49 protein-coding genes and 2 tRNA genes (1 of these 51 running past the window's edge) are annotated in these 57671 nt (G+C 67.7%); 12 read left to right on the forward strand and 39 right to left on the reverse strand.

All coding sequences use genetic code 11. From position 1 onward, the window contains the following. Positions 1–139: 139 nt before the first annotated feature. Genes AWC14_RS09185 through AWC14_RS09205 form a run of 5 tightly spaced genes read right to left on the reverse strand, consistent with a single transcriptional unit; the run spans position 140 to position 7192 of the window. The gene (locus AWC14_RS09185; RefSeq protein ID WP_045374574.1) at positions 140–1582 is read right to left on the reverse strand and encodes a vWA domain-containing protein; all 1443 of its coding nucleotides are present in this window, start codon (positions 1580–1582) and stop codon (positions 140–142) included. Next, complete coding sequence (locus tag AWC14_RS09190) at positions 1582–2457, reverse strand: AAA family ATPase (protein WP_045374571.1); 876 nt, start codon at positions 2455–2457, stop codon at positions 1582–1584. Before AWC14_RS09190 ends, AWC14_RS09185 begins: the two co-directional genes overlap by 1 nt. Before the next feature lie 10 nt (positions 2458–2467). After that, entirely contained in the window at positions 2468–3715 is a 1248-nt protein-coding gene (locus AWC14_RS09195) for a glutamate-5-semialdehyde dehydrogenase (RefSeq protein ID WP_045374568.1), read from the reverse strand. A gap of 19 nt (positions 3716–3734) precedes the next feature. Beyond that, a complete protein-coding gene (locus AWC14_RS09200) occupies positions 3735–5123 on the reverse strand; it encodes a mechanosensitive ion channel domain-containing protein (protein ID WP_045374565.1) in 1389 nt (462 codons plus the stop codon). After that, the gene (locus AWC14_RS09205) at positions 5120–7192 is read right to left on the reverse strand and encodes an adenylate/guanylate cyclase domain-containing protein (protein WP_081967988.1); all 2073 of its coding nucleotides are present in this window, start codon (positions 7190–7192) and stop codon (positions 5120–5122) included. The genes AWC14_RS09200 and AWC14_RS09205 overlap by 4 nt, the downstream gene beginning before the upstream one ends. A 206-nt stretch (positions 7193–7398) precedes the next feature. Here AWC14_RS09205 and AWC14_RS09210 point away from each other — a divergent pair, with 206 nt between their 5' ends. Together AWC14_RS09210 and AWC14_RS09215 are read left to right on the forward strand one after the other, a co-directional pair. Beyond that, a complete protein-coding gene (locus tag AWC14_RS09210; RefSeq protein WP_142281635.1) occupies positions 7399–8247 on the forward strand; it encodes a ribokinase in 849 nt (282 codons plus the stop codon). Positions 8248–8261: 14 nt separating this feature from the next. Then, the gene (locus tag AWC14_RS09215) at positions 8262–9173 is read left to right on the forward strand and encodes an enoyl-CoA hydratase/isomerase family protein (RefSeq protein ID WP_045374559.1); all 912 of its coding nucleotides are present in this window, start codon (positions 8262–8264) and stop codon (positions 9171–9173) included. Between the two features lie 12 nt (positions 9174–9185). Here AWC14_RS09215 and AWC14_RS09220 read toward each other — a convergent pair whose 3' ends face one another. After that, positions 9186–11228, reverse strand: a complete 2043-nt coding sequence (locus tag AWC14_RS09220; protein WP_045374556.1) for an NAD(+) synthase — start codon at positions 11226–11228, stop codon at positions 9186–9188. A gap of 58 nt (positions 11229–11286) precedes the next feature. On the opposite strand from AWC14_RS09220, the gene AWC14_RS09225 reads away from it, so the two are divergent. Both AWC14_RS09225 and AWC14_RS09230 read left to right on the forward strand, forming a co-directional pair. Then, on the forward strand, positions 11287–11826 hold the full coding sequence (locus AWC14_RS09225) for a cysteine hydrolase family protein (RefSeq protein ID WP_045374588.1): 540 nt from the start codon (positions 11287–11289) through the stop codon (positions 11824–11826). Between the two features lie 92 nt (positions 11827–11918). Continuing rightward, positions 11919–12740 carry an NAD-dependent protein deacetylase gene (locus AWC14_RS09230; RefSeq protein WP_045374553.1) on the forward strand — a complete coding sequence of 274 codons (822 nt, stop codon included), beginning with the start codon at positions 11919–11921 and terminating at the stop codon, positions 12738–12740. Between the two features lie 21 nt (positions 12741–12761). Here the strand turns inward: AWC14_RS09230 and AWC14_RS09235 are convergent, their stop codons facing one another. Next, positions 12762–14015 carry a cytochrome P450 gene (locus AWC14_RS09235; protein ID WP_235215820.1) on the reverse strand — a complete coding sequence of 418 codons (1254 nt, stop codon included), beginning with the start codon at positions 14013–14015 and terminating at the stop codon, positions 12762–12764. A 58-nt stretch (positions 14016–14073) separates the two neighbouring features. Here AWC14_RS09235 and AWC14_RS09240 point away from each other — a divergent pair, with 58 nt between their 5' ends. Continuing rightward, complete coding sequence (locus AWC14_RS09240) at positions 14074–14706, forward strand: TetR/AcrR family transcriptional regulator (RefSeq protein ID WP_045374547.1); 633 nt, start codon at positions 14074–14076, stop codon at positions 14704–14706. Between the two features lie 3 nt (positions 14707–14709). Here AWC14_RS09240 and proB read toward each other — a convergent pair whose 3' ends face one another. From proB to AWC14_RS09300, 12 genes are all read right to left on the reverse strand, one after another. Next, the gene (gene proB, locus AWC14_RS09245; protein ID WP_045374544.1) at positions 14710–15807 is read right to left on the reverse strand and encodes a glutamate 5-kinase; all 1098 of its coding nucleotides are present in this window, start codon (positions 15805–15807) and stop codon (positions 14710–14712) included. After that, positions 15804–17240: a GTPase ObgE gene (gene obgE, locus AWC14_RS09250; RefSeq protein WP_045374541.1), complete on the reverse strand. Its 1437-nt coding sequence runs from the start codon at positions 17238–17240 to the stop codon at positions 15804–15806. The genes proB and obgE overlap by 4 nt, the downstream gene beginning before the upstream one ends. Before the next feature lie 54 nt (positions 17241–17294). Next, positions 17295–17555 (reverse strand): 50S ribosomal protein L27, encoded by a 261-nt coding sequence (gene rpmA, locus AWC14_RS09255; RefSeq protein ID WP_045374538.1) that lies wholly within the window; start codon positions 17553–17555, stop codon positions 17295–17297. Between the two features lie 18 nt (positions 17556–17573). Then, positions 17574–17885: a 50S ribosomal protein L21 gene (gene rplU, locus AWC14_RS09260; protein WP_045374535.1), complete on the reverse strand. Its 312-nt coding sequence runs from the start codon at positions 17883–17885 to the stop codon at positions 17574–17576. A gap of 138 nt (positions 17886–18023) precedes the next feature. After that, positions 18024–20744 carry a ribonuclease E gene (gene rne, locus AWC14_RS09265; RefSeq protein WP_045374532.1) on the reverse strand — a complete coding sequence of 907 codons (2721 nt, stop codon included), beginning with the start codon at positions 20742–20744 and terminating at the stop codon, positions 18024–18026. A 433-nt stretch (positions 20745–21177) separates the two neighbouring features. Continuing rightward, positions 21178–21588 carry a nucleoside-diphosphate kinase gene (gene ndk / locus AWC14_RS09270; RefSeq protein WP_045374585.1) on the reverse strand — a complete coding sequence of 137 codons (411 nt, stop codon included), beginning with the start codon at positions 21586–21588 and terminating at the stop codon, positions 21178–21180. A gap of 23 nt (positions 21589–21611) precedes the next feature. Beyond that, positions 21612–21989 carry a DUF4233 domain-containing protein gene (locus AWC14_RS09275; RefSeq protein WP_045374522.1) on the reverse strand — a complete coding sequence of 126 codons (378 nt, stop codon included), beginning with the start codon at positions 21987–21989 and terminating at the stop codon, positions 21612–21614. Then, positions 21986–23371: a bifunctional tetrahydrofolate synthase/dihydrofolate synthase gene (gene folC / locus AWC14_RS09280; RefSeq protein ID WP_045374519.1), complete on the reverse strand. Its 1386-nt coding sequence runs from the start codon at positions 23369–23371 to the stop codon at positions 21986–21988. The genes AWC14_RS09275 and folC overlap by 4 nt, the downstream gene beginning before the upstream one ends. Then, a complete protein-coding gene (locus AWC14_RS09285) occupies positions 23368–26001 on the reverse strand; it encodes a valine--tRNA ligase (RefSeq protein ID WP_045374516.1) in 2634 nt (877 codons plus the stop codon). The genes folC and AWC14_RS09285 overlap by 4 nt, the downstream gene beginning before the upstream one ends. Positions 26002–26057: 56 nt before the next feature. Continuing rightward, complete coding sequence (locus tag AWC14_RS09290) at positions 26058–26636, reverse strand: DUF937 domain-containing protein (RefSeq protein WP_045374582.1); 579 nt, start codon at positions 26634–26636, stop codon at positions 26058–26060. Between the two features lie 91 nt (positions 26637–26727). Then, on the reverse strand, positions 26728–27984 hold the full coding sequence (locus AWC14_RS09295) for a saccharopine dehydrogenase family protein (RefSeq protein ID WP_045374513.1): 1257 nt from the start codon (positions 27982–27984) through the stop codon (positions 26728–26730). Beyond that, on the reverse strand, positions 27981–29969 hold the full coding sequence (locus AWC14_RS09300) for a S9 family peptidase (RefSeq protein ID WP_045374510.1): 1989 nt from the start codon (positions 29967–29969) through the stop codon (positions 27981–27983). The genes AWC14_RS09295 and AWC14_RS09300 overlap by 4 nt, the downstream gene beginning before the upstream one ends. A gap of 43 nt (positions 29970–30012) precedes the next feature. Between AWC14_RS09300 and AWC14_RS09305 the strand changes: the two genes are divergently transcribed. Further along, the gene (locus AWC14_RS09305; RefSeq protein WP_045374507.1) at positions 30013–31164 is read left to right on the forward strand and encodes an FAD-dependent monooxygenase; all 1152 of its coding nucleotides are present in this window, start codon (positions 30013–30015) and stop codon (positions 31162–31164) included. A 50-nt stretch (positions 31165–31214) separates the two neighbouring features. On the opposite strand, the gene AWC14_RS29510 is transcribed toward AWC14_RS09305, so the two are convergent. The 5 genes from AWC14_RS29510 to clpX all read right to left on the reverse strand — a co-directional run bounded on the left by AWC14_RS29510 (position 31215) and on the right by clpX (position 37997). Further along, entirely contained in the window at positions 31215–31769 is a 555-nt protein-coding gene (locus AWC14_RS29510; RefSeq protein WP_045374579.1) for a transglycosylase family protein, read from the reverse strand. 994 nt (positions 31770–32763) lie between these two features. Further along, the gene (gene mobA / locus AWC14_RS09315) at positions 32764–33378 is read right to left on the reverse strand and encodes a molybdenum cofactor guanylyltransferase (protein ID WP_081967986.1); all 615 of its coding nucleotides are present in this window, start codon (positions 33376–33378) and stop codon (positions 32764–32766) included. A 1-nt stretch (position 33379) separates the two neighbouring features. Continuing rightward, on the reverse strand, positions 33380–34447 hold the full coding sequence (locus AWC14_RS09320) for a 2-oxoacid:ferredoxin oxidoreductase subunit beta (RefSeq protein WP_045374502.1): 1068 nt from the start codon (positions 34445–34447) through the stop codon (positions 33380–33382). Continuing rightward, complete coding sequence (locus AWC14_RS09325; protein WP_045374499.1) at positions 34444–36402, reverse strand: 2-oxoacid:acceptor oxidoreductase subunit alpha; 1959 nt, start codon at positions 36400–36402, stop codon at positions 34444–34446. The genes AWC14_RS09320 and AWC14_RS09325 overlap by 4 nt, the downstream gene beginning before the upstream one ends. 311 nt (positions 36403–36713) lie before the next feature. Continuing rightward, entirely contained in the window at positions 36714–37997 is a 1284-nt protein-coding gene (gene clpX / locus AWC14_RS09330) for an ATP-dependent Clp protease ATP-binding subunit ClpX (RefSeq protein ID WP_045374496.1), read from the reverse strand. Between the two features lie 245 nt (positions 37998–38242). Between clpX and mmuM the strand changes: the two genes are divergently transcribed. Next, complete coding sequence (gene mmuM / locus AWC14_RS09335) at positions 38243–39103, forward strand: homocysteine S-methyltransferase (RefSeq protein ID WP_045374576.1); 861 nt, start codon at positions 38243–38245, stop codon at positions 39101–39103. Here the strand turns inward: mmuM and clpP2 are convergent, their stop codons facing one another. From clpP2 to AWC14_RS09355, 4 genes are all read right to left on the reverse strand, one after another. Further along, complete coding sequence (clpP2, locus tag AWC14_RS09340) at positions 39104–39739, reverse strand: ATP-dependent CLP protease proteolytic subunit ClpP2 (protein WP_045374492.1); 636 nt, start codon at positions 39737–39739, stop codon at positions 39104–39106. Beyond that, positions 39736–40320, reverse strand: a complete 585-nt coding sequence (locus AWC14_RS09345) for an ATP-dependent Clp protease proteolytic subunit (protein WP_045374490.1) — start codon at positions 40318–40320, stop codon at positions 39736–39738. The genes clpP2 and AWC14_RS09345 overlap by 4 nt, the downstream gene beginning before the upstream one ends. 107 nt (positions 40321–40427) lie before the next feature. Then, a complete protein-coding gene (gene tig / locus AWC14_RS09350; protein WP_045374488.1) occupies positions 40428–41795 on the reverse strand; it encodes a trigger factor in 1368 nt (455 codons plus the stop codon). 51 nt (positions 41796–41846) lie between these two features. Then, positions 41847–41920, reverse strand: a tRNA-Pro gene (locus tag AWC14_RS09355). Positions 41921–42046: 126 nt separating this feature from the next. Here AWC14_RS09355 and AWC14_RS09360 point away from each other — a divergent pair. After that, positions 42047–42117: transfer RNA gene (locus tag AWC14_RS09360), tRNA-Gly, on the forward strand. A 31-nt stretch (positions 42118–42148) separates the two neighbouring features. Then, positions 42149–43333: a serine hydrolase domain-containing protein gene (locus AWC14_RS09365; protein WP_045374486.1), complete on the forward strand. Its 1185-nt coding sequence runs from the start codon at positions 42149–42151 to the stop codon at positions 43331–43333. 9 nt (positions 43334–43342) lie between these two features. Here the strand turns inward: AWC14_RS09365 and AWC14_RS28945 are convergent, their stop codons facing one another. The 5 genes from AWC14_RS28945 to AWC14_RS09390 all read right to left on the reverse strand — a co-directional run bounded on the left by AWC14_RS28945 (position 43343) and on the right by AWC14_RS09390 (position 46233). After that, positions 43343–43666, reverse strand: a complete 324-nt coding sequence (locus AWC14_RS28945) for a hypothetical protein (RefSeq protein WP_162267186.1) — start codon at positions 43664–43666, stop codon at positions 43343–43345. Between the two features lie 100 nt (positions 43667–43766). Continuing rightward, positions 43767–44132, reverse strand: a complete 366-nt coding sequence (locus tag AWC14_RS30310; RefSeq protein WP_487246466.1) for an Mtp family mycobacterial-type pilin — start codon at positions 44130–44132, stop codon at positions 43767–43769. Between the two features lie 96 nt (positions 44133–44228). Beyond that, on the reverse strand, positions 44229–45023 hold the full coding sequence (locus AWC14_RS09380; RefSeq protein WP_045374480.1) for an Fpg/Nei family DNA glycosylase: 795 nt from the start codon (positions 45021–45023) through the stop codon (positions 44229–44231). Positions 45024–45025: 2 nt separating this feature from the next. Further along, positions 45026–45505 carry a ribose-5-phosphate isomerase gene (locus AWC14_RS09385; RefSeq protein ID WP_045374477.1) on the reverse strand — a complete coding sequence of 160 codons (480 nt, stop codon included), beginning with the start codon at positions 45503–45505 and terminating at the stop codon, positions 45026–45028. Between the two features lie 116 nt (positions 45506–45621). Continuing rightward, positions 45622–46233, reverse strand: coding sequence for an Rv2466c family mycothiol-dependent reductase (locus AWC14_RS09390; protein WP_045374474.1), 612 nt, complete (start codon positions 46231–46233; stop codon positions 45622–45624). 235 nt (positions 46234–46468) lie between these two features. Between AWC14_RS09390 and pepN the strand changes: the two genes are divergently transcribed. Further along, the gene (gene pepN / locus AWC14_RS09395) at positions 46469–49027 is read left to right on the forward strand and encodes an aminopeptidase N (RefSeq protein WP_045380669.1); all 2559 of its coding nucleotides are present in this window, start codon (positions 46469–46471) and stop codon (positions 49025–49027) included. Positions 49028–49106: 79 nt separating this feature from the next. On the opposite strand, the gene AWC14_RS09400 is transcribed toward pepN, so the two are convergent. From AWC14_RS09400 to AWC14_RS09410, 3 genes are read right to left on the reverse strand one after another with little or no spacing between them, the layout of a single operon-like run. Continuing rightward, on the reverse strand, positions 49107–49574 hold the full coding sequence (locus AWC14_RS09400; protein ID WP_045380672.1) for a DUF5130 domain-containing protein: 468 nt from the start codon (positions 49572–49574) through the stop codon (positions 49107–49109). Further along, positions 49561–49785: an aa3-type cytochrome oxidase subunit CtaJ gene (ctaJ, locus tag AWC14_RS09405; protein ID WP_045380737.1), complete on the reverse strand. Its 225-nt coding sequence runs from the start codon at positions 49783–49785 to the stop codon at positions 49561–49563. Before ctaJ ends, AWC14_RS09400 begins: the two co-directional genes overlap by 14 nt. 35 nt (positions 49786–49820) lie before the next feature. Further along, positions 49821–50456 (reverse strand): HNH endonuclease, encoded by a 636-nt coding sequence (locus AWC14_RS09410; protein WP_045380675.1) that lies wholly within the window; start codon positions 50454–50456, stop codon positions 49821–49823. 134 nt (positions 50457–50590) lie between these two features. Between AWC14_RS09410 and AWC14_RS09415 the strand changes: the two genes are divergently transcribed. Together AWC14_RS09415 and AWC14_RS09420 are read left to right on the forward strand one after the other, a co-directional pair. Then, entirely contained in the window at positions 50591–50989 is a 399-nt protein-coding gene (locus AWC14_RS09415; protein WP_045380678.1) for a globin, read from the forward strand. Then, complete coding sequence (locus tag AWC14_RS09420; RefSeq protein ID WP_045380681.1) at positions 50989–52554, forward strand: glycoside hydrolase family 13 protein; 1566 nt, start codon at positions 50989–50991, stop codon at positions 52552–52554. The genes AWC14_RS09415 and AWC14_RS09420 overlap by 1 nt, the downstream gene beginning before the upstream one ends. 2 nt (positions 52555–52556) lie before the next feature. On the opposite strand, the gene AWC14_RS09425 is transcribed toward AWC14_RS09420, so the two are convergent. The 3 genes in view from AWC14_RS09425 to AWC14_RS09435 are tightly spaced (each overlapping or abutting the next) and all read right to left on the reverse strand, a layout consistent with a single transcriptional unit that may run on beyond the window. Next, positions 52557–53204 (reverse strand): DUF8010 domain-containing protein, encoded by a 648-nt coding sequence (locus AWC14_RS09425; protein WP_045380684.1) that lies wholly within the window; start codon positions 53202–53204, stop codon positions 52557–52559. Then, positions 53192–53605 carry an acyl-CoA thioesterase gene (locus AWC14_RS09430; protein WP_045380686.1) on the reverse strand — a complete coding sequence of 138 codons (414 nt, stop codon included), beginning with the start codon at positions 53603–53605 and terminating at the stop codon, positions 53192–53194. Before AWC14_RS09430 ends, AWC14_RS09425 begins: the two co-directional genes overlap by 13 nt. Then, positions 53602–57671, reverse strand: the 3' portion of a protein-coding gene (locus tag AWC14_RS09435; RefSeq protein WP_045380688.1) for an NAD-glutamate dehydrogenase. 766 nt of this gene lie beyond the right edge of the window; the window shows 4070 of its 4836 coding nt (coding positions 767–4836); its start codon lies off the right edge, out of view — the gene reads right to left on this strand; its stop codon occupies positions 53602–53604. Before AWC14_RS09435 ends, AWC14_RS09430 begins: the two co-directional genes overlap by 4 nt.

Consider the following 57671-nt stretch of genomic DNA (forward strand, 5'->3'; position numbering starts at 1 on the left):
TCCGGAACCAACCACCACGAAGCGGCCCTGTCACGCTGACACACCGCAACGCAGCACCATCACCCTGACACTGAGCGTAAACCCGGGCATTTGCACGGCGTGTCGACCGGGGACACGCACGCTCGCGGCAGAAGGGGGGTCAAACGGGCAACAGTTGGTCGATCACCGCGGCCAGCTGCTTGGCCGACCGGCATTCGTGCATCGTGATCACCTCTTGGTAGCGCGGCACCGCCGAATCGCCACTGCCCCATAGATGTTTGGGCTCGGGGTTGAGCCAATGCGCATGGCGGCTCGCGGTCACCATGTGCGACAGCACGTCGGTGGCCGGGTCACGGTAGTTGGTGCGGCCATCGCCAAGCACCAGCAGCGAACTGCGCGGCGAGAGCACGTTGTGGAACTGGTCGGTGAACGACACGAACGCGTTGCCGTAATCCGAATGCCCGTCGCGGGTGTACACCCCGGCCTCCCGGGTGATCCGCTGAATGGCCACCGCCAGGTCGGCGTCGGGCCCGAACAGGTGCGTCACCTCGTCGGTGGTGTCGATGAACGCGAAGACACGCACGCGCGAAAACTGTTGGCGCAGCGCATGTACCAGCAGCAGCGTGAAGTGGCTGAACCCGGCCACCGACCCCGAAACGTCGCACAGCACCACCAGCTCGGGGCGAGCGGGGCGCGGCTTGCGCAGCACCAAGTCGATCGGCACGCCGCCGGTCGACATCGAGCGGCGCAGCGTCTTGCGCAGGTCGATCGCACCGGCGCGGGCGCGGCGACGTCGGGCCGCCAACCGGGTGGCCAAAGTACGAGCCAGCGGCGCCACCACCCGGCGCATCTGACGCAGCTGGTCACCGGAAGCCCGCAGGAACTCGACGTTCTCGGAAAGCTGTGGGATGCCGTACATCTGAACGTGGTCGCGGCCGAGCTGCTCGGCGGTGCGCCGCTTGGTCTCCGCGTCGACCATCCTGCGCAGCTGGGTGATCTTCTGCGCGGCAAGCGCTTTGGCAATCTCCTCCTGCGTCGGCGTCGGTTCGTCGCCGTAGGGTGCCAACAAGCCAGCCAGTAGCCGTCCCTCCAGCTGGTCCAGTGCCATCGCCTTGAGCGCCTGATACGACGAGTACGACGGGCCGCGGCTGGAGCTGTATTTGCCGTATGCCTCCACGATTTGGGCGATCATCGCGACCAGCCGCTCGTCCATGTCGGCCAGGTCGGCGTTCTCGGTCAGCAGATCCACCAGCATCTGGCGCATCGCCTCGATGTCGTCGGCCGGCAACTGCAGATCCGGCTCGGTGGCCTCTTCCTCACCAACGACCGCCCTTGCGCCCAACGCCGCCGGCCACCACAGGTCGAACATCGCGTCGTACGTCTCGCGGTGGTCGGGGCGACGCAGCACCGCGCAGGCAATGCCCTCACGCAGCACCTCCCGGTCGCCCAACCCGAGCACCGCCATTACCCGCCCGGCGTCCACCGTCTCCGACGGTCCAACCGAAATGCCTTGCCCGCGTAGGGCTTCCACGAACTCCACTAGATGACCGGGCAGCCCGTGCGGGGCCAGCGGCTGGCTGGGACGAACGCGGCGGACGGCCATCAGTTGAGCCTGAGCTCTCCCGACGCACGTTGCTGGTCGGATTGGTGTTTGAGCACGACGCCCAGCGTGGCCGCGATCGTCGCGTCGTCGATGGTGTCCAGGCCCAGCGCCAGAACGGTCCGGCCCCAGTCGATGGTCTCCGCCACCGACGGCAGCTTTTTGAGTTGCATGCCGCGCAGCACCCCGATGATGCGCACCAGCTCGTCGGCGATGTGCGCGGGCAGCTCGGGAACCCGGGACAACAGGATGCGGCGCTCGAGCTCGGGGCTGGGAAAGTCGATGTGCAAAAACAGGCAGCGACGCTTGAGCGCCTCGGACAGCTCGCGGGTGGCGTTGGAGGTCAGCACCACGAACGGTGCTCGCTCGGCGGTGATGGTGCCCAGCTCGGGGACCGTCACCGCGAAGTCGCTCAAAACCTCCAGCAGCAGGCCTTCGATCTCGATGTCGGCCTTGTCGGTCTCGTCGACCAGCAGCACCGTGGGCTCGGTGCGCCGGATCGCGGTCAGCAGCGGCCGGGACAGCAAAAACTCCTCGCTGAACACGTCGGTCTTGGTTTGATCCCAGTCACCGGAGCCGGCCTGGATGCGCAGGATCTGCTTGGCGTGGTTCCACTCATACAGAGCGCGGGCCTCGTCGACGCCCTCGTAGCACTGCAGGCGGACCAGCCCCGATCCGGTGGCCTGCGCGACGGCGCGGGCCAGCTCGGTCTTGCCGACCCCGGCCGGACCTTCGACCAGCAGCGGCTTGCCCAGCCGGTCGGCCAGGAAGACCGCCGTCGCGGTGGCGGTGTCGGGCAGGTAGCCGGTTTCGGCCAGCCGCCGGCCGACGTCGTCGATGTCGGCGAAAAGAGGGACGGGCCGGGCGGGAACGGTCACTGGGATTCTCCTAGGGAACGCGGGTGTGGCCGTCTCCCCAGACGATCCACTTGGTCGAGGTCAGTTCCGGCAGCCCCATCGGGCCGCGGGCGTGCAGCTTCTGCGTGGAGATGCCGATCTCGGCGCCGAAACCGAACTGCTCACCGTCGGTGAACGCCGTCGACGCGTTCACCATCACCGCAGCGGAGTCGACCCGCTCGGTAAAACGTTGCGCCGCAGCCATATTCGTGGTCACGATCGACTCGGTGTGGCCGGTGCCGTATTCGTTGATGTGCTCGATCGCGGCGTCGACGCCGTCGACCACCGCCACCGCGATATCCATCGAGAGGAACTCGCGCCGCAGCTCGTCGTCGGAGGCGTCGAGGTGCACCGTGACACCCGCGTCCTGCAACGCCCCGACCAGCCGGGGCAGCGCCTGCCCGGCAATCGCCGTGTCGACCAGCAACGTCTCGGCCGCGTTGCACACGCTGGGCCGGCGCGTCTTGGAGTTCAGCAGCACCTTTTCGGCGACGTCGAGGTCGGCGGCCCCGTCGACGTAGACGTGACAGTTGCCCACACCGGTCTCGATGGTCGGCACTTGCGCGTCGCGCACCACGGCGTCGATCAGGCCGGCTCCCCCGCGCGGGATCACCACGTCGACCAGCCCGCGGGCCTGGATCAGATGGGTGACCGTCGAGCGGTCCTCGGCCGAGAGCAGCTGGACCGCGTCGGCCGGCAGATCCTCGGCACGCAGCGCACCGCGGAGCACATCGACCAGCGCGGCGTTGGATTTGGCGGCCGACGAGCTACCACGCAGCAGTGCGGCGTTGCCGGATTTGAGCGCCAAACCGAAGGCGTCGACGGTGACGTTGGGCCTGCCCTCGTAGACCATCCCGACCACACCCAGCGGCACCCGCTGCTGACGCAGCTGCAGCCCGTTGGGCAGCGTGTAGCCGCGCAAGACTTCCCCGACCGGGTCGGGCAGACCGGCGACCTGGCGCAACCCGTCGGCGATGCCGTCGATGCGCTGCGGGTTCAACGCGAGCCGGTCCAGCATGGCCTCCGGCGTGCCGGCGGCCCGGGCGGCGTTCAGGTCGTCCGCGTTGGCCCCGAGGATCTGGTCGACGTGGGCCACCACCGCATCGGCGGCGGCGCGCAACGCGTGATCCTTGGCGACCGTCGGCAGCGTGGCCAGCACCCGAGCGGCGACCCGGGCCCGGCGCGCGGCGTCGTGCACCTCTTGGCGCAGGTCGAAGCGCGGCGGTGCGTGCACACTCATCAACCCAGGGTATCGGGCGTCAACGGGCGACCGCTCGGCGCACTCCGCTGCGCCGCTCGTCGAGGATGCGGCCCAGGTCCTGCAGCAGTAGCGGTTTGCGCATCACGAGTTGTTCGAGGTGTTCGCGGTCGATCTCCAACGCGGTCACCTCCTGCAACGCATACGCGCCGGCGAGGTTGGGCTGGCGGGTGAGCGCGGTCAGTCCCAAGAAGGACCCCTCGTCCAGCGTGTTGGTCAAGACCGTCGAACCGTCGTCGGCCGTCGCGGTGATCTGAACGCGGCCTTGGATCAGGAAGGTCATTGCGGTGGGCACCTCACCGACGCGCTGCATGACTTCGTCGGCGCCGTATCGCACGATTCTCGCGTGCGCGGCGAGCGTCTGATGATCGGTGGGGCTCAGCCGCAGCGCCGCGGCCACCACGGTTCGCATCGCCTTGTCCACTCGCGCGGTCGTCGAGAAGTCGTCGGCGGCGCCGTCGAGGTGAAGCCCTGCCCGCCGGGCGGCGTACCAGATCCAGCGCAGGAAGGTCGCCTGCGCTGCTCCATCGTCGCCCGGCGATTTCGTCGCGATGGTGGTCTGGTACTCGGCGCCGCCAAGCGGGATCGACGTGACCCTGAAGCCCGGCTTGAGCTGTGGCAGGCCCTCGGCGGTCTTCGACAACACCGCACAGACCCGGTCGGGCGGGTCGGCAGTGGAGAACTTGGTGGTCATCGCCAGCTTGTGTCCGCCGTGCTGGCGACTGTGATTGGTAAACGACGTGCCGGCCAGCACCGAGTTCGGCGTGATCTGTAAGCCGTGGCCGGTCTCGATATGGACGGCCCGCCAGTTCACTTCCACGACGCGGCCTTGCGCGGCGGCGGTGTCCAGCCAGTCGCCGATCCGGAACGGCTGCTCGAGCAGCATGAACAGACCCGACACGATCTGGCCGACGGAGTTCTGCAACATCAGGCCGATGACGACCGACGTCACACCCAGGGCCGCGAACAAACCCCCGATGCGGGCTCCCCAGACGTAGGAGAACACCACCGCCAGGCCGACGGCGATCAGCAAGAACCGGGCGGCGTCCAAAAAGATGGCGGGGACTCGCTTGCGCCAGGACCCCTCCGGAGCGCCCTGGAAGATCGTGGCGTTGAGCCCGGACAGCAGCAAGACCAACACCACGAAGGCGAAGACCGTCGCCAGCACGCGCACCCACGTGTCGTGAAACGGGACCTGGGCTGCATTCACGAGAAGCAGCAGCAGGGCGCCCAACGGCAGCAGGTATTGACGCAGCAGGAAGACCGGCCTGGCCAGGTAGCTGCGCCGGCGGACCAGAGCGTGGTGCCATTCGGTCAAAAGGATGAGTCCGACGGGCAATCCGACCGCGACACCGGCGGCCCAGTAGAACCACGAATCGAACAGCTTCATTCTCGCTCCGACAGTCGCCAGATGGGCTCTTCGGATCCGCCAACCACGATCGTGCCGGCCGGTGCGAACTGCCATGTGTCGCGGATCAGCTCGTGCACCGCAGACGTGACGTAGATTCCGGGCTGCGATGAGCCCATGTGCAACTGGTAAGCAATGCTGGCCGCGGTGCCCCACACGTCGTACGTCAGGCTCGATCGGCCTACCAGCCCGCTGACCACCTTGCCAGCGTTGATGCCGGCTCGCAGGGAGAGATCGTGGCCGGTTTGGCTGTTGAATCGGCCGATGATGTGTCGCATCTCCAGGGCGAACTCGACGGTGCGGTGCACGTTGTCCAGTCGCGGCGTCGTCACCCCGCAGCTGGCCAGGTAACCGTTGTGCAGCGTGCGAATGCGTTCCACGCCAAGTGTTTCGGCTGCCGAGTCGAATTGGCGTACGAGATCGTCGACGATTCCGACCAGCTCGTCACCGGAGATATCACATGACAGTTCGTCGAATCCGGGGATGTGGGCGAACATGACGCTGACGTCTTGATGCTCCTCGGCGATGGTCTCGTCGCCCTGGCGATAGCGGTGCACCACCGATTCGGGCATCAACGACAGCAGCAGGCGGTCGTTCTCTCCGCGCTGCTCGGCAAGCAGCTGCTCTTTGACCGCCAGGCTCCTGCTCATGTCGTTGAAAGCCGCTGTCAGATCACCGATCTCGTCACGCGACGTCACAGGGATATTAACGTCGTAGTCGCCACCGCTGATGCGCTGAGTGCCGGCCTCGAGCCGACGGATCGGCCGCACCAAGATTTGGGCCAGCACCATTGCCGCGATACAGATGACGAAAATGATCAAGGCAGTCGCTAGCACCAGCGTTTTGGTGAATGCGGCTACCCGCGCTAAGGCTTCCGCGGTATCCCGTGTCGCCACGATTGACCAGCGCAGTTCGGAATTCGGTACATTCAGCGGGGCATACGCCTCCAGTTCCCGATTGCCCAAGTAGTCGGTGGTGGTCAGCGTCCCGGTCTGACCACGTTGCGCGGCACGCCATCCCGCGGTCTCGGCCGGCTGTATCAGCGTGGTGGTACCCAGCTGGATCGCCCTCTTCACCGCGTCCGGCGGAGCACCGGAGCCCACCGCCTCACGTTCGAATTGCTTCGGATCTTCCAGAAACAGTCGCGAGTCGGACCGCATCAGTCCGTCCGGCCCAACAAGGTAGGTCTCGGTGGTGGTCCCCATTCCGGAGGATCCCCAATGCTTGTCGGCGGTCATGATCCGGTTGATCTTCGAGCTCGGCAATGGCAGCGCCAGGACCCCGTCGATCCTGCCGTCGGTGCCGACCGGCGACACCAACCATGCGGTGGGTCTGTTCAATTGCGGCTGATACGGCTGGAAGTCCGTGATCCACACGAAGTCCACGGAATTGGATCCCACCGCCCGTTGGTAAGCAGCTCGCAGTTTTGATTCCCGATAGGGGCCGGTCAGGATGTTGGTGCCCAGGTCGGGCCCCTTCATCGCGGTGTAGACGACGTTGCCGCGGGCGTCCAACAGCAGCGCATCCCGGTATTCGAAGTGGCTGACGATCTCCTGGAAGTGGTTGTCGAATCGGGCATTCGCGGCCGACCACGCGCTGCCGTCGCCGGCGTCGACAACCCGTTTCGAGTCGCCGTCGAATGCGTCTGGTGCTGTGTAGTTCGCCTGAAGGTACTTCTGCGCGTTGGAGGTCGGCAGGACTGCGTTGATATCCAGCTGGTCGCCGGTCATCCGGTTGATCGGCTCGATCAGTTTACGATTGTAGTAATTGACGATCGCCTGCTGCTGGGCCGGATTGATGGTCGCGTTGGCCAGTTGGTCGAAAGCGGCGGTGAACGCAGCCATCGCCTCAACCGCGGAATTGCCCCGGCTGTTCACGATCAGCGCATCCCCTAGGTCGGCGAAAAGCGCTTCCACCGCCCGCTTTTGCGACTCGCGCAGCTCGACGAGCCGATCGATCGCCGCGGTGCGCATCGCATGGCCGCCGGTGTAGTAGACGATTACGCCGATCACCGCCACCGAGAGGATGCTGCACGCAAGCAACATCACCATCAGCTTGGACTGGATGCTGAACCGGGAAAGCTGGCGCCCGCTCTTAACAGCCGGGGCGGTTTCGACTTCCGGCTGCTGTGGCTGCTCCGGCGTCAATCGGCTTCCTTTCGCTGGCGCCGCAGGAATCGCAGGTCACGCAGCAGACTAACCCCGTCGCTCCAGATACAGTGACGTTTGCCGCAAACACCGCGACTAACGTCGGCGGGGTGGCGGCGCTATGCGTGGTGGGCAGCGTGAATATGGACAGCGTGTTCGACGTCGAGGTGTTGCCGCGCCCAGGTGAAACAGTGCTGGCGACATCGGTTCGCACCACGCCCGGCGGCAAGGGCGCCAATCAGGCGGTGGCCGCGGCTCGCGCGGGTGCACAGGTGCAGTTCGTCGGTGCGGTGGGCGAGGACACAGCGGCAGAGCGGCTGCGTGCACACCTGGCCGCGAACGGAGTTGGCACCGAAGGACTGATCAGCGTTCCCGGTCCGAGCGGGACGGCGGTCGTGATGGTGGATGCCGCCGGAGAGAACGCCATTGTCGTCGCGCCGGGTGCCAACGGCGACGTGACGATCGACTCGGCCGCGGTCCGCGCGATCATCGCCGAGTGCGATGTGTTGTTGGTGCAGTTGGAGATTCCGGTTGCCACAGCCGCGGCGGCGGCCCGCCAAGCACGCGCAGCCGGCGCGGTCGTGATGGTCAACGCCTCGCCCGCGGGCCGCGACCCGCATGAGCTGGCCGAGCTCACCGACGTGTTGATCGTCAACGAAACCGAAGCCGAGGACTGGGTTTGGCCGGTGCAACACCGGGTGATCACCCGCGGCGCCGCCGGTGCAACCTACACCGGCGCCGACGGTGACTTCACGGTTGCGGCGCCGGCGGTGGAGGCGGTCGACACTGCCGGCGCCGGCGATGTCTTCGCCGGCGTGCTGGCTGCCGGATGGCTGACCGGTCGCGACTACGCGTTGCGGCGGGCCTGCGCGGCCGGCGCGCTGGCGACACTGGTCCCCGGTGCCGGCTACTGCGCTCCACTGAGCGAGGCCATCGACGACGCCGTTGCCGGCGACTGAGTTATCGTCCTCTGATGCCGAGCGCAGACAGCGGCCCACACCCGCCCGACGGTGATTGGTTGGGCACCAAGTTCCTGAAATTCACCCGCGAAGGCCCATTCGCGATCGTCACACTGGACCGGCCGGAAGCGCGTAACGCCATGACGCCGGCCATGTATTTCGGCATCCGCTACGCCGTCAGCCGGGTCAACGCCGACGCCGACCTCGCGGGGCTGATCATCACCGGCAGCGGTGACGTGTTCGCGCCGGGCGGCGACTTGGGTGGTGGCCGCGGCGATCGCCAGCGCGGCGAAGCCGGGCGCTGGGGGCGCCCCCAGCCGCGGAGCGGCGAGGGGGACGGGTCGCCGCCAGACAGTGGCGACGACAACTGGATGCAGTGGGGCTCGGCGCTGTCGCTCGATGTGACGCCGTTCGACACGCTGCGCAAGTCGGCCAAGCCGGTGGTGTCTGCGGTCAACGGCCTGTGCCAGGGCGGCGGCCTGCAGATCGCGATGTGCAGCGATATCGCTGTGGTGAGTGATCGCGCGACGTTTCGCGTGCCGGAGTTGTACCGCGGCATCGCCGATACCTATTACAGCCAGATGCTCGCGCGCATCATCGGGCCGGTGCGCACCCGCGATCTGATGTTCACCGGGCGGATCTTGACCGCGGCGGAGGCCGTCGAGTGGGGCATGGTCGCGCGGATGGTCGCCCATGACGAATTGATGGACGCCGCGCGCGAGATTCTCGGCCAAGCGTGCCGCACCGCGCCCGGTGCGCGACGGGTTGTCAAGGCCAGCCTGGACAACTACCTCGGCCTCTACGACCGGATCGGGATGGAGGCCAGCATCGAAGGGCCGGAGGCCGTCGAAGGGTTCCTCGCATTCAGCGAGCGGCGGTCGCCGAATTGGGTGCATCCCGATCTGCGGGTGGACGGCCGCTTGTAATCGAGGGTGCCGTCACTCCTCGGGTATGTCGCGCTCGATCTCCTCGAGCCAGGCCCGCGCGGACATATCCGACGGTGCTCGCCAGTCCCCGCGCGGCGACAGCGAGCCGCCGTGAGACACCTTCGGCCCGTTGGGAAGCGCCGAGCGCTTGAACTGGCTGAACGAGTAGAACCGCTGCACGAAAACCTGCAGCCAGTGCCGGATCTCGCTCAGCGAGTACGACGGCCGCTTGTCCTCCGGGAAGCCGGCCGGCCAGCTGCCGTGGTCCGGGTCGCTCCACGCATGCCAGGCCAAAAATGCGATCTTCGACGGCCGGAAACCGAAGCGCAACACCTGAAACAGTGAAAAGTCTTGCAGCACATACGGTCCGACCTTCGCTTCGCTGCTCTGGATCTCCTCGTCCTCGCCGGCGGGCACCAGTTCGGGGGTGATCTCGGTGTCGAGCACCGACTGCAGGGTGTCGCACACCTCCTCGTCGAACTGCCCCGACGAGATCACCCACCGAATCAGGTGCTGGATCAACGTTTTCGGCACTCCGCCGTTGATGTTGTAGTGCGACATCTGGTCGCCGACACCGTATGTGGACCAGCCCAGCGCCAGCTCGGACAGATCGCCGGTGCCCAGCACGATGCCGCCCCGCTGATTCGCCAGCCGGAACAGGTAGTCGGTGCGCAGGCCGGCTTGGACGTTCTCGAAGGTCACGTCGTAGACCTCTTCGCCGCGCGCGAACGGATGATTCATGTTGGTCAGCATCAGCTTGGCGGTGTCGCTGATGTCGATTTCCTCGAACGTCACGCCCAGCGCCCGCGACAGCCTGATCGCGTTCTTCTTGGTGCGATCACCGGTGGCGAATCCCGGCAGCGTGAACGCGAGAATGTCGCTGCGCGGCCGGTTTTCGCGGTCCATCGCACGGGCGGCGACGATCAGCGCATGCGTCGAGTCCAATCCGCCGGAAATGCCGATGACGATCTTCGGGTAGTCCAGGGCTCGCAGCCGCTGCTCGAGCCCGGCGACCTGGATGTTGTAGGCCTCGTAGCAATCCTGTTCCAGCCGGTTCGGGTCCGACGGCACGAACGGGAACCGCTGAACCTCGCGCAGCAAGCCAATGTCGCCGCCCGGCGGATCCAGCCGAAATTCGATGCGGCGGAAGGCCGCTGACAAATCACGATGGTGGCGACGGTTGTCGTCGAAGGTGCCCATCCGAAGCCGCTCGGAGCGCAGCAATTCGAGGTCGACGTCGGCCACCGAGCGTCGTTCCCCTTTGGGGAAGCGCTCCGACGTGGCCAGCAGTACCCCGTTTTCCCAGATCATCGTCTGGCCGTCCCAGGCCAGATCGGTGGTCGACTCCCCTTCGCCGGCGGCGGCATACACGTAGGCGGCCAGGCAGCGCGCCGACGCCGAGCGCGCCAGCAGGCAGCGGTCTTCGGCGCGGCCGATCGTGATCGGGCTGCCGGACAGGTTGGCCAACACCGTCGCACCGGCCAGCGCCGCCTCCGCGCTCGGCGGGATCGGAACGAACATGTCCTCGCAGATTTCGACGTGGAGCACCAAATCGGGCACATCCGATGCGGTGAACAGCAAGTCGGGCCCGAACGGAGCAGCCATGTCGCCGATCCAGATGGTGCCGCGCTCGTCGTTGCCCGGTGCGATCTGGCGGCGTTCGTAGAACTCGCGGTAGGTCGGCAGATACGACTTGGGCGCCACCCCGAGAATCGCGCCCCGGTGGATGACGACGGCGGTGTTGTAGATGCGGTGCCGGTAGCGCAGCGGCGCGCCGATCACCAGCACCGGCAACAGATCGGTGGAGGCCACGACGATGTCGAGCACCGCATCCTCGACGGCGTCGAGCAGGACGTCCTGCAACAGGATGTCCTCGATCGAGTAGCCGGACAACGCCAACTCGGGGAAGACAGCCAGCCCGACGCCGTCGTCGTGGCATTCCCGGGCCATCCGCAGGACCGAAGCGGCGTTGGCCGCCGGGTCGCCGATCGTGGTGTGGTGCGTGCATGCCGCGACCCGGATAAAGCCCTGGCTGTAGGCGTTGTAGAAGTCCATCGTCCCCTCATTGTCGCCCGGCCGGTGTCAATAGTTGCCCATCGGGTATCAACTGATCATGAGCGACACCGCTGTGCTGGTCGTCGACATGCTGAACGGGTATCAGCATTCCGACGCCGAACTACTGATACCCAATGTCGAAGAAATCATCGATCAGCTGGCCGACCTGGTCCGCCGGGCACGCGAGCGCGATGACGTCGACCTGGTGTACGTCAACGACAATTACGGCGATTTCACCGCCGAGTTCTCCGACATCGTCCGCTCGGCGCTCGACGGCGCGCGGCCGGATCTGGTGCGGCCGATCGTCCCGGCGGAGGGCAGCCGCCAGGTGACCAAGGTGCGCCATAGCGTGTTTTATTCGACGCCGCTGGCGTATCTGCTGGGCCGGCTGGGCACCAAGCGGCTGGTCCTGACCGGGCAGGTCACCGAGCAGTGCATCCTCTACAGCGCACTGGACGCCTATGTGCGGCACTTTCCGGTCGTGGTGCCGCGCGATGCGGTCGCCCACATCGACGCCGAGCTGGGTGCGGCGGCGCTGAAGATGATGGAGGCCAACATGGAAGCCGAGCTGACCACCGCTGCGGACTGTCTCGACTGAACCCAGTGCGCGAGCGTGCGCAAACCCGCGAATTGTCCCGGCGTGTCGGCCGGCGACACGCACGCTCGCGCCTGGTGGTTACGCTCGATTGCGTGGAATCCCCCGAGCTGGTCGCCGTGCTGGCCGGTCGCCGGGTGGCGGTGCTGACCGGCGCCGGAATCTCCACCGATTCGGGCATCCCGGACTACCGTGGGCCGGATTCGCCGCCCAGCAATCCGATGACGATCCGCCAGTTCACCTCCGATCCGCTGTTCCGGCAGCGGTATTGGGCCCGCAATCATCTCGGCTGGCGGCACATGGCCGACACGCTGCCCAACGCCGGGCATCGCGCGCTGGCCGCGCTCGAGGAGGCCGGCGTGGTGGCCGGAGTGATCACCCAGAACGTCGACCTGCTGCACACCAAGGCCGGCAGCCGGACGGTGGTGAACCTGCACGGCAGCTACGCGCAGGTGGTGTGCCTGGACTGTGGGCTGACGATGTCGCGCGCCGAGCTGGCCGGGCAACTCGAGGCGCTCAACCCGGGCTTCATCGAGCGGGCAGAGGCGGTGGGCGGGCTGGCGGTGGCTCCCGACGCCGACGCCGTCGTCGCCGACACCTCGTCCTTTCGCTACTCGGACTGCCCGTCCTGCGGGGGCATGCTCAAGCCCGACATCGTCTATTTCGGCGAGAGTGTGCCCAAAGACCGTGTTGCCCAAGCATATTCATTGGTCGACGGCGCTGATGCGCTGCTGGTGGCGGGGTCGTCGCTGACGGTGTTCTCCGGCTACCGCTTTGTCCGGCACGCCGCCGCGCGCGGCATGCCGATCGCGATCATCAACCGCGGCCCCACCCGCGGCGACGACCTGGCCACCGTCAAGGTCGACGGCGGCTGCTCGGAGGTACTGGTGCGATTTCGGCGCGATAACCGTCGCTGAGCGCACACAACCGCGCCGAAATCACCAGGTGCACGGCATCGTGCGGATGCCGTGGATGAAGTTGCCCGCCAGGTATTCCGGATCCCCGGCCTCGATATCGGGCAACTGTCGAAGCAACTCGCCGAAGATGGCACGCAGCTGCGCCCGGGCCACATGTGTCCCGAGGCAGTAATGCTGTCCGCCGCCGCCGAAACCGACGTGCGGGTTGGGGTCTCGGCTCAAATCGAACCGGTCCGGGTGGTCGAATACCCTGTCGTCCCGGTTGCCGGACGCATAGAACATCACCACTTTCTCGCCGGCGCGGATGGCCTGGCCGCCCAGTTCGTAATCGGTTGCGGCCGTGCGGCGGAAGGTCATCACGGGCGTCGCAAAGCGAATGAACTCCTCGACCGCCGCGCCGATGCGGTTGTCGAAATCCTCGAGCAGCCATGCGCGTTGGTCCGGGAAGTCGGTGAGCGCCTTGAGGGCGTGGCTGGTGGTCTGGCGGGTGGTGTCGTTGCCCGCCACTGCGAGCAGCACGAAATAGGCTGCCACGTCGGCGTCGGTCAGCCGATCGCCGTCGACCTCGGCGTTGACCAAGCTGCTGAAAAGGTCGTCGCCAGGGTGGTTTCGGCGCTGCGCGGCCAGCGTGGCGGCAACCTGATGCAGATACATCACGTTTTCGAACATCACCTGCATCGGGTCGCGGCCGTCGAGGTAGACCGGGTCGTTTGTCGACACCAGGGCGTCGGCGGCGTGGGCCACTCGCTCGCGTTCGGAGTCCGGAATTCCGACCATGTCCGACAGCGTGCGCAGCGGAAGTTCCTTGGCGCAGTGTTCGACGAAGTCGGCGCCGCTGCCGGCGGACTTCAGCTCTTCGACAATGGTCTTGGCGTTGGCTTTGATCGAGTCCTCGATTCGCCTCACCTGCCGTGGCGTGAAGGCGGCAGTGGCCAGTTTGCGCAACATGGTGTGCCTGGGCGGGTCCATGGCGAGGAACGATTGCGTCGATTCGAGCAATTCTTCGGGATAGTTTTCGAACATCACGCCTTTGCCGGACAGGAACACCTCGTTGGTGCGGCTCACTGTGACGATGTCGGCGTGTCGGGTGATCGCCCAAAAACCGGAGTCGGCGGGGTCGTTCAGCATGGCGTCTTCGACCGGCGGGTGCCAGCTGACCGGTCGTTCGGCTCGCAGGACGGCAAACGAGCGCTCCCGCTCGCCGGCGGTCGTTGACCAGAACGCGCGCGAGGACAAGTCGATGGGGTCGTAAGCGCGGGCGGTGGCGGGCGTCATGGACGCGACAATAAGTCTAGACATAGTGTCTAGTCAAGGTGTCAGCTATTCTTTGACCATGCCCTCGGTAACCCGCAAGCCGCAGGTCAAGCGGCAGGAGCGGCGCGAGCAGATCGAGCGCCGGTTGCTCGAAGCCACGGAGCGGCTGATGCGCGACGGCGCGAGCTTCACCGAACTGTCCGTGGACCGGTTGGCCACCGAGGCCGGTATGTCGCGCGCCAGCTTCTACGTGTACTTCGAGGACAAGGGCGATCTGGTGCGCCGACTCGCCGGGCAGGTGTTCGGTGATCTCGCCGACGCCGCCGAGCGCTGGTGGGGCGTGACGGCGCGGCGCGATCCCGGCGATGTCCGGGCCGCGATCACCGGCATCATCGCCACGTACCGGCGTCACCAACCGCTACTGGTCGCGTTGAACGAAATGGCCGGCTACGACGCGCTGGTCGGCGCGGCTTACCGCGATCAGCTGGACCGGATTGCCGAGCGGGTCACCCGAGTGATCGAGGACGGCCAGGGCGACGGCTCCATCCGGCACACGCTGCCGGCGGCCACCACCGCCAAAGCGCTGACCTGGATGGTCGAACGGACCTGCCAGCAGGAGCTTCCCGGCGCGCCGACCGACTACGACGCCGAGTTGGCGCAGGCGCTAACCGAAACCATCTGGGGCGCCCTGTATCTGGAGCCGATCAAGTAGCGCCTAGAAGGCGACCAGGTCGTCGGCGTGCACGGCAGGGCGGCGCAGTTCGGCGGGCAGGTCGGACGTCGAGCGTCCCATCATCGTGGCCAGCTCGGCGGCGTCGTAGGCGACGACGCCGCGGGCCACCGTGGTCGCGTCCGGACCGCGCAGCTCCACGACGTCGCCGCCGTAGAAGTGGCCCGACAGCGCCGTGATCCCCGCCGGCAGCAGCGAGCGCCGTTGGTGGAGCACCGCGCGCACCGCCCCGTCGTCCAGCGTCAGCGACCCGGCCGATTCCGCGGCGTAGCGCACCCAGAACCGCCGCGCCGACATCCGGTCGGGCCGGGCGGCGAACACCGTGCCCACCGAGGCGTCGGCCAGCGCGGTGCCGGCGTCAGCGGCGGCGGCGAGAAGCACCGGAACGCCCGCGTCGGCGGCGAGCATCGCCGACGACACCTTCGACGCCATTCCACCGGTGCCCAGTTGGCTGCCCTGCCCCGCGACCACACCGTCCAGGTCGGCCGGACCGGACACCTCCGCGATGAACCGCGCCGGCCCCTTGCGCGGGTCGGCGTCGTAGAGCCCGTCGATGTCGGAGAGCAGCACCAGCGCGTCGGCCCCGACCAGATGCGCAACCAGCGCCGAGAGCCGGTCGTTGTCGCCGAACCGGATCTCGTTGGTGGCCACGGTGTCGTTCTCGTTGACGATCGCCACCGCATGCAGGGCCCGCAGCCGGTCCAGGGTGCGCTGGGCGTTGGTGTGCGACACCCGCATCGAAATGTCGTGTGCGGTCAGCAGCACCTGCCCGACCGTGCGCTGATAGCGCGCGAACGCGGCGCTCCAGGAGTTCACCAGCGCCACCTGCCCCACGCTGGCCGCCGCCTGTTTGGTCGCCAAATCGGTTGGGCGACGCGACAATCCGAGCGGCTCGATGCCGGCCGCGATCGCACCGGAGGAGACGATCACGACGTCGGAGCCGGCTTTCATCCGCGCCTCGATGGCCTCGGCCAGCCCGGCCAGCCGGCCGGCGTCGAACATCCCGGTGGGCGTGGTCAGGGCGGTGGTGCCGACCTTGACGACGACGCGCCGCGCCGTGCGGATGGCGTCGCGCGCGCTCATGCTTCGTGCTCGCGACGTTGGCGGCGCGCGGCCTTGCGTTCGGCGGCGCCGACGCGCTCGGTGCGCTCCAGGCGCGCGTCGGTGCCGCGGCCCGACAACGGGACATCCACGCCTGCGGCTGTCTGCGGCTCCCAATCGAATGTCATGTCGCCGATGGTGACTGCGCATCCCGGCTGCGCGCCGAGCCGCAGCAGCTCGTCCTCGACGCCGAGCCGGGCCAGTCGATCGCCCAGATAGCCGACCGCCTCGTCGTTGTCGAAGTTGGTCTGTGCGATCCAGCGCTCGGGCCGCTCGCCGCGCACCACGAAGCCGCCGTGCCCGTCGGGCTCCACGGTGAAACCGGTGTCGTCGACGGGGATCGGCCGGATCACCGGCCGCCGCGGCACCAGCACCGGCTGTGCGGCGTGATAGTCGTCGACCATGTCGGCCAGCGCGAATATCAACGGCTGCAAGCCTTCTCGCGCCACAGTCGACACGCTGAACACCGGCCAGCCGCGCTCGGCGACGTCGTCACGGACAAACTCGGCCAACTCGCGGGCTTCCGGCACGTCGATCTTGTTGAGCACCACCGCCCGCGGCCGCTCGGCGAGGTCGCCCAGCGTCGAATCCCCTTGCAGAGTGGGTTTGTACGCGGCCAACTCGGCTTCCAGCGCGTCGATGTCGGAGACCGGGTCGCGGCCGGGATCAGCAGTCGCACAATCCACTACATGCACCAGCACCGCGCATCGCTCGATGTGGCGCAAGAAGTCCAAGCCCAGGCCGCGGCCCGCCGACGCGCCCGGAATCAGCCCGGGCACGTCGGCAACGGTGTAGGTGCGCTCCCCCGCCGAAACCACCCCGAGGTTGGGCACCAGCGTGGTGAACGGGTAGTCGGCGATCTTCGGCTTGGCCGCCGAAATAGCCGACACCAGAGACGATTTCCCGGCCGACGGAAATCCGATCAGCCCGACGTCGGCGACGGTCTTGAGCTCGAGGGTCAGATCGCGGGCTTGCCCTTTTTCGCCGAGCAGCGCGAAGCCCGGCGCCTTGCGGGCCCGTGACGCCAGCGCCGCGTTGCCCAGCCCGCCGCGGCCGCCGGCAGCGGCCTGGAAGCGGGTGCCGGCGCCGACCAGATCGGCGAGCAGCCGGCCATGTTCGTCGAGCACGACGGTGCCGTCGGGCACCTTGACTTCCAGGTCTGCGCCGGCGGCGCCGTCGCGGTTGCCGCCCATCCCCTGCTTGCCGGACGGCGCGACGACGTGCGGATGGAAGTGAAAGTCGAGCAGCGTGTGTACCTGCGGGTCGACGACCAGGATGACGCTGCCGCCGCGGCCGCCGTTGCCGCCGTCCGGGCCGCCGAGCGGCTTGAATTTCTCGCGATGGACCGAGGCGCAGCCGTTACCGCCGGAGCCCGCCCGCGCGTGGATGACAACGCGATCGACAAATCGAGGCATCGGGCATCCTCTTACTGGTCGAGCGTGAAGCCGGCAGCTTCACGCTCGCGGCGGCTAGTCGCGGCCCGCTGGGACGATGCTGACGGTCTTGCGGCCCCGCTTGACACCGAACTGCACGGAACCGGCCGCCTTGGCGAACAGCGTGTCGTCGCCGCCGCGGCCCACGTTGACGCCCGGGTGGAAGTGGGTGCCGCGCTGGCGGACCAGGATCTCGCCGGCCTTGACGAGCTGGCCGCCGAACCGCTTCACGCCGAGCCGCTGGGCGGCTGAGTCGCGGCCGTTGCGTGAGCTGGAAGCGCCCTTTTTGTGTGCCATGTCTTGTCGCCTCCGCTGCTACTTGATGCCGGTGACCTTCAGGACCGTCAGCTGCTGACGGTGACCCTGACGCTTGTGGTAGCCGGTCTTGTTCTTGAACTTGTGGATACGGATCTTGGGGCCCTTGGTGTGCTCGAGCACCTCGCCGGTCACGTTCACCTTGGCCAGCGCCGCGGCGTCGGTGGTGACGTTGGCGCCGTCGACCACCAGTGCGACCGGCAGCGACACCTTGGCGCCGGGCTCGGAGTCGAGCTTCTCGACCTTGACGACGTCTCCGACCGCGACCTTGTACTGCTTGCCGCCGGTCTTGACGATTGCGTAGGTCGCCATCGCGTCTGCCCTTCTGCTTCGGGTTCTTCGGGCGCGCGCTACCCGTGGGCTGCGCGCGGTGGGTCTGAGGGTTCGCCTAGCTGAGCCTGGCGACAACTGGTCAAGGATACGTGACCAGCGGCTACAGGATCAAACCGGCTAATCCTCGTGGATCGGCGGGCCGGCCGGCCGGGCCGCGGCGCGTCGCCGCCGGGGCCGCTCGGCGGACGCGGTGACGACAGGCTGCTCGGCGGTGTCTTCGTCCTCGGAGTCGGAGTCTTCCGGCTCGTCGGAGTCCTCGTCCTCGACGTCGAGGTCGTCGTCGAGATCGAGGTCTTCGTCGTCTTCGTCGTCGAGGTCATCGTCGATGTCCTCGTCGTCGTCGAGTTCGACCTCGTCCTCGTCTTCTTCGGTGTCGTCGAAGTCGGTGTCGTCCAGATCCACTTCGGCGGCGTCTTCTTCTACGTCGCGCGCAACTTCCTCTTCGACCTGCATGTCGGGTTCTTCACCGGGTGTCGACGCCTCGGCGTCCTCGGTGTCGCCGTCATGGCGGCCGTTCGCCGCGGCCATCGCCTTGAACATCGGGTGCTCGCCGGGCGCGTGGGCGGGCACCTTGGCCACGGGCACCTCTTCGGCCTTGCCCTTCTTCGACCGTCGGCCCCGGCGGCCGCCTTCGGACTTGCGACCGGTCGCCAAGGTGGAGTCGACCGGGTCGGCGTGCAGGGTGATGCCGCGACCGCTGCAGTGCGGGCAGGTCGTGGAGAACGCCTCGATCAGCCCGGTGCCCAGCCGCTTGCGGGTGAGCTGGACCAGTCCCAGGGAGGTCACTTCGGACACCTGATGGCGGGTGCGATCGCGGGCCAGCGCCTCGGTCAGCCGGCGCAGCACCAGGTCACGGTTGGACTCCAGCACCATGTCGATGAAGTCGATGACCACGATGCCGCCGATGTCGCGTAGCCGCAGCTGACGCACGATCTCCTCGGCCGCTTCCAGGTTGTTCTTGGTGACGGTCTGCTCCAGGTTGCCGCCCGACCCGGTGAACTTGCCGGTGTTGACGTCGACGACGGTCATCGCCTCGGTTCGGTCGATCACCAGCGTCCCGCCCGAGGGCAGCCATACCTTGCGGTCCATCGCCTTGGCGAGCTGCTCGTCGATGCGGTGCACCGCAAAGACGTCGGGCCCCTCCTGGCCGTCCGAACCGCCGGGCGCCTCGTATTTCGTCAGCTTCGAAACCAGGTCGGGCGCAACGGAATTCACGTACTCGTTGATGGTGTTCCAGGCTTCCTCACCGGAGACGATCAGCTCGGCGAAATCCTCGTTGAACAGGTCCCGGATGACCTTGACCAGCACGTCGGGCTCTTCATAGAGCGCGACCGCCGCACCGGCGGCCTTCTCCTTGGTTTCGGCGGCCTTGGCCTCGATCTGCGCCCACCGCTCCTGCAGCCGGTTGACGTCGGCGCGGATGTCTACCTCTTTGACGCCCTCGGACGCGGTGCGGATGATCACCCCGGCGTCGGGCGGCACCACCTCGCGCAGGATCTCCTTGAGCCGCTGGCGTTCGGTGTCGGGCAGCTTACGGCTGATCCCGGTCGACGACGCGCCCGGCACGTACACCAGGTACCGGCCGGCCAGCGACACCTGGGTGGTCAACCGGGCGCCCTTGTGGCCGACCGGGTCCTTGCTGACCTGGACGACGACGTAGTCCCCCGGCTTGAGGGCCTGCTCGATCTTGCGGTTGGCACCGCCCAAGCCGGCGGCCTCCCAGTTGACCTCGCCGGCGTAGAGCACGCCGTTGCGGCCGCGGCCGATGTCGACGAACGCCGCCTCCATCGACGGCAGCACGTTCTGCACGATGCCCAGGTAGATGTTGCCGACCAGCGACGCGGAGGCAGCGGACGTCACAAAGTGCTCGACGACGATGCCGTCCTCGAGCACGGCGATCTGGGTGTAGCGGGCGCCGGGGTGCGGCGGCTCGGTGCGCACTTTGTCGCGCACCACCATGACCCGCTCGACGGCCTCGCGGCGGGCCAGGAACTCGGCTTCGCTCAGCACCGGGGGGCGGCGCCGCCCGGCGTCCCGCCCGTCGCGGCGGCGCTGCCGTTTGGCCTCCAGCCGGGTCGAGCCGTTGATGCCCTGGATCTCGCCGCTGTCGTCGGCGGTGTCCTTGTCGGTGCGCGGTGCGCGCTCGTGCACCACGGTGTTGGGCGGATCGTCGGGCGACGGGCCGTCATCGGTGTCGTCACCGGACCCCGACTTGCGGCGACGACGTCGCCGCCGGCGGCGGGTGGCCGTTTCGGTCGCGTTGGTGTCGTCATCGCTGTCGTCGTCTTCGGCGCCCTCGGCGTCGGCGGAATCCTGGTCGTCGTCGTCGCCGTCGACCTGCTCGCGGCTGTCTGCGCCGCCCTGCTCACCGCGTCCGCGGCCACGGCCGCGCCGGCCCCGGCGGCGGCGCCGGCCGGCCGGGCGGTCGGCCTGCTCCTCGTCGCCTTCGTCTGATTCGTCGTCGGAGCCGGAATCGTCGGCGTCGTCGGAGTCATCGGCTATCTCGATCGGCTGCGGCGCGACGAACAACGGCATGTACTCGGGGCGCTCGACCGTCGTCTCCAGCATTAGCCGCGACTCGGGTTCGGCCCCTTGGTCGACCTGCGCGTCGGCGGCCGGCGCGGCGGCCAGCAGATCGCGCACCCGCACCGCGTCGGCGCGGTCCACGGTGGAATGCGCGCTGCGGATCCGGCCGTCGAGCTCGGTGAGCGCGTCGAGCACCCGTCTGCTGGTCGTGCCCAGCGCTCGGGCCAGCGAGTGGACCCTCAGCCGATCAGGCAGGTCCTCGCGCTGGGACGGGTCTTCTGGAAGGTCTGAGGATGGGGCACCGTCTATCACGTAATCTCCTCAAGCCCCCGGGCGCGTCCTGCAGACGCGGCCACGCGAGGGCTTCGCTATGTGCCCGGGTTACTTCCTCCCGGGCTTGTGTTGGTCTCGCGCCGAGCGGCTCGTGTCGAACTCGCTCGGCGCCCGGTCTGAATGATGGCTGGACAGTCGGCGCCGCATCGCGGGTAGCGGTGGTCGCGCTTGTCGAAGTCTTCATTCGGGCGTCGGAAGCCGGTCCGGCGACGTTCACCCGTGATCCAGTATCCCATACGGTCCCGTCGTGTCGGAAAAAGTGCGCCAAGCCGAAGCGAAGAGCGCCTGCCGCCCCACATCTGTCGAGACTGCGGCGAAGGAGTCGAGCCTGCGCTCAGAGTTCAAATCCGCGAACCAACGACGCTCTCAGCGCAGGTTCGGAGCCATCAGCGCAGGCTCGACAGCGAGCTCGCTAGGCCTCCGGGAACCAGAGCGCGATTTCACGCTCGGCCGACTCGGCCGAATCGGAGCCGTGCACCAGGTTGAACTGGGTCTCCAGGCCGAAGTCGCCGCGGATGGTGCCCGGCGCGGCCTTCTCCACCGGGTCGGTGGCGCCGGCGAGCTGGCGGAGCGCGGCGACGGCTCGCGGCCCCTCGACGATGGCCGCCACCACGGGCCCCGACGTGATGAACTCCAGCAGCGGCGTGAAAAACGACTTGCCCTCGTGCTCGGCGTAGTGCCGGCGGGCCAGCTCGTCGGCGACGTTGCGCAATTCCAGGGCGGCGAACGTCAGGCCTTTGCGCTCGATGCGGCCGATGATCTCGCCCACCAATCGCCGTTGCACGCCGTCGGGCTTGATCAACAGCAGGGTCCGCTCAGTCATCAGCGGAAAGCGTACCTGGCGGCTCACTCGGCAGGCGGTTGTTGGCCGGGCAACAGGCCGCGTCGCTGCCGGCGCAGCACCTCGGCGCGGAAGTAGGCGATCAGCGCCCACACCCCGGCGAACAGCAGCCCGATGAACCCGACCCCCGGGTACACCAAGAAGCCGGCGATCGGCACCGCCTGCACCGCGAGGTTTGCCCAGATCGCCCACGACCGGCCCTGCACCCCGGCGAGCAGGACCAGGAGCACGGCCAAGCCGATCAGATAACCCAATGCGACGGGAGTCAGCCCGCCGCCGACCGCGCCGACGACCGGCAGGGCCAGCAGCACCACGATCGCCTCGAGGATCAGCGTGCCGGCCATCACGCCGCGGAAGCTCTTCCACGGGTCGGGGGCGGTCATGCGGGATCCTTGCCGAACAGCGTGCGAGCGGCGCCGGCGGTGACCACCGAGCCGGTGATGACGATCCCGGTTCCGGAGAACTCTTCGCCTTCCGCGGCGGCCTCGTCGACCAGGGCGGTGGCGGTGTCGATGGCGTCGCGCAGGTCGACGGCGGTGAGCACCCGGTCCGGGCCGAACCGCTGCTCTGCGGTCAGCGCCAGCGACTCGACGTCCAGGGCCCGCGGTGATCCGTTGTGGGTCACCACGATCCGGTCCAGCACCGGCTCCAGCGCGGCGAGAATGCCGTCGACGTCCTTGTCGGCCAGCACGCTGATGACTCCGACCAAAAACCGGAAGTCGAACTCGTCGGCCAGTGTTCGGGCCAGCGCCGCGGCCCCGGCCGGGTTGTGCGCGGCGTCGATGTACACCGTCGGGGCGCTGCGCATCCGCTCCAGCCGGCCCGGGCTGGTGACCGCAGCGAACCCCGCCCGCACAGAGTCGACGTCGAGCTGGCGGTCCTTGCCCGCGCCGAAGAACGCCTCGACCGCCGCCAGCGCGATCGCCGCGTTGTGGGCCTGGTGTTCGCCGTGCAGCGGCAGGTGGACGTCGGAGTACACCCCGCCGAGGCCCTGCAACGTCAAAAGTTGCCCGCCGACGGCGATCTGGCGGTCGGCCACCGCGAACTCCGAATCCTCCCGGGCCACTGCGGCGTCAGCCCGAACCGACTGCGCCAGAAGCACTTCCATCACTTCCGGCCGCTGTTGCCCGATCACTGCGACGGTGTCGGACCCGGTGATGATGCCCGCCTTCTCCCCGGCGATCCCGGCGATGTCGGCGCCGAGGTAGTCGACGTGGTCGACGCTGATCGGGGTGATGACGGCGACGGGTGCGTCGATCACGTTGGTGGCGTCCCAGCGGCCGCCCAGCCCCACCTCGATGACGCCGACGTCGATCGGGGCGTCGGCGAACGCGGCGAACGCCATCGCGGTGAGCACCTCGAACTTGCTCATCGCCGGGCCGCCGGCCTCCTGCGACTGCTGGTCGATCATCTGCACGAACGGTTCGATCTCCCGGTATGTCGCCACGTACTGCGCGGGACTGATCGGCTGCCCGTCGATGGCGATGCGCTCGACCGCCGACTGCAGATGCGGGCTGGTGGTGCGGCCGGTGCGCCGGTGCAGCGCCGTCAGCAGCGAGTCGACCATGCGCGCCACCGAGGTTTTGCCGTTGGTGCCGGCGATGTGGACGCACGGATAGCTGCGCTGCGGCGAGCCGAGCAGGTCCATCAGCGCGCTGATCCGGGTCAGGCTCGGCTCGATTTTCGTTTCCGGCCAACGCTGATCGAGCAGGTGCTCGACCTGCAGCAGCGACGCGATCTCGTCCGGGGTGGGTGATTCGGTCACATCGAGGCCAGGCGGCTGGTGATCCGGTCCACTTCTTCACGGGCCACCCGCTGGCGGTCGCGGATCTTGTCGACGACGGCCGCGGGCGCCTTGTCCAAGAAGGCGCTGTTGTCGAGTTTGGCGCTGGTGCCGGCCAATTCCTTTTGCGCGGCGGCCAAATCCTTTTCCAGACGGCGCCGTTCGGCTTCGACGTCGATGGTGCCCGAGGTGTCGAGTTCGACGACCACGGTCCCGCCACCGAGCCGGATCTCCAGCGACGCCGACGGGCTGAACTGCGGGTCCGGCGCGGTGAGCCAGGCCAGCGACGTCACGGCGCCCACCTGGTTGGCCAGGTCGGCGTCGTCGATGCCCGAGAGCCGGGCCGGCACCTTCTGCCGGTCGGCCAGGCCTTGGTCGCTGCGGAACCGCCGGACCTCGGTCACCAACTTCTGCATATCGGTGATCCGTTGTGCGGCAAGGGGATCCAGGCCGATGCCCGACGACTGGGGCCAGTCGGCGACCACCAACGACTCCTGCCCGGTCAACGCCTGCCACAGCGCCTCGCTGAGGAACGGGATCACCGGGTGCAACAGTCGCAGCAGCGTGTCCAGCACCGCAGCCAGCACGGCGTTGGTGTGGATGAGACCTTCGGCCAGTTGCGTCTTGGCGAGCTCGACGTACCAGTCGCAGAACTCGTCCCAGGTGAAGTGGTAGAGCGCCTCGCAGGCACGGCTGAACTCGTAGCGGTCGAACGCCGAATCCACTTCGGCGCGAACCTCTTCCAACCGCCCCAGAATCCAGCGGTCGGCGTCGGTCAGCTCCTCCGGCAGCGGCGCCACGGCGGCGCCGTTGAGCAGTGCGAACCGGGTGGCGTTGAACAGCTTGGTGCCGAAGTTGCGCGACGCCCGGACATGGTCCTCGCCGATTGACAGGTCCCCGCCGGGGCTGGCGCCGCGGGCCAAGGTGAAGCGCAGCGCGTCGGCACCGAACTTCTCCACCCAGTCCAGCGGGTCGACACCGTTGCCCTTCGACTTGCTCATCTTGCGACCGAACTCGTCGCGGATGAGCCCGTGCAGGAACACGTCGGTGAACGGCACCTGAGGCCCGCGGCGCCCGCCCAGCGTGATTGCGTCGTCGTCGCCGACGAAGGTGCCGAACATCATCATCCGGGCCACCCAGAAGAACAGGATGTCGTAGCCGGTGACCAAAACGCTTGTCGGGTAAAACTTTTCCAGCTCAGGCGTGCGCTCGGGCCAGCCCATCGTGGAAAACGGCCACAGCGCCGAGGAGAACCAGGTGTCCAGGACGTCGTGATCCTGCTCCCAGCCTTCGGGCGGGGTTTCGTCGGGGCCCACGCACACCTGCTCACCGTTGGGGCCGTGCCAGATCGGGATGCGGTGGCCCCACCACAGTTGCCGGGATATGCACCAGTCGTGCATGTCGTCGACCCAGCCGAAGAAGCGCGGCTCCAGGCTGGCGGGGTGAATCACGGTGTCGCCGTTGCGTACTGCGTCGCCGGCGGCCTTGGCCAGCGACTCCACCCGCACCCACCACTGCAGCGACAGCCGCGGCTCGATCGGCTCGCCGGTGCGCTCCGAATGTCCGACGCTGTGCAGGTACGGACGCTTCTCGGCCACCACACGGCCCTGTGCTGCCAGCGCTTCTCGGACGGCGACCCGGGCCTCGAAGCGGTCCATGCCGTCGAATCGTGTTCCGGTGCCGGCGATTCGGCCCTTGCTGTCCATGATGGTGGGCATCGGCAGGTCATGGCGCAGGCCGATCTCGAAGTCGTTGGGGTCGTGCGCCGGGGTAACTTTGACTGCTCCCGTGCCGAATTCGGGGTCGACGTGCTCGTCGGCGACGACAACGAGCTGGCGGTCGACGAACGGGTGCGGCAGCGTGGCGCCGACGAGATCGCGGTACCGCTCGTCGTCGGGATGCACCGCGATCGCGGTGTCGCCCAACATCGTTTCGACCCGGGTGGTGGCGACCACGATGTTGGGCCCGTCGGCCGAGCCGTAACGGAACGACACCAACTCACCCTCGACGTCCTCGTAGCGGACCTCGAGGTCGGAGATCGCGGTTTCCAGCTCGGGCGACCAGTTCACCAGCCGCTCGGCCTGGTAGATCAGGCCGGCGTCGTAGAGCCGCTTGAAAATCGTGCGCACCGCGCGGGACAGGCCATCGTCCATGGTGAACCGGTCGCGGCTCCAGTCCACGCCGTCGCCGAGCCGGCGCATCTGGGCGCCGATGGTGCCGCCGGAGTCACGCTTCCAGTCCCACACCTTGTCGATGAACAACTCGCGGCCGAAGTCCTCTTTAGTCTTGCCGTCGACCGCGAGCTGCTTTTCCACCACGATCTGCGTAGCGATGCCTGCGTGGTCCATGCCCGGCAGCCACAGCACCTCGTAGCCCTGCATCCGCTTGCGGCGGGTCAGCACGTCCATCAGCGTGTGGTCCAGCGCGTGGCCCATGTGCAGTTCGCCGGTCACGTTCGGCGGCGGCAGCACGATCGAATACCCGGGTTTGGCGCTGGTCGGGTCCGCCGTGAAATAGCCGGCGTCCACCCACCGCTGGTAGATCGTGCTCTCGACCGCGCCCGGATCCCACGACTTGGGCAAGGCATCGGCGGCGCGGCTCGGGCTGGTCACCGGTCAATTCTATGGAGGCCGAGGGCCCGCCTCGACCTCCGCCCTTGTGGGCCGCGTTACTTCCTGCCGAAAAGGCCGCCGAGGATATCGCCCGCTTTGCTGCCGAGCACGTCACCCAAGACGCCGCCCAGCGACTTGTTGCGGCTGCCGGACATGCCACTGAGGATGCTGCCCAGCACCTCGTTGAGCGCGCCGCCGGACGCCTTCTCCTCCGCCGGGGCCGGCCCGCCCTTCTGCGTCATCTGCTTGCCGATGTAGGCCAGCACGATCGGCGCCAGAATCGGCAACAGCTTCTGGATCAAGTCGGCGTTGCCGGCTCCGGAACCCGAGAGCGCCGCGGCCACTTGGCTGGTGTCGTTGCCGCCGAAGATCCTCGCGATCGCCTGCTGGCCCTGGTTCTCGTCGACGTGCTCGACGTTGACACCGGTGTCCAGTAAGCCTCGGGCGGCGTGGCTGCTGGCCTCCGACTCGATCGCCGAGGCGTTGTCGGGATCCTGCGCGCTCTGGTGCACACCGCCGACCAGCACCGGCACAAGCAGTTGAACCGCGTTGTTCACCTCGGATTCGTCGACGCCGAGCTTGCCTGCAATGTCACTCGTGGGAATTTGGGCGAAGAGATCATCTAGGCCGGCCATGGACCCGTCCACCTAACGTTGCTGGGATGTTGTCGTCATTCGGTGACGACAGTAGTCCAGTTGATCTTGTCGGACAGCGGTTCAGCGCAGCTCAATTCAACCGCGCGGTTTTCAGCGAGACCCCCGCTGCGGGGAACCGCGCCAACAATGCGTCACCCATCGCGGCCGCCGGGGTGAGCACGCCGCGCAGCTCCGACAGCTTGTCGCGGTCCAGTGCCAGCGCCAAGCCGCTTTCGCCGAGCAGCACCGACGTCGCCTTGTAGCCCGGGTCGCCCTGCTGGGCGATCGTGGCCACGTAGCGCGCGCCGCCGGTCGTCTTGGCGTACGTCTCGGCCTGGTAGTAGCCGCGCTCACGCGCCGCGGCGCTGGGCCCGGTGCCGGGTTTGGGCGCCAGCCGTTCGACCAGCCGCCGCGGCAGGAGCCGAAAATAGCGGCTGCCCAGCGCAAAAGCAGTGTTGCCGATCCCGGTGACCACCGCCGACGCCGCCGGCGCGGCCAACGACGAGCCCACGCTCATGTGTTCGCTGTAGCGGAACTGCCTGCCGTAGGCCCAGTCCAGTAATGCGTTGCTGCGCCGCACAATTCGCGTGTTGTACGGGGCCATCACAAATCCCGCGGTCCAGCTGCCGGCCAGTTCCGGGGCAATGTCGCGACCACGGCGCCAGCGCAAGTCAGGCTGGCGGCCCAGGTCGGGTTCTGCGCCGCGGTCGGGACTGAGCGTGTAGGGGTCGTCGAGTTGGCGCCGCGCATCGGGGTCGTTCGACGCGGTGTCCATCACTTCCATCATCGACGCGATGGTGCCGCCGGAAAGCCCGCCGGAGAAACGCCGCAGCACGAAGTCGGTGTCGGCGAGTTCCCCGGTGCCGTCTTCGCTGACCGCCCGATAGAGCGCGTACACCGTCAAATCCGAAGGGATGGAATCGAATCCACAGGCATGCACGATCCGGGCACCGGTGTCGGCGGCCTGCTTGTGGTACAGGTCGATGCTGTTGCGCACGAACATCGCCTCGCCGGTGAGGTCGGCGTAGTCGGTGCCGGCGGCCGCGCAGGCGCCGACCAGCGGCAGCCCGTAGCGGGTGTACGGCCCGACCGTGGTGATGACCACCTGTGTCCGCGCCGCCATCGCATCCAGCGTCGACGGCGACGAGGCGTCGGCCTCCAACAGCGGCCAGGATTGGGCTGCGGCGCCCAGGGTTTCGCGCACCCGGGCCAATCGCTCGGTCGAGCGCCCGGCCAGCGCAATGCGGGCGTCGCCCGCTGCACCGGCGAGGTATTCGGCGGTCAGCTTTCCCACGAAGCCGGTCGCCCCGTACACGACAATGTCGAACTCTCGCTGTGTTCCCGTCACGGCGCCGACGCTACTCCGAGGATTTCGGGTAACTCGCCGGTCTCCCCGAGCACATGTTCGGCCAGGAACGCCAGCACCACCTGATACCAGATCTTGGTGTGCTGCGGCGCCACCACCCAGTGGTGCTCTGACGGAAAATACAGGAACCGGTGCGGGCTGGTGCCGTCGTCGGCGGCGGGCAGGCCGGACTGCGCGAGCAGCTCGTACCACAGCCGCAACGCTTCGCCGATCGGCACGCGATAGTCCTTGTCGCCGTGGATGATCAGCATCGGAGTCCTGATCTTCTCGACGAAGCGGTGCGGTGAATGCGCGGCGGTCATCTGCGGGGTCATCTCGCGACGCCAGTAGTAGGCCACGTCGGTGGTGGGGCCGAATTGGTCCAGCGCCCACAGACTGGCGTGCGTCACGATCGCAGCGAACCGGTCGGTGTGGCCGGCCACCCAATTGGCCATGTAACCACCGAACGACCCGCCCATCGCGGCCGTGCGGCCGGCGTCGATGCGCGGATGCCGGCAGGCGGCGTCGCAGGCTGCCATCAGGTCCTCGAACGGCGGCCCACCCCAGGCGCCCCAGCCACGCTGAATGAACGCCTGCCCGTAGCCCGTTGACAGCGCCGGGTCGGGCAGTAGCACCGCGTAGCCCTTGGCGGCCATCAGCCACGGGTTCCACCGCCACGACCAGCTGTTCCAGCTGCCCAGCGGCCCACCGTGAATCCACAGCAACAGCGGCGCCGGCGCGGTGTCCTCTGGCAGCACCAGCCACGACCGCACAGCCGTGCCGTCCGGCGCGGTTGCGCTGAGTTCTGTCAATGTCCCTGGCAGCGCGGGCAATTCGATACACGGCAGCACGGTGACCGCGCCGTCGGGATCGATCCGCACCGGGTGCGGCGGCGTCGCGTAGGAGCTGCGCAGCGCGAACAGCACCCCGCCGGGTGCGGCGACGACGTCGGTATAGCCGAAATCGTCGTCGGTGAGTTGGGTGACAGCGGATGTGACGACGTCGACGGCGAACACCGGAATGCGCCCGGCCTGGTCTGCGGTCACGATCAGTGTGGCCCCGTCGCTCGACCAGGTCACCGTGGCCGGCCAGCGGTCCCAGTCCTCGGCCAGCGTCACCGGCTGCTCGCCGAATCGTATGCATTGCAATGTTGTTCGAGGCGCCTGCTCAGGTGTGGAGATGGTTTCGCGGGTGAACGCCACGGCCGACCCGTCGGGCGAGATCGCGGGATTGCCAAGGTCGGCGTCCGGATCGTCGGCGATCACGCTGCGTTCGCCGGAGGCCAGGTCGACTTGCACCAAAACCGACCGTTGCGCGGGCCCGGGCCCGGCCACCCGCCACGTCGTCACCAGGAACCGGCCGTCGGCGCTGATGTCGAATCCGGCTTCGCGCAGCGCCCCACCCGGATTCGGGGTCAGGTCCCGCGGACCGGACACGTCGAAGAAGTGCGGCTGGTCGGGGCCAAGATCCTTGTCCCAGAATCGAACCGGGAATCCGTCGTGCAGGATCGCGGTCACCTTGGAGTCCTTGCGCAGATCCCGCAGCCGCCGATCGTCGTCGACGCCGTCGGCCGAAGCCAGCAGCGGCGCGGCGATCACTGCCGCGTCGGCACCGCGCGCGGTGCGCACCGAAGTGACCCCGCCGGGCATGCCGAGCACCTCGACCGCTTCGCCGCCGGCAGCCGGTAGCCGCCACAGCGAGGCCGGCGGCTTCTCGTCGCCGGATGTGGGCCGCGACGACACGAACAGCAGGTCGCCGTCGACGGTGAAGGCCGGCGACGACTCACCATGCGCGCCACGGGTCAGTCGGCGTGCGGGCTCGCGGCCGGACGGGTCGACTTCCCAGATCGCGCTGACGTATTCGGCCCGTTTGTCGTCGAGTTCGGCCACCGTGGTGACCAGTCGGGACCCGTCGGCCGACACGGCCAGGCCGGAAACCCGCGGCAGCGCGAGGTAATCATCGAGGTCGTCGAATGCCGTTGCCGTCATCCGTCTTGGGTAGCACAACCGCCCACCCGATAAGTTCGGCCGCATGGCGCAACGCATCGTCGTCGTCGGCGCGGGCATCGCGGGTCTGGCAAGCGCGGCGGCGCTGCAGCGGTGTGGCCGCGAGGTCTCGGTGATCGAAGAACGCGCCGACACCTCGGCGGGGGCCGGCATCAGCATCTGGCCCAACGCGCTGGCCGCGCTGGACCACATTGGAATCGGGGATCAGGTTCGCGACGCCGGTGGCCGCGTCACCGCCGGTGCGCTGCGCTGGCGCGACGGCTCGTGGCTGCGCCGGCCCGCCGACGAAAGATTGGTCACCGCGCTCGGGGAGCCGATGGTGGTGGTGCAGCGCTCGGTCTTGCGGGACATCCTTGCTGCAGCGCTGGCGCCAGGCACCGTGGAATACGGGCTGTCGGCTACCGCCGTCGCGGTCAACGGAGAGGTTCGACTCGAGCTGTCGGACGGCACGGTCCGCACGGCCGATGCCGTCGTCGGCGCCGACGGGATCGGCTCGGTGGTGGCGCGGCACCTCAACGGCCCGCTGGTACGCCGCTACGCGGGCTATACCGCCTGGCGCGGGGTGGCCTCCTGCGCCATGGACCCGCAGTTGGCCGGCGAGACGCTCGGGCCCGGGGTGCAAACCGGCCACGTCCCGATGGGGCCGGACCGCACCTACTGGTTCACCACCGAGCGGGCTCCGGAAGGGCGGATTTCGCCCGGCGGCGAGTTGGCGTACTTGCAGAGCAAGCTGGTCGGCTGGCCGGAGCCCGTCCCGAGCATGCTTGCCGCGACCGCACCGGCCGACGTCTTGCGCAATGACCTCTACGACCGCGGTCGTGCCCGCTGCTGGGCCCGTGGTCCGATAGCGGTGGTCGGCGACGCGGCCCACCCGATGCGCCCGCATCTGGGCCAGGGCGGGTGCCAGGCGCTCGAAGACGCCGCGGTGTTGGCCGCCTGCGTCCGGCGCGACGGCGACTTGCCGGCGGCGTTCGCACGCTTCGCCGCCTTCCGCCGCCGTCGGGTCACCTCGATCGTCCGCGAGGCGGCCTTGATCGGGCGGGTGATCAACGCCCGTCCCGCAATACTGAGCGCCATCGCCGCACGGGCCAGCGTGCTGATGCCGGAAAGGGTGCTGAACCGCCATCTGGCGTCGGTGGCGGCCAGGTCGGCGTTCGTGTTGCCGGCCCCTGAATAGACGACGGTGCCGGACCCGAAGGCCCGGCACCGTCTTGTGTAGCCGTTAGGTCAGCCGCGCCGGCCGCAGACCGGCCAGGCGCCGATGCCCTGCGTACGCAGAACGTTCTCGGCCACCCGGATCTGCTCCTCGCGGCTCGCGTTGGCCGGGGAGCCCGAGCCACCGTTGGCATGCCAGGTGCTCGGGGTGAACTGCAGACCGCCCACGAAGCCGTTACCGGTGTTGATCGACCAGTTGCCACCGGACTCGCACTGCGCGATTGCGTCCCAGTTCACGCTGTAAGCCTTCTTCACCGGTGCCGGAGCCGGAGCGGGCTCGGGAGCGGCCTCCGGGGCAGGGGGCGCCTCGGGTGCCGGCGGCAGGTCCTCCGGAGCCGGGGGCAGGTCCTCGGGAGCCGGAGGGACGTCCTCCGGAGCCGGGGGCAGGTCCTCCGGAGCGGGAGGAAGGTCCTCCGCGGGCGCCGCGTCACGCATGGTGCCGAGGGCGGCGTTCGAGTCCCAGGCCTCGCCTTCCGCGTAGGCGGTCGCGGCAAAGGGCGCGAGCGGCGCAGCGGCAAGCGCCCCGGTGATTGCGGCCATGATGAGCGTCTTGTGGACGTTCTTCAACATCGTTCCTTTCGCGGTGCGCGCGCCAAAGCAAGCCCACGAACGTGGGCTCGGGGTGCCTGTGCAGGCTGGTTGGTGCTTTGGAACGTGCCGTCTCGTTCAGGCACGACAGCGGGGGCGTTGTCCGCCCGGCGGGCTAGCGCCCGATGGCTGCGCGACGGCCGTGCCGTTCGCAGCCCCGCTCACACGCGGGTCCGTGGATTCGATTTTGGGTGGCCGTTTAGGGCCGAGACGGACCGTACGAGACCGGATTGCATTCGTCATCTCACCCGACACGCATATCTCGGTTCGATAACGACCGCCTTACGGGCGGTGCTGATAATTGTCTTCCCAGGTCACGAATATCTTTTTCGCCCGCGTCAAAGCCGCAAAGTCAGTGGCACGCCGTGAGCCAAATCACGCAGAAATTGTGAGCTGGGCCACCGGTTTACCCGTGCCAGACGGTCGGTTTTGCGGCTGACATGGCGTCAGTAGCGCGCCGTGTGTTCTGCGCCGATACCACGCGGGTCACGGCCGTCTGCGCGGTGCTTCATCGCCCGATGCGCCAGGTGATTCCAAACCCTTTGCACTGCAGTCACTTCCATGTCTGATGATGCTCAGACTTGAGCTGTACCACCGAGTGTCGGCATTCGTGTTCGTCAACTATGTGACGCCACAACGGGTTTAGGAACCCTTACGGGCAACCGCAACCCGGTGCCGACAAACGCGCGATGCCCGCATTGGATGCCTATTCGCCGAGGCGAAACCATCGGATTTTCTCCGCTCGCATCAACGGCGACAAACGAATCGCAGGCGGTCTTCAAGCTCTTGGGAGGCTGTAATCCCTTCCACCGCAAGGGGATATCAGCCGGCCCTCACCCGCATCCGCGCCCAACCCAGGCGCGCAATTCTTGGCACTAATAGCCGGTTATCGTAATTTCGGCAGCGAATTACTCATTGTTTGAGCCGGGAATTTAGCCAAGAATTGACGGCGATAATGCCGAATTGTGCGCGCTCAGCGGCTGGACTGTGCCAGTGTGCGCAGATCTTCCGCCGAATTCACGTTGCTCAGCGGCCGGGAGTCGGACACCACGATCCGTTGCGCGTCGACGCTGTCGATCAGCGCACGCATGGCGCGTTCACCGGCGGCCACCAGCGCGTCGACCCGGTCGGCCAGGTCGGTCCGATACACCGCGGCCAAGTAGTGGTCGCGGCCGTCCCACGGCAACGTCACCTCGGCGTCCACCTCGGCGGCGCGGTCGGCCAGCATGTCGATCAAATCGACGGTCAGCAGCGGCATGTCGACGGCGCACACGAATGCCCGCTTGGCGCCGGCCTCGAGAGCGGCCCGAAGCCCGCGTCCCGTCGCCAGCAGCGGGCCCAGCCCGCGCACCTCGTCGCGCAGGATGTCGGCCGGCAGCTCCGGCAGCGGCTGCCCCGGGGCGGCGACGACGAAAACCGGCTGACAGCGCTTGCCGACAATTCCGACCACGTGCTCGACCATCGTCGTGGCGCCGTTACAAGCCGCAATCTCCTGCGGTACTGCAAGTGTGGCCTTGTCACGGCCCATCCGTCGGGACGCGCCCCCCGCCAGCACCACCCCTGCTAACGGGTCCGCAGCGGCTGCCACGTCAGGCGACGGTCCAGGTGTCGCGGCCCCGCAGCAGCGCTTGCAGCGCCGACCGGTCCGGAGGGCTGGTCGCCGCGGAGGCAGTCACCTGCGCGCGTGCGGCGTCGTCGTAGGTGGGCCGGCTCACCTGGCGGAAGATACCCATCACGGTGTGTTCGAGGTTCTGGTCGGACAGCCGCGACAGCGCGAACGCGTAGGCCGAGTCAGCGGTGTGCGCGTCGTGCACGACGATCTCGTCGGCGCCGACATCGGCGGTCTTGGCCACCTCGAGGCCGAATCCGGAACGCACCACGCAGTATTCGTCGTTGGCGCCGAAGATGATCGGCTCGCCGTGGCGGACGTTGATCACCCGCTCTTCGGATCCTTCTTTACGCAGCGCGTCGAAAGAACCGTCGTTGAAGATCGGGCAGTCCTGCAGGATCTCGACCAGGGCCGACCCGCGGTGGGTGGCCGCGGCGCGCAGCACCTCCGACAACCCCTTGCGGTCGGAGTCCAGCGCGCGGCCGACGAAGGTGGCCTCGGCGCCCAGCGCCAGTGACACCGGGTTGAAGGGCTGGTCGAGCGATCCCATCGGCGTGGACTTGGTGACCTTGCCGACCTCGGAGGTGGGCGAATACTGGCCCTTGGTCAGACCGTAGATCCGGTTGTTGAACAGCAGGATCGTCAGGTTGACGTTGCGCCGCAGCGCGTGCACCAAGTGGTTGCCGCCGATCGAGAGCGCGTCGCCGTCGCCGGTGACCACCCACACCGAAAGGTCCTCACGGGCCAGCGCCAACCCGGTCGCAATGGCCGGCGCGCGGCCGTGGATGGAATGCAGACCGTAGGTCTCCAGGTAGTACGGAAACCGGCTGGAGCAACCGATGCCGCTGACGAACACGATGTTCTCGCGGCGCAGCCCGAGCTCGGGCAAGAAGTTGCGGATGGTGTTGAGGATGACGTAGTCACCACAGCCGGGGCACCAGCGCACCTCCTGGTCACTGGTGAAGTCCTTGGCCTTCTGGGGCTCGTCGGTGGTGGGCACCCCGCTCAGTGCGCTCAGCCCCAGGTCGTGACCGATCAGGTCCGTCATGCGTCAGCTCCTGCTCCAACGGTCGCCGCTGCCATTCTGGCGACCATCGCCTTGTCTTCCTCGATCTCGGCCAGCGTGCCGCCCAGCGCGGCGCTGATCAGCCGGCTCACCTCGTCGGCGAGGAACGACAGTCCCTGCACCTTGGTGACCGACTGGATGTCCACCAAATACTTCCCGCGCAGCAGCAGCGCCAGCTGGCCCATGTTCATCTCGGGCGCCACGACTTTCGGGTAGCGGCGCAGCACGTCACCCAGGTTGGCCGGGAACGGGTTGAGATAGCGCAGGTGGGCATGCGCCACCTTGATGCCCCTGCGGCGCGCGCGCCGGCACGCCTCCCCGATCGGGCCGTAGGTACTGCCCCACCCGATCAGCAGCAACTCGGCGTTACCGGTCGGGTCGTCGACCTCGAGGTCGGGGACGCGAATCCCGTCGATCTTGGCCTGGCGCAACCGAACCATCAGGTCGTGGTTGGCCGGCTCGTAGGAGATGTTGCCGGACCCGTTGGCCGCTTCCAAACCGCCGATGCGGTGTTCCAGACCCGGCGTGCCGGGAATGGCGAACTGCCGGGCCAGGGTCTCGGGGTCGCGGGCGTACGGCTGGAACGGCTCACCGGCCTTGGCGAAGGTGTGCTCGATGGGTTCCAGCGTGCTGACGTCGGGGATCTGCCACGGCTCGGAGCCGTTGGCGATGGCGCCGTCGGACAACACGATCACCGGGGTGTGGTACGACACCGCGATGCGCACCGCCTCCACCGCGGTCTCGAAGCAGTCCGAGGGCGACCGGGGAGCCAGCACCGCCACCGGGGATTCGCCGTTGCGGCCGTACATCGCCTGCAGCAGGTCGGCCTGCTCGGTCTTGGTCGGCATACCCGTCGACGGACCGGCGCGCTGCACGTCGATCACCAGCAGCGGCAGCTCGGTCATCACGCCGAGCCCGATGGCCTCGGACTTGAGCGACAAGCCCGGCCCGGAGGTGCTGGTGACCCCGAGCGCGCCGCCGTAGGCGGCGCCCAATGCGGCGCAGACTCCGCCGATCTCGTCTTCGGCCTGGAAGGTGATGACGTTGAAGTTCTTGTGCTTCGACAGCTCGTGCAGGATGTCGGAGGCCGGGGTGATCGGGTAGCTGCCGAGCACCACCGGGATACCAGCGAGCTGGCCGGCGGTGACGATGCCGTAAGCCATCGCGGTGTTGCCGGAGATCTGCCGGTACTCCCCCGCGGGCAGTTTCGCCGGGGAGACGTCGTAGGTGGTGCCGAAGGCCTCGGTGGTCTCGCCGTAGTTCCAGCCGGCCTTGAGCGCCAGCACGTTGGCCTCGGCGACATCGGGCTTGCGGGCGAACTTCTCGCGGATGAAGGACTCGCTGGTTTCGATCGGCCGGCCGTACATCCAGGACAGCAGGCCGAGCGCGAACATGTTCTTGGCGCGCTGGCCGTCCTTCTTCGACGCGCCGATGGCCTCGACGGCGCCCAGCGTCAGCGTCGTCATCGGAACCGCTTGCACCACATACTCGGACAGCTCGCCGGACTCCAGCGGGTTGTCCTGGTAGCCGACCTTCGACAGGTTGCGCTTGGTGAACTCGTCGGAGTTGGCGATCACCAGCCCGCCGCGCGGCAGGTCGCCGATGTTGGCTTTCAGCGCCGCCGGGTTCATCGCGACCAGCACGTCGGGCCGGTCCCCGGCCGTGAGGATGTCGTATTCGGCGATCTGGATCTGGAACGACGAGACGCCGGGCAGGGTGCCCTGCGGTGCGCGGATCTCGGCTGGATAGTTGGGCTGGGTGGCCAGGTCGTTGCCGAACAACGCGGCCTCGGAGGTGAACCGGTCACCGGTGAGCTGCATGCCGTCGCCGGAGTCTCCTGCGAAGCGGATGACGACTTGTTCCAGCTTCTGCCGCTTGGACGCTGTCGTGCTGGCTGAATGAGATTCCGACCTGGCTCCGTCGTCGTTCGGACCCACGTCCCCGCCTTCCGTCGCTGTCTATCGCACGGGCACTCTGCGTTGCGCCTACCGGTACCCGCCGCCGAAGCAAAACCCCGGCCGCGTTTTATGTCACTGGTAGTACCGATTATTGCACTGCTCTTAGGGTTTAATTCGCGCCCACGCGCATGACCACCGTAGCGCCATCGGTTCAAAAATCGAGGTCAGGCGCGCGGTGTGGAAGCATGCGCGGGTGAAGTGTGGTGTTCGTCACTTTTGCTGGCATGCAAACTCTAAGAACAAAACCTACGCACGAGTAACATTAGCTAGCGCCCCGCGGGCGCCGCGAATTACGCGCTCTTGTCGCGGCGCTCGGTGCGCGAGGGCTTGCGCGGCACGATCGTCGGCAGCACGTTGTCCTGCACTGTTTCCTTGGTCACGACGACCTTGGCGACGTCGTCGCGGCTGGGGATGTCGTACATCACCGGCAGCAGCACTTCTTCCATGATCGCGCGCAAGCCGCGGGCGCCGGTGCCGCGGTGGATCGCCTGCTCGGCGATGGCCTCCAGCGCATCCTGCGTGAATTCCAGTTCCACGCCGTCCATTTCGAACAGCCGGGTGTATTGCTTGACCAACGCGTTCTTCGGCTGGGACAAGATCTTGACCAGCGAGTCCATGTCCAGGTTGGTCACCGACGCGACCACCGGGAGCCGGCCGATGAATTCCGGGATCAGCCCGTACTTGATCAGGTCTTCAGGCATCACCTCGGCGAAGTGATCGGTGGTGTCGATCTCGGCCTTGGAGCGAACCTCGGCGCCGAAGCCCAGTCCGCGTTTGCCGACCCGGTCGGAGACGATCTTCTCCAGCCCGGCGAACGCGCCCGCCACGATGAACAACACGTTGGTGGTGTCGATCTGGATGAACTCCTGGTGCGGGTGCTTGCGGCCGCCCTGCGGCGGCACCGACGCCTGGGTGCCCTCCAGGATTTTCAGCAGCGCCTGCTGGACGCCCTCGCCGGAGACGTCGCGGGTGATCGACGGGTTCTCGCTCTTGCGCGCGATCTTGTCGACCTCGTCGATGTAGATGATGCCGGTCTCTGCGCGCTTGACGTCGTAGTCGGCGGCCTGGATCAGCTTGAGCAGAATGTTCTCGACGTCCTCGCCGACATATCCGGCCTCGGTCAGCGCGGTGGCGTCGGCGATGGCGAACGGCACGTTGAGCATCTTGGCCAGCGTCTGGGCCAGGTAGGTCTTGCCGCACCCGGTCGGTCCCAGCATCAGGATGTTCGACTTGGTCAGCTCGACGGGCTCACCCGAGCGCGAGTCGCGGCCCTTCTCGCCGGCCTGGATGCGCTTGTAATGGTTGTAGACCGCGACGGCCAGGGTGCGCTTGGCGGTGTCCTGGCCGATGACGTAGCCCTCCAGGAATTCGCGGATCTCCGCGGGCTTGGGCAGCTCATCGAGTTTGACGTCGTCGGCGTCGGCGAGTTCCTCTTCGATGATCTCGTTGCACAGATCGATGCACTCGTCGCAGATGTATACGCCGGGGCCCGCAATGAGCTTCTTGACCTGCTTTTGACTCTTCCCGCAGAACGAGCACTTCAGCAGGTCGCCGCCGTCTCCGATGCGCGCCATGGTGCTGGGAGCCTACTTCCTGTTCACCGTTTGTTGTGGTATGCCGCGTGTATTTCCCGACGCTACCCGCTTGCTCCGGCGCGACGCGACCGTTAAGGCCGAATCGCGTCAGTGATATTCGTGCCTGTCCGCCTGAACATATCGCCTCGCCGCGCTTGGCGCGCGTCGTAACGCGCCGCCGTGTCCCTGGCGTGTCGCGGCCGTTACTGGACCGATTCGCGGGGCCCTACCCTGGGCCCGTGGGAATGGCCGTGCCCGAGGATACCGTGTTGATCGGCGACGGCGGCCTGGCCACCGAGCTGGAGGCGCGCGGCAACGACCTTTCCGACCCGTTGTGGTCGGCCAGGTTGTTGGTGGACGCCCCTGAGGAGATCGCCGCTGTGCATCGGGCGTTCTTCGCCGCGGGAGCGATGTATGCGACCACGGCCAGCTATCAAGCCTCGTTCGAGGGTTTCGCCGCTCGCGGCATCGACCATGGCGGCACCGTCCGGTTGCTGCGCCGCAGCGTCGACGTTGCCAGAGCTGCCGGCGGTTCCTGGGTTGCCGCATCGATCGGGCCGTACGGCGCGGCGCTGGCCGACGGGTCGGAATATCGCGGGCGGTACGGGCTTTCGGTGGCGCAGCTGGAGTCCTGGCATCGCCCGCGGTTCGAGGTGCTGGCCGAGGCGGGGGCCGACGTGCTCGCACTGGAGACGGTGCCCGACGTCGACGAGGCCGAGGCGTTGGTCAACCTGGTGCAGGCGTTGGGCGTGCCGGCCTGGCTGAGCTACACCATCGACGGCGTTTACACCCGGGCCGGCCAGCCGTTGGCCGAGGCGTTCGCCGTCGCCGCGGGTGTGCCGGAGATCGTCGCGGTCGGGGTCAACTGCTGCTCACCCGACGACGTGCTGCCGGCGATCTCGCTAGCGGCCGAGACGGGCAAGCCCGTCATCGTGTATCCGAACAGCGGCGAGCAGTGGGACAGCGGCCGCCGCGCCTGGGTCGGGCCGTCGCGGTTCTCGACCCGGCTTGTGCCGCAATGGGTTTCGGCGGGCGCGCGGATCATCGGCGGGTGTTGCCGGGTGCGACCGGCCGACATCGCCGAGCTGGCGGCGGCGCTGCGGTGATTACGCCGGCTGCGCCGAAAGTTTCCGGTACTCCAGCACGGTGTCGATGATCCCGTAGTCCTTGGCCTCTTCGGCGGTCAGGATCTTGTCGCGGTCGGTGTCCTTGCGGATCACCTCGGCCTCCTTGCCGGTGTGGCGGGCCAGCGTGGTCTCCATCAGCGTGCGCATCCGCTCGATCTCGGCGGCCTGGATTTCCAGGTCGGAGAACTGCCCCTGGATCACGCCCGACAGCGACGGCTGGTGAATCAGCACCCGCGCGTTGGGCAGCGCCATCCGCTTGCCGGGAGTGCCGGCGGCCAACAACACCGCCGCAGCCGACGCGGCCTGCCCCAGGCACACGGTCTGGATGTCGGCACGCACGTACTGCATGGTGTCGTAAATCGCCATCAGCGAAGTGAATCCGCCACCCGGGGAGTTGATGTACATCGTGATGTCGCGATCGGGATCCAGCGACTCGAGCACCAGAAGCTGCGCCATGATGTCGTTGGCCGACGCGTCGTCGACCTGGACGCCGAGGAAGATGATGCGCTCCTCGAACAGCTTGTTGTACGGGTTGGATTCTTTGACGCCCCAACTCGAGTGCTCGATGAACGACGGCAGGATGTAACGGGCCTGTGGCTGGATTTCGGGATTCATGATGCGGCTCCGTTGACGGGGGCGTTGGTGATGATGTGGTCGACGAAGCCGTACTCCAGGGCTTCGGCAGCGGTGAACCAGCGGTCGCGGTCGGAGTCGGCCATGATCCGCTCGAGCGGCTGGCCGGTGAATTCCGCGTTGAGCCGGAACATTTCCTTCTTGATGACGGCGAACTGCTCGGCCTGGATCGCGATGTCGGCCGCGCTGCCGGTGACGCCGCCCAGCGGCTGGTGCATGAGGATGCGGGCGTGCGGCAACGTATAGCGCTTGCCCTTGGTGCCCGCCGCCAACAGGAACTGGCCCATCGAGGCCGCCATGCCCATCGCGTAGGTGGCGATGTCGCAGGGGGCGAGCACCATCGTGTCGTAGATCGCCATACCGGCGCTGATCGACCCGCCAGGCGAATTGATATACAGCGAGATGTCTTTGGTCGGGTCCTCGGCGGCGAGCAGCAGAATCTGCGCGCAAAGCCGGTTGGCAACGTCGTCGTTGACCTCGGAACCCAGGAAGATGATGCGCTCGGAGAGCAAGCGCTCATAGACCGAGTCGACGAGGTTCAGACCCTGCGTGTTCGAACGCATGTCACCGCTCACAGTGCACTACCTGCTTTCTCGTGTTCACCTATGTCCGACACTAACCAACCGGCGCCGTGGTGCACTCCCCGAAGTGCCCGCGTTCGCTCAGAGCTTCACTCGGCGTCGCCCGCCGGCTCCACGTCGTCGGCTTCCTCCGCGGCACGCCGACCGAAGAACTCGCTGGTGTCGATCACATTCCCGTCGGTGTCGGTGACGGTGGCCGCCTCGACCACCGCGGCGATGGTCAGGCCGCGCCGCACGTCGGCGAACATGGCCGGCAACTGGTTGTTCTGCTGCATATAGGCAAGCAGCTGCTGCGGCTCGACGCCGTATTGCTGCGAGGTCATCACCAGCCGCTCGGTCAGGTCGTCCTGGCCCACCTGGATGTCCAGGTCGTCGGCCAGCGCGTCGAGCAGCAGCTGGGTCTTGATCGCCTTCTCCGCGCCGGCGCGGGTGTCGGCGTCGAACTCCTCGCGCGACGACCCCTGCTCGGCAAGCGCCTCGGCGAATTTGGCTTCGTCGTGGTCGAAGCGGTGGATGGCGTTGTGCAGCGCGTCGTCGACCTGGGCCTGCACGACCGCCTCGGGCAGCGGCATGTCGACCTGTTCGAGCAGGGTGTCGAGCGTGGCGTTGCGGATCGCCTCCGCCTGCCGGATGCGCTTGACCCGTCGCACCTGGTCGGCCAGGTTGGCCCGCAGCTCCTCGATGGTGTCGAATTCGCTTGCCAATTGGGCGAATTCGTCGTCGGGCTCGGGCAGCTCGCGTTCCTTGACCGACCCGACGGTGACGGTAACCTCGGCGTCCTGCCCGGCGTGCGGCCCGGCGGCCAGCTTGGTGGTGAATGTTTTCGATTCGCCTGCCGACAGACCGACGATCGCTTCGTCGAGCCCCTCGACCAACTGGCCGGAGCCCACCTCGTGGGACAGGCCCTGCGTCGTCGCCTCCGGCACGTCCTCGCCGTTGACCGTGGCCGACAAATCGATCGAGACGAAGTCGCCGTTGGCGGCGGGCCGCTCGACCGACGTCAGCGTGCCGAACCGGGCCCGCAGCGACTGCAGCTCGGCGTCGACGTCCTCGTCGCTGACCTCGATGGGATCGACGGTGATCTTCAACGAGCTCAGGTCCGGCAGCGTGATCTCCGGGCGCACGTCGACCTCGGCGGTGAACGTCAGCTCCTGGCCGTACTCCTTGTTGGTCACCTCGATGTCGGGCTGGCCCAGCGGCCGCACCTCCGACTCCGTCACCGCCTGGGTGTAGCGGCTGGGCAGGGCTTCACTGATGACCTGGTCGAGCATCGCCTCACGGCCGAAGCGCGCCTCGAGCAGCTTGGCCGGCGCCTTGCCGGGTCGAAAACCCGGCAACCGCACCTGCTTGGCCAGTTCCTTGTAGGCACGGTCGAAGTCGGGTTCGAGCTCGGTGAACGGCACCTCGACATTGATCCGAACCCGGGTCGGGCTCAATTGCTCGACGGTGCTTTTCACGGCTGTGCTCCTCGGTGTCGGTTCTGATGGGCTTCGGCGCTCGGTGCGGAGTCGGGGTGACAGGATTTGAACCTGCGGCCTTCCGCTCCCAAAGCGGATGCGCTACCAAGCTGCGCTACACCCCGCGGTGACCTCGCGATCCTACGGCCCGACGACGCCGTCCCCGGCATCGACCTCACGGCAAGGTCACGGGACGGCGTCATTTGGATTTGATGTCGGACGCGCCGTACAGTCTGGCTCGAGTTGTGCATGCGGGCGTAGCTCAATGGTAGAGCCCTAGTCTTCCAAACTAGCGACGCGGGTTCGATTCCCGTCGCCCGCTCGACTGGGGTTGTCCCAAAGGGAAAGGCGCGATGGGCGACGTCGAAATCCAGGGCACGTGCGCGTCGGGTTTCGAGAGGGTGCGCGACGCGTTCCGGCAGAATTTCGCGCTGCGCGGCGAGGTCGGCGCCGCCGTCGCCGCCTGGGTGGACGGCGCTCTCGTCGTCAACCTCTGGGGTGGCTGCGCGGACGCGGCCGGCGAACGGCCCTGGCGGGAAGACACCCTGGCCACCGTGCTCTCGACCACCAAGGGACTGAGCAGCACATGCGTGCACCAGCTTGTCGAACGCGGTGAGATCGACCTGGATGCGCCGGTGGCCCGCTACTGGCCGGAATTCGGACAGGCCGGCAAGGAGGCCATCACCATCGCGATGGTGATGAGCCATCGGTCGGGGGTGATCGGCCCACGCACCCGGATGCCGTGGGAGAAGGTCGCCGACTGGGAATTCGTCTGCGATCAACTTGCCGCCGCCGAACCGTGGTGGGAGCCCGGCACCGCGCAGGGCTACCACATGACCACGTTCGGTTTCATCCTCGGCGAGGTGGTGCGCCGGGTCACCGGGAAAACGATCGGCCAGTACCTGCGTGCCGAGATCGCCGAGCCTCTGGGCATCGACGTGCACATCGGTTTGTCGCCGGCCGCACAGCATCGCTGCGCCGATCTGGTGAACAAGCCGCACATCCGCAAGATGCTGGCCGACGTCAACGCGCCGGGTTACCCCACGTCGCTGGACCAGCACCCGAAGGCGGGGCTGGCGGTGTCGATGGGCTTCGCCCCCGACGATGAGCTGGGCTCCAATGACCTGCAGCTGTGGCGGGCGCTCGAGTTCCCGGGCACCAACGCGCAGGTGTCGGCGCTGGGCCTGGCGACCTTCTACAACGCGCTCGCCCAGGAGAAGCTGCTAAGCCGCCGCCACATGGAGCTGATCCGGGTGCCGCAGGGCGGCTTCGAGACCGACCTGGTGCTGGGTCCGCGGGTGGCCGACCACGGCTGGGGCCTGGGCTACATGCTCAACCAGCGCTGCGTCAACGGGCCCAACCCGCACATCTTCGGGCACGGCGGGCTGGGCGGCTCGTTCGGGTTCGTCGACTTGGAACACCGAATCGGCTACGCGTATGTGATGAATCGGTTCGACGCCACCAAAGCCAACGCCGACCCGCGCAGTGTGGCGCTGTCCGGCGAGATCTACGCGGCGCTGGGCGTCAAGGGAGGCTGAGGCGCGGCGCTAGTGCCCGCCGCCGCCACCGCCGCCACCGCCGTGGCCGCCGCTGCCGCCTCCGGCCGCACCGCCGTCCTCCCCGCCGCCGACAGCGCCGGGCGCCGGCCCGTTGGGGCCGGGTCCGCCGGGACCGGGACCGTAATCCCCGCCGGGGCCGGGGCCGTTGCAGTACGGGCCGTTTCCGGGGTTCCAGTCGTCGCCCGGGTTGCACGGGTAAGCCGGGAAAGCCGTCGTTTGCGCGTGGACGTCGCTGGCCGCGCCGAACCCGACCAGGCCCAAACCTGCCGAGAGCAAGGCCGTCGTTGCAGCGACGCGTACAGATTTCTTCATCTTCCGGCGGTACCCCGAGGGCTTGTGCCCCAAACGGACTGCGGCTTTTGGGCGACGGTCGCGGGCTTGGCCGCGACCGTCGCTGCGCTGGTCAGATGGGCTAGTGACGGGGTCCGCCGGGGTGATCCCCTGGCCCGCCTGGGCCGCCAGGACCGCCCGGGTGGTCGTCAGGTCCGCCGGGTCCGGGGTGCCATCCAGGTCCACCAGGCGGGGGCGGCCCGCCAGGTCCCCAACCGGGTCCCCAGTGCGGGTCGGGATGCGGGTTGGGTCCGGGACCACGCCAGTTTTCGTGGCAAGAGTTCCACTCCCAGTTAGGACCCCAGCCCGGGTCCCAGAAGTCACCCGGGCACCATTGCGGGAAGGGGCCGGGCTGGGCGTGGGCCTCCGATGCGGCGCCGATACCAGCCAACCCCAAACCGACGGCGACGACGGCTGTTGCTGCAGTGATGTGTGCGATTCGTTTCACACAGTCCTTCGTATCAAACCAACCTATGTGCCAGATGTGAGTCAGTTTTGAATGGAATGGCTTGCGCCCCAAGCTTGATCAATGCGGCGGAATCTGCTATCGCTGGCATTCGGGACACCAGAAGACATTCCGGCCTTCCAGTTCCGCGGTGTGGACCGTCGTCCCGCACACCCGGCACGGGTCGCCGGCGCGGCGATAGACATAGGTGCGCGGGCGATCGGGCAGATACGACGGCGCGCCATGGTCGTGTTCGGGGCGCACCACGAAGATCTTGCCGCGGCGGAGCCCGATTTTCATCAGCGCGACCAAATCGGTCCATGCTTCGGTGAATTCGGCTTCGGTGATCGCGCGGCCGACCCGATAGGGGTCGATGGCGTGGCGGAACAGCAGCTCGCTGCGGTAGACGTTGCCGACACCGGCGATCACCGTCTGGTCCATCAACAGCGCGCCGATTGGCCTGCGGGACTTGGTAATCCGCGCCCACGCCCATCCCGGGTCGGCGTCGCGGCGCAACGGGTCGGGGCCGAGCCGGGCCACCACGTCGGCGACCTGCGCGTCGTCGATTAGTTCGCACACCGTCGGGCCGCGTAGGTCGGTGCCGTATTCGGCGCCGACCATCCGCATGCGCACCTGACCGACCGGGGCGGGCATCGGTGTGGCGTGCTCGGTGAAACTACCGTAAAGACCAAGGTGCACATGCACTATCGGGCCGTCGGTGTAGTGGTGGAACAGGTGCTTGCCCCACACGCTGGTGCGTCGCAGCACCCGGCCGTCGACGGCCGCCGCCGAGTCCGCGAACCGGCCCTGGGGGCTGGACACCGCGACAGGTGCGCCGGCGAACCGCCGCTGGTGCAGCCGCGCCAGCCGGTGCAGGGTGTGACCTTCGGGCACGGTCAGCCGTCGGCGCCGGGTACCGGCGGCGCTTGGTGGGTGCGTTCGTATTCGGTGAGGATGTCGATACGGCGTTGGTGGCGTTCGGCTTCCGACCATGGCGTGCTGACGAACGCATCGACGATGGCCAGCGCCTCGGGAACGGTGTGCATCCGCCCGCCGATGCCGATCAGCTGCGCGTTGTTGTGCTGGCGCGCCAGCGTCGCGGTTTCCACGCTCCAGGCCAGCGCGCAGCGGGCACCGGGAACCTTGTTGGCGGCAATCTGCTCGCCGTTGCCCGACCCGCCGAGCACGATGCCCAGGCTTCCGGGATCGGCCACCGTGCGCGACGCGGCGGCGATGCAGAACGCCGGGTAGTCGTCATCGGCGTCGTAACTGAACGCGCCGCAATCGATCGGCTCGTGGCCGGCCTTCTGCAGGTGCTCGAGGATCTGCTGCTTGAGTTCGTAGCCGGCATGGTCGGAGCCGAGGTAGACGCGCATCCCGACATTCTTTCATTGCCGCTTTTATTGCCGCTTTCATTGCCGCGAGCGTGCGTGTCGCCGGTCGACATGCCGATCTAGCCACCGGGTTTGCGCACGCTCGCGCCGAACGCGCGCTAGTCGAATTCGGGACGTTCGGTGCGGGTCCGCTTCAATTCCCAGAAGTGCGGGTAGGAGGCGAACGTCACCGAGGCGTCCCACAGCTTGCCGGCCTCCTCGCCGCGGGGGATCTTCGACAGCACCGGGCCGAAGAACGCCACGCCGTTGACGTGGATGGTCGGCGTGCCGACGTCCTCGCCGACTGCGTCCATCCCGGCGTGGTGGCTCTTGCGCAGCGCCTCGTCGTAGGCGTCGGTGTTGGCGGCGTCGGCGAGCTCGGCGGGCAATCCGACCTCGGCCAGTGACTGCTTGATGACGTCGTCGAGGTCCTTGTTGTCCTCGTTGTGTATGCGGGTGCCCATTGCGGTGTACAGCGGCGCGAGCACCTTGGCGCCGTGGGCCTGCTCGGCGGCGATCGCGACCCGCACCGGACCGAAGGCCTTCGACAGCCGTTCGCGGTACTCCTCCGGCAGATCGTCGCGGTTCTCGTTGAGCACCGCCAGGCTCATCACGTGGAAGTTCACATCGATGTCGCGGACCTTTTCGACCTCCAGGATCCAGCGCGACGTGATCCATGCCCACGGGCACAGCGGATCGAACCAGAAATCGGCGACTGACTTCTCGGGCATGGGGATCCTCTCGTTGGCGGTGCGATTAACCGTCCAGCACAACCGTAGCCGCGGGACGACTGTTCCCGCCGCCCGGCAGCGCCGCGCTTGCGATCGCCGCCCGGTTGTTGCGCCGACCCGCTGCGCCCGGCGCCCGGCAGCGCCGCGCTTGCGATCGCCGCCCGGTTGTCGCGGCGACCCGCTGCGCCCGGCGCCCGGCAGCGCCGCGCTTGCGATCGCCGCCTAGGTTGGAGCCGTGGCTCTTCCCAACCTCACCCGTGACCAAGCAGTCGAACGCGCCGCGCTGATCACCGTCGACGGCTATCGGATCAGCCTGGACCTCACCGACGGCAACGGCGCACCCGGCGAGCGCACCTTCCGGTCGATCACCACCGTCGAGTTCGACGCGCTGGCCGGCGCGGACACCTTCATCGACATCGCCGCCGAAAAGATTCGCAGCGCCACCCTCAACGGCCGCGACCTCGACGTGTCGGCATACGACGAGTCGACCGGCATCGCGCTGAGCGGCCTGGCCGAGCGCAACGTCGTGGTCGTCGACGCCGACTGCCGCTACACCAACACCGGCGAGGGACTGCACCGCTTCGTCGACCCCGTCGACGACGAGGTGTACCTGTACTCGCAGTTCGAAACCGCCGACGCCAAGCGGATGTTCGCCTGCTTCGACCAGCCCGACCTCAAGGCGACGTTCGACATCACCGTGACCGCCCCCGCGCACTGGCAGGTGGTCTCCAACGGGACCCCCGTCAGTAGCGACGGCGGTGTGCACACGTTCGCCACCACACCGCGGATGAGCACCTACCTGGTGGCGCTAGTCGCCGGCCCGTACACCCGTTGGGACGACACGTACGCCGACGAGCACGGCGAGATCCCGCTGGGCCTTTTCTGCCGGGCGTCGCTGGCGCAATACATGGACCCCGAGCGGCTTTTCACCGAAACCAAACAGGGATTCGGGTTCTACCACAAGCACTTTGGCGTGCCCTACGCGTTCGGCAAGTACGACCAGCTGTTCGTGCCCGAATTCAACGCCGGCGCAATGGAAAACGCCGGAGCGGTCACCTTCGTCGAAGACCTGGTGTTTCGCAGCAAGGTCACCCGTGCATCGTATGAGCGTCGCGCCGAAACGGTGCTGCATGAAATGGCGCACATGTGGTTCGGCGATCTGGTCACGATGCGGTGGTGGGATGACCTGTGGCTCAACGAATCGTTCGCGACCTTCGCCTCGGTGCTGTGCCAAAGCGAAGCCACCGAGTACACCCGAGCATGGACGACGTTCGCCAACGCCGAGAAGTCGTGGGCCTACCGGCAGGACCAGCTGCCGTCGACGCATCCGGTGGCTGCCGACATTCCCGACCTGGCCGCGGTCGAGGTGAACTTCGACGGGATCACCTATGCCAAAGGCGCTTCCGTTCTCAAACAGCTGGTTGCGTATGTCGGGTTGGAGCAATTCCTGGCCGGCCTGCGCGACTACTTCCGCCAGCACGCCTTCGACAACGCGACGTTCGACGACCTGCTGAGCGCACTGGAAAAGGCTTCGGGCCGCGACCTTTCCGACTGGGGTCGGCAGTGGCTCAAGACCACCGGGCTGAACACGCTGCGCGCCGACTTCGACGTCGACGCCGACGGCCGGTTCACCCGGTTTGCGGTGGCGCAAAGTGGCGCCCAGCCGGGCGCCGGTGAGACCCGCGTGCACCGGCTCGCGGTCGGCATTTACGACGACGACGGCGCCGGACGGTTGGTTCGGGTGCATCGCGAAGAGCTCGACGTGGCCGGGCCGAGCACGGAAGTTCCTGCGCTGGTTGGTGTTTCGCGTGGACAACTGGTGCTGGTCAACGACGACGACCTGACCTATTGCTCGCTGCGGCTCGACCCGGAGTCGCTGGGCACCGCTTTGCAACGGATTGCCGATATCGCCGAGCCGCTGCCGCGCACGCTGGTGTGGTCGGCGGCGTGGGAGATGACCCGCGAGGCCGAGTTCAAGGCGCGCGACTTTGTGGCGCTGGTGTCGCGCGGTGTCGTCGCCGAAACCGAAGTCGGTGTCGCGCAGCGGCTTTTGCTGCAGGCCCAGGCCGCATTGGGCTCCTACGCGGAGCCGGGCTGGGCCGCCGCGGAGGGCTGGCCGGCGTTCGCCGATCGGCTGCTGGAGTTGGCCCGCGGCGCGGATGCCGGTTCGGATCACCAGCTGGCGTTCGTCAATGCGCTGTGCTCGTCGGTGCTTTCCGAGCGGCACACTGACGTGCTGTCGGCGTTGCTCGACGGCGATCCCGCGCAGTCGGGACTGCCCGGCCTGGACGTCGACACCGATTTGCGCTGGCGCGTCGTCATCGCGCTGGCCAGAGCCGGTGTCGTCGACTCCGATGTCATCGACGCCGAGGTGCAGCGTGACCCGACGGCGGCCGGCAAGCGGCACGCCGCCCAAGCCTCGGCGGCCCGACCGCAGCCGGCGGTCAAGGAAGAGGCGTGGACGACGGTGGTCGAGGACGACACGCTGCCGAACGTCACCGGCCGCTCGATCATCGGCGGCATCGTCTCACCGGGACAGGCCGAGTTGCTCAAGCCCTTCACCGCGCGCTACTTCGCCGACATCCCCGGGGTGTGGGAGCGCCGGTCCAGCGAGGTCGCACAGACGGTGGTCATCGGTCTCTATCCGTCCTGGGACATCAGCGACGACGGCGTCGCCGCCGCCGACGAATTCCTCGCCGACCCCGAGGTGCCACCGGCGTTACGGCGGCTGGTGCTCGAGGGCCAGGACGGCGTCAAGCGGGCGTTGCGGGCGCGTCGGTTCGACGCCTCCTAGCCGCGAGCGTGCGTAAAACACGGTTTGTCATCGGCGTGTCGGCCGGGGACGCGCACGCTCGCGCCGAAGAAAAAGGCGGCTAGGCCGGTGAGATGCCGGAGCTGATCACGCGCACCGCGCTGACCAGCCCGTCGATCAGGTCACCGTCGGCGAACGCGGAGGCGGCCGCAGCCACGCCCAGCGGCGCCGCCGATTCGGCGCCCCGGCCGCGAACCTGCGAGCCGTAGACCACCTCGATCGCGTGCTGGTCGGGCGAGACCGCGATCAGCACCGCGTCGTTCGGTGTCGGCACCTTGGCCAGGATTTCGCGGGCCCGGGCGGCTGTGTCGTCGCCCAGGTCGCCGATGTAGACGGCGAAGCGGGCCCCGGCTGCGCGCGACCCGTAGGTCAGCGCGTCGTCGAGAGCGACCAGGTCCTTGATCGGGAACGGGTAGTGCACCGAGACGTCGCCGGGCTCGGTGACGCCGGAGATGCGTCCGCTGGCGGTGACCACCCAGCCGTTGGGCAGCTCGGGCGGAGCGACCGTTGCAACCTCACCACTTGCCACTGGCGCCACCTCCCACGCTGAACTCGGCGGCGTCGTGGCCGTGGTGGCCGCCGATGTTTTCGTCGGTCGCGGCCCACAGGATCGGCGGGTGCGTCCACGGCTCGGACATCTTGTAGGTCGGCGGGTGGGCGCCCTTATGCGACCAGATCAGTGCCACCAGCACGAGAACCAGCAGCAGCGGGATTCCCACGAAGTAGAGGTGGATCTCCATCATGCTCACGACGCAAACCGTATCCCATCGCCGGGCTAGGCGGCCCCCTCACCCAGATACCTCGCCCAGGCCGGATCGAGTTCCTTGACCGTCGACAACAGCCGCCAATGCTGTCCCTTCGGCGACGTCGGCGCCAACCGCAGCGACCAGCCCAGCTCGGTCAGCAACCGGTCGCCCTTGCGGTGGTTGCAGGTCGAGCAGCACGCCACGCAGTTCTCCCAGGAGTGATCGCCGCCGCGGCTGCGGGGCACCACATGGTCGACGGTGTCGGCCTTGGCGCCGCAGTAGGCGCAGCAGAAGCGGTCGCGGTGCATCAGCGCCGCGCGGGTCATCGGGACGCGCGCCCGATACGGCACTCGCACGTAGGTGCGCAGCCGGATCACCGACGGCACCGCGATCGACCTGGTCGCCGAGTGGATGATCGGCCCGGCCGGATCGTCGTGCACCACGTCGGCCTTGCCGCAGATCAGCATGATGATCGCCCGTCGCATCGGCAGCGCGGTCAGCGGCTCGTAGGTGGAGTTCAGCAGCAGCACCCGCCGGCGATTCCAGATGGAACCCGTGTCGTGCTGGACGGAGGGACGACTGTCGACACTGTGCAGGCATGCACCGGTCGGGCTTGCCGCGGCACCCGGACTGCGGTGACCACGGCGTCTCTTATGCTGCGCCATACGTCCTCCGCCGAACAGTCCACCATGATTCGGCGCCGATCGCATACCAAATTGGGCGGTGTGCGCTGGTCATTCCGGTGAACAACGGGTGCGGGCCACCGACCACCCGCCGCGATGCCCCACAATGGGAAGCGATGGAACCAGTACAACAGCAGTCGTTTTACGACGCCGTCGGCGGCGCCGAGACCTTTCATGCCATCGTGTCGCGCTTCTACGAATTGGTGCCGCAGGACGAGATCCTGCGTGAGGTGTACCCCGAAGACGACCTGGCCGGCGCCGAGGAACGGTTGCGGATGTTCCTCGAGCAGTACTGGGGCGGCCCACGCACCTACTCCGAACGGCGCGGCCATCCCCGGCTGCGGATGCGTCACGTTCCGTTCCGGATCTCGCCGATCGAGCGCGACGCCTGGTTGCGCTGCATGCACATCGCGGTCGCGTCCATCGACTCGCAGACCCTCGACGACGCACACCGCAAGGAACTGCTCGATTACCTGGAAATGGCCGCCCACTCGCTGGTCAACGCGCCGTTCTGATGAGCGACCCGTGGTGGGCGGATGCCGTCTTCTACCAGGTCTATCCCCGCTCCTTCGCCGACAGCAACGGCGACGGCGTCGGCGACCTGGACGGGGTGACGGCCCGGCTGGACTACCTGGTGCAGCTGGGCGTCGACGCGATCTGGATCAACCCGGTCACCGTGTCGCCGATGGCCGACCACGGCTACGACGTCGCCGATCCGCGCGACGTCGACCCGCTGTTCGGCGGGCTGGCCGCCCTCGAGCGGTTGATCGCCGCGGCGCACGACCGCGGCATCAAGATCACCATGGACCTGGTGCCCAACCACACCAGCTCGCAGCACCCGTGGTTTGCCGCCGCGCTGGCCGCCGGCCCGGGCACCGACGCCCGCGAGCGCTACATCTTCCGCGACGGCCGCGGTCCCGGCGGCGAGCAGCCGCCGAACAACTGGGAGTCGGTGTTCGGCGGGCCGGCCTGGACCCGCGTCGTCGAACCGGACGGCAATCCGGGCCAGTGGTATCTGCACCTGTTCGACGCCGAGCAGCCCGACCTGAACTGGGACAACCCGGAGGTTTTCGACGATTTCGAGAAGACGCTGCGGTTCTGGCTGGAACGCGGGGTGGACGGGTTTCGGATCGACGTCGCGCACGGGATGGCCAAGCCGCCGGACCTGCCGGACATGCAGTCGGTCGAGCACAACCGGATGCTGCGCAACAAAGACGACGATCCGCGGTTCAACCACGCCGGCGTGCACGCGATTCACCGCGACATCCGCCGGGTCGTCGACGACTATCCGGGCGCGGTGACCATCGGCGAGGTGTGGGTCTACGACAACGCCCGCTGGGCGGAGTACCTGCGACCCGACGAGTTGCACCTCGGCTTCAATTTCCGGTTGGTGCAGGCCCGTTTCGGCGCCGCCACAATCCGTGACGCGATCGAGAACTCACTGGCCGCCGCGGCGATCGAAAATGCCACGCCCACTTGGACTTTGTCCAATCACGACGTCGACCGCGAGGTCACCCGTTATGGCGGCGGTACGGTGGGGCTCGCCAGGGCACGGGCGATGGCGATGGTGATGCTGGCGCTGCCCGGTGCGGCGTTCATCTACAACGGCGAAGAACTCGGCCTGCCCAACGTGGAGCTACCCGACGAGGTCTTGCAGGATCCGACGTGGGAGCGCTCCGGACACACCGAACGAGGACGCGACGGGTGCCGCGTTCCGCTGCCATGGTCCGGCGACACTCCCCCGTTCGGCTTTTCGACCGCCGCTGACACCTGGTTGCCGATGCCGCCGGAGTGGGCAGCGCTGACCGTCGAGAAGCAGCTCGCTGACCCCGGCTCGACGTTGTCGTTCTTCCGTCAGGCGCTCGAATTACGAAGGCAGCGTGACGAATTCGCCGGTAGTGAGATCGTCTGGCTGGGCGCGCCGCGTGGTGTGTTGATGTTCGAGCGGTCCGGCGGGCTGGTGTGCGTGCTCAACGCCGGCAAGCGACCCGCGCGACTGCCGAGCGGTGAACTATTGCTGGCCGGCGCGCCGGTGGCCGACGGCCTCTTGCCGCCGAACGCCGCGGCCTGGCTGGTGTAGCGCTACAACAGCACGCGGCGGCGATACACCGAGCCGAAGCGGGCGTCGATGCGTAACCAGGTCGGCAAGATCCGGACCCGGACGATTTCGTCGGCGTCGACGGCCTCCGGTGACTGTGGCAGGAAACCCATTGCGGTAAGGGCGAATACACAGCGCATCGGAACGCCGACGCTGACGTCGGCCGAGCTGACCCGCACCACTTCCTGGTCGAGCAGCGACGCCGGCGGGCCGTGGGCGCTGCCGTGCTCCTTGGCCAACGCCGCGCCGCGCTGCGCCAAATCCAGCATCAGGCGCGCCGGCACGTCGTCGAGGTGGGTGAACCCGGTGTCCGGCGGCAGCGCGCCGCGCCACGCGGAATCCATCGGGAAGCCGGGGTCGACGTAGCCGGCGCTGTCCATCACCGAGAGCCCGCGCGCCAATTGGTCTGCGCCCACGGACAAATCGGCGGGTCGCAGGCTGCCGGCCACCACCCTGCTGGCCAGCACGTCGAAACCCGTGGCCACCCACGCGGTCAGCACTTGATCGGAGCGGGCGCGCAGCCGGATCACCGCGGCGTCGTCCAGCCGCAACGCCCGCTCGACGAATGCGGCCAGATCGCCGCGCTGGGTGGCATCACCCAGCCACAGTCCCCGTTCGGTTACCGTTGCCACCGCTGCAGATATTCCCGGTGCGCCGGCGTGAGCCGCACCAGCCGCTGTTCGTCGATATGGACTGCGGCCAGCTGTGTTTCGGCGATCACGGCCGGTTTGGACGCCGGATCGGCGTTGACCGAGCGCACCTCGTAGCCGATGGTGAAATCCACCGCGCGCAACCGCTTCACCCACATGGTCACCTGCAGCGGCGAATCCGCCAGTCGCAGCTGGTCTTTGTAGGTCACCCGCACGTCGGCGATCAACAGGCCGATCGTGGTGATGTCGGCGCCGAAAGGTTCGCGCAGGAACGGGACGCGGGCTTCTTCGAGAATCGTGACCATGGTCGCGTGGTTGATGTGCTGGTACATGTCGATGTCCGACCAGCGCACCGGAACTGGCGCGACGAATCCTGTGCTCACCCTGACGATCCCCGTCCGCTCGTCCGTGTCATGCGCCGAATCTGGCGGGCTGCCACCGACAATGTCGCCAGATCCTTCTGCCCGCTCTCGTAGATCTCGGTGAGCGTCCGGCGCGCCCGCTCGACCCGTGACGCGCTGGTGTGTTCCCATTCGGCGATCTTCTCTTCCCCACTTTCATCCGGCTCGCCTACGGCCAGCACGTCGAAACACAACGCCCGCAACGACGCGTAGATGTCGTCGCGAATAGCCAACCGGGCCAACGAATGCCAACGGTCCGTGCGCGGCAGTTCGGACACCGCGGTCAGCAGCCCGTCGGTACCCAGCCGGTCCATCAGCGCGAAATACGTGTCGGCGACCTCGGCGGCGTCGCGTTCGTCGATGTCGGCGATGTCGATGATGTCCAGCAGGCTATAACGGTACAGCCCGGTCGCCACCATGTAGGCCAGCTCCTCGGATGCGCCCTGCGAAACGAATTCGCCGGCTTCCTTTTCCACGATCGCCTTGTCGTCACCACGCAGCCACTCCGACATCCGCGGCGTCAGCTCCTGCACCTTCTTGGCGAATCGGTTGATCTCGGCGCCGACCGCCAGCGGCTGGGGACGGTAGTTGAGCAGCCAGCGTCCGGCGCGGTCGATCAGCCGGCGAGTGTCCAGCGTCATGCGGTCGGACAGCGTGACAGCCACGTCCGCGTCACGGATCTGCCGCCATATCTCCCCGACTCCGAAAATTGCATCGGTGGCAACGTAGGTGCGCACGGCGTCGACCTGGCCCACCCCGACGTCCTCGGTGATCCGGTAGGCGTAGGTGATCCCGCTGGTGTCAACCACGTCGTTGACCAGCATGGTGGTGACGATCTCGCGGCGCAGTTGGTGCGAGCGGATTTCGCTGCCGAATCGCTGCCGCAGCACCGACGGGAAGTACCTGGGCAACCTGGCCGCGAACACTTCCTGGTCCGGCAGGTCGGTAGCCAGCAGTTCGTCTTTGAGCCCGAGTTTGACGTGCGCCATCAGCGTGGCGAGTTCGGGTGAAGTCAGCCCGAGGCCGGCCTCGGTGCGCCGGTGAATCTCCTTCTCCGACGGCAGCGCTTCGAGTTCCCGGTTGAGCCCGCGTTCGGCGACCAGGTAGCGGATCTGGTCGGCGTGCACCGGCAGCAGGCTTGCGGCGTTGGCCCGGCTGGTGCCCATCAGATCGTTCTGGTCGACGTTGTCGGCCAACACCAATTCGGCGACCTCGTCGGTCATCGATTCCAGCAGCCAGGTGCGCTCGTCGGGCTTGACCTTGCCGGCGGTGACCAGCGCGTCGATCAGGATCTTGATGTTGACCTCATGATCGGAGCAGTCCACGCCGGCCGAGTTGTCCAGAGCGTCGGTGTTGATCCGGCCGCCGCACAGATCGAATTCGACGCGGCCCAGCGACGTGACACCGAGGTTGCCGCCCTCGGCAATCACCTTGGCGCGCACCTGGTTTGCGTTGACCCGTACCGCATCGTTGGCGCGGTCGCCCACGTCGACGTCGGATTCGGTTTCGGCCTTGATGTAGGTGCCGATTCCGCCGTTGTACAGCAGGTCCACCGGTGCTTTGAGGATGGCGCGCACCAGGTTGGGCGGCGCCATCTCGGCGACGTCGTCGTCGATGCCCAGCGCGGCGCGGACCTGCTCGCTGATCGGGATGGCCTTGTGCTCGCGGCTGAATACCCCGCCGCCCTCGCTGATCAGCGACGTGTCGTAGTCGTCCCAGCTCGAGCGCGGGAGTTCGAACAGCCGCTTGCGTTCTTCCCACGAGCGGGCGGCGTCGGGATCCGGGTCGAGGAAGATGTGCCGGTGGTCGAAGGCGGCCAGCAGCCGAATGTGCTTGGACAGCAACATGCCGTTGCCGAACACGTCGCCGCTCATGTCGCCGATGCCGACGACGGTGAAGTCCTCACTTTGGGTGTCGACGCCCATTTCGCGGAAGTGCCGCTTAACGGCTTCCCACGCGCCGCGGGCGGTGATACCCATCGCCTTGTGGTCGTAGCCCACCGAGCCGCCGGAGGCGAACGCGTCGCCCAGCCAGAAGTTATAGGACTTGGCGACGTCGTTGGCGATGTCGGAGAACGCAGCGGTGCCCTTGTCGGCGGCCACCACCAGATAGGCGTCGTCCCCGTCGCGGCGCACCACCTCGGGCGGGGCGCTGACCTCGCCGGTGGTGTGGTCGACGTTGTCGGTGATTTCCAGCAGCCCGGAGATGAACAGCTGGTAGCAGGAGATGCCCTCCTCGCGGGCGGCGTCGCGGTCGGTGGCGGCGTCACCGGTCGGCAGCGGCGGGCGCTTGACGACGAACCCGCCCTTGGCGCCGACCGGCACGATGACGGCGTTCTTCACCGCCTGCGCCTTGACCAGGCCCAGGATCTCGGTGCGGAAGTCGTCCCGGCGGTCCGACCAGCGCAGCCCGCCGCGGGCGACGTGACCGAAGCGCAAGTGCACACCCTCGACACGGGGCGAGTACACGAAGATCTCGAACTTGGGCCGCGGCAGCGGCAGCTCGTCGACCAGTTGGGCGTCCAGCTTGAACGACAGCACGTTTTTAGCCCGCACCGAATCTTCGTGTGTCACAAAGTAATTGGTGCGCAGTGTGGCCTGGATCAGCGACGCGAAAGCCCGCAGGATCCGGTCGGTGTCCAGGCTCTGCAGCGCGTCGATGTCCTCGGTGACGGCGGCGGCCGCCGCTTGCGCGTCGCGACTCTTGGACGTGCCAGACGGCTCGAACAGCGCCTCGAAGAGCGCCACCAACGCCGCGGCGGTGTGCGGGTTCTCATTGAGCACCGATTCGATGTGGGTCTGGCTGTAGGGAAAAGCCGCCTGCCGCAAGTACTTCGCGTAGGCGCGCAGCACCTCGACCTGTTGCCATGTGAGGTCTGCCCGCAGCACCAGCTCGTTGAACCGGTCGATCTCCACGCGGCCCTGCCAGATTGCGGTCACCGCGTCGGCGAACCGCTGCGCGGCGGCTTCCCGCTCAGGCCCTTCGGGCGCCAGTGCGATCGTCGGATGGGGTGAGATCTTGAATTGGTAGATCCACACCTTCAGCGAGTCGGAGCGGGTGACGGCGAACGGCCGCTCTTCGAGCACCACCACGCCCATCGATTGCAGCATGGGCAGCAGCCGGCTCAGCGAGGCGGTTCGCCCGCCCAAATACCAAGTGAGCAGGGCAATTCCGTCGTCCTCGTCGCGGTCGGAGAACACCAGCTTGACCGAGTCGTCGGTCAGCGATTCGATGACGGCGATGTCTTTGATGGCGTCGGCGGGGGTGACGGCCTGTTTGTAGCCCTCCGAGAACGCCGCGGCGTAGTGTTCGGCCTGCTCCTGCGGTATTGCGCCGGTCTGTACGGCGCCGAGCAGCCGGTCGGCCCAGGTCCGGGCGGCCTCGGTCAGCAGGGCCTGGATGCGGGTCCGGTTGTCTTCGGAGGTGTCCACGGGGGTATGCGCATCGGGCAGGCGGACCACGAAATGCACCAGCGCCCAAGGGGCTTCGCTGACCCGGGCGGTGTATTCCAGGCTGGTGCCACCGAACTCGCGGACCAGGATGTCCTGCATCTCCAACCTGACCGCCGTGGTGTAGCGGTCGCGTGGCAGATACACCAGGCACGAAACCAGTTGTCCGAGTTGGTCGGCGCGCAGGAACAGCAAAGCACGGCGCCGCGATCCAAGGTCGACCACGGCCATCGCCATGGTCAGCAGCCGTTCGGCGCTGAGCGCAAACAATTCCGAGCGCGGGACGGTCTGGATGATGTCGAGCAGCAGTTGGCCCGGATGGCTGGGGTCGCGTTCGGCCAACTCGAGTGCCTGCTGGACCCGCCCGGCGATCAACGGGATCTCCAGGACGTTGGCGTTCATCGCGGCGACCGTGAACAGGCCGACGAAGCGGTGTTCGATCGTGCGCTCGCCCGCGTTTTCGCGGATGACCACGATGTAGGGGTAGGCGCCGAAGCGCACATAACTGGGCACGGTGGCCTGGGCCAGCACCAGCAGTTTGTCGTCGCCGGCCAACCGGGGACGTGACGCCTTGCGCAGCCGCAGCACCCCCAGCCGGG

The organism is Mycobacterium kyorinense, from assembly GCF_002101735.1.
Lineage (GTDB): Bacteria > Actinomycetota > Actinomycetes > Mycobacteriales > Mycobacteriaceae > Mycobacterium > Mycobacterium kyorinense.

Excerpts from the sequence above, each read along its gene's own strand:
- AWC14_RS09300 (WP_045374510.1), bottom strand. The coding sequence starts at position 29,969 with ATGACGGCAACGGCATTCGACGACCTCGATGATTACCTCGCGCTGCCG.
- ctaJ (WP_045380737.1), bottom strand. The coding sequence starts at position 49,785 with ATGGAGATCCACCTCTACTTCGTGGGAATCCCGCTGCTGCTGGTTCTC.
- AWC14_RS09365 (WP_045374486.1), top strand. The coding sequence starts at position 42,149 with ATGGGCGACGTCGAAATCCAGGGCACGTGCGCGTCGGGTTTCGAGAGG.
- AWC14_RS09415 (WP_045380678.1), top strand. The coding sequence starts at position 50,591 with ATGGAACCAGTACAACAGCAGTCGTTTTACGACGCCGTCGGCGGCGCC.
- mmuM (WP_045374576.1), top strand. The coding sequence starts at position 38,243 with ATGGCCGTGCCCGAGGATACCGTGTTGATCGGCGACGGCGGCCTGGCC.
- rpmA (WP_045374538.1), bottom strand. The coding sequence starts at position 17,555 with ATGGCACACAAAAAGGGCGCTTCCAGCTCACGCAACGGCCGCGACTCA.
- AWC14_RS09185 (WP_045374574.1), bottom strand. The coding sequence starts at position 1,582 with ATGGCCGTCCGCCGCGTTCGTCCCAGCCAGCCGCTGGCCCCGCACGGG.
- AWC14_RS09220 (WP_045374556.1), bottom strand. The coding sequence starts at position 11,228 with ATGGACTTCTACAACGCCTACAGCCAGGGCTTTATCCGGGTCGCGGCA.
- AWC14_RS09225 (WP_045374588.1), top strand. The coding sequence starts at position 11,287 with ATGAGCGACACCGCTGTGCTGGTCGTCGACATGCTGAACGGGTATCAG.
- AWC14_RS09215 (WP_045374559.1), top strand. The coding sequence starts at position 8,262 with ATGCCGAGCGCAGACAGCGGCCCACACCCGCCCGACGGTGATTGGTTG.
- AWC14_RS09200 (WP_045374565.1), bottom strand. The coding sequence starts at position 5,123 with ATGAAGCTGTTCGATTCGTGGTTCTACTGGGCCGCCGGTGTCGCGGTC.
- AWC14_RS09345 (WP_045374490.1), bottom strand. The coding sequence starts at position 40,320 with ATGCGTTCGAACACGCAGGGTCTGAACCTCGTCGACTCGGTCTATGAG.
- rplU (WP_045374535.1), bottom strand. The coding sequence starts at position 17,885 with ATGGCGACCTACGCAATCGTCAAGACCGGCGGCAAGCAGTACAAGGTC.
- clpX (WP_045374496.1), bottom strand. The coding sequence starts at position 37,997 with ATGGCGCGCATCGGAGACGGCGGCGACCTGCTGAAGTGCTCGTTCTGC.
- AWC14_RS09240 (WP_045374547.1), top strand. The coding sequence starts at position 14,074 with ATGCCCTCGGTAACCCGCAAGCCGCAGGTCAAGCGGCAGGAGCGGCGC.
- obgE (WP_045374541.1), bottom strand. The coding sequence starts at position 17,240 with ATGCCTCGATTTGTCGATCGCGTTGTCATCCACGCGCGGGCGGGCTCC.
- AWC14_RS09205 (WP_081967988.1), bottom strand. The coding sequence starts at position 7,192 with ATGGTGATGTTGCTTGCGTGCAGCATCCTCTCGGTGGCGGTGATCGGC.
- AWC14_RS09390 (WP_045374474.1), bottom strand. The coding sequence starts at position 46,233 with ATGCCCGAGAAGTCAGTCGCCGATTTCTGGTTCGATCCGCTGTGCCCG.
- AWC14_RS09195 (WP_045374568.1), bottom strand. The coding sequence starts at position 3,715 with ATGAGTGTGCACGCACCGCCGCGCTTCGACCTGCGCCAAGAGGTGCAC.
- AWC14_RS09320 (WP_045374502.1), bottom strand. The coding sequence starts at position 34,447 with ATGACGGACCTGATCGGTCACGACCTGGGGCTGAGCGCACTGAGCGGG.
- AWC14_RS09420 (WP_045380681.1), top strand. The coding sequence starts at position 50,989 with ATGAGCGACCCGTGGTGGGCGGATGCCGTCTTCTACCAGGTCTATCCC.
- AWC14_RS09305 (WP_045374507.1), top strand. The coding sequence starts at position 30,013 with ATGGCGCAACGCATCGTCGTCGTCGGCGCGGGCATCGCGGGTCTGGCA.
- AWC14_RS09385 (WP_045374477.1), bottom strand. The coding sequence starts at position 45,505 with ATGCGCGTCTACCTCGGCTCCGACCATGCCGGCTACGAACTCAAGCAG.
- AWC14_RS09275 (WP_045374522.1), bottom strand. The coding sequence starts at position 21,989 with ATGACCGCCCCCGACCCGTGGAAGAGCTTCCGCGGCGTGATGGCCGGC.
- clpP2 (WP_045374492.1), bottom strand. The coding sequence starts at position 39,739 with ATGAATCCCGAAATCCAGCCACAGGCCCGTTACATCCTGCCGTCGTTC.
- ndk (WP_045374585.1), bottom strand. The coding sequence starts at position 21,588 with ATGACTGAGCGGACCCTGCTGTTGATCAAGCCCGACGGCGTGCAACGG.
- AWC14_RS28945 (WP_162267186.1), bottom strand. The coding sequence starts at position 43,666 with ATGAAGAAATCTGTACGCGTCGCTGCAACGACGGCCTTGCTCTCGGCA.
- AWC14_RS09410 (WP_045380675.1), bottom strand. The coding sequence starts at position 50,456 with ATGGCGCAGCATAAGAGACGCCGTGGTCACCGCAGTCCGGGTGCCGCG.
- AWC14_RS09235 (WP_235215820.1), bottom strand. The coding sequence starts at position 14,015 with ATGACGCCCGCCACCGCCCGCGCTTACGACCCCATCGACTTGTCCTCG.
- AWC14_RS09290 (WP_045374582.1), bottom strand. The coding sequence starts at position 26,636 with ATGGCCGGCCTAGATGATCTCTTCGCCCAAATTCCCACGAGTGACATT.
- proB (WP_045374544.1), bottom strand. The coding sequence starts at position 15,807 with ATGAGCGCGCGCGACGCCATCCGCACGGCGCGGCGCGTCGTCGTCAAG.